This is a genomic window from Chloroflexota bacterium (assembly GCA_009840355.1).
GTDB lineage: Bacteria > Chloroflexota > Dehalococcoidia > Lucifugimonadales > JADFKI01 > Bin90.
Genome location: VXNZ01000017.1, coordinates 1 through 57671 on the forward strand (window position 1 = coordinate 1; position 57671 = coordinate 57671).

56 protein-coding genes are annotated in these 57671 nt (G+C 58.0%); 32 read left to right on the forward strand and 24 right to left on the reverse strand.

Annotation, left to right across the window (positions count from 1 at the left end; all coding sequences use genetic code 11):
- Positions 1–635 precede the first annotated feature (635 nt).
- Together F4X57_04310 and F4X57_04315 are read left to right on the forward strand one after the other, a co-directional pair.
- Positions 636–1778, forward strand: a complete 1143-nt coding sequence (locus F4X57_04310; GenBank protein ID MYC06382.1) for a thiolase — start codon at positions 636–638, stop codon at positions 1776–1778.
- Positions 1779–1864: 86 nt separating this feature from the next.
- Complete coding sequence (locus F4X57_04315; GenBank protein ID MYC06383.1) at positions 1865–2281, forward strand: hypothetical protein; 417 nt, start codon at positions 1865–1867, stop codon at positions 2279–2281.
- 132 nt (positions 2282–2413) lie between these two features.
- On the opposite strand, the gene F4X57_04320 is transcribed toward F4X57_04315, so the two are convergent.
- Both F4X57_04320 and F4X57_04325 read right to left on the reverse strand, forming a co-directional pair.
- Complete coding sequence (locus tag F4X57_04320) at positions 2414–2731, reverse strand: DUF971 domain-containing protein (GenBank protein ID MYC06384.1); 318 nt, start codon at positions 2729–2731, stop codon at positions 2414–2416.
- A gap of 169 nt (positions 2732–2900) precedes the next feature.
- Positions 2901–3857 (reverse strand): hypothetical protein, encoded by a 957-nt coding sequence (locus F4X57_04325; protein ID MYC06385.1) that lies wholly within the window; start codon positions 3855–3857, stop codon positions 2901–2903.
- A gap of 265 nt (positions 3858–4122) precedes the next feature.
- Between F4X57_04325 and F4X57_04330 the strand changes: the two genes are divergently transcribed.
- The 4 genes from F4X57_04330 (at position 4123) to F4X57_04345 (ending at position 6853) form a co-directional block, all read left to right on the forward strand.
- Positions 4123–5457: an aminotransferase class III-fold pyridoxal phosphate-dependent enzyme gene (locus F4X57_04330; protein ID MYC06386.1), complete on the forward strand. Its 1335-nt coding sequence runs from the start codon at positions 4123–4125 to the stop codon at positions 5455–5457.
- 16 nt (positions 5458–5473) lie between these two features.
- Positions 5474–6223, forward strand: coding sequence for an SDR family oxidoreductase (locus F4X57_04335; GenBank protein ID MYC06387.1), 750 nt, complete (start codon positions 5474–5476; stop codon positions 6221–6223).
- Positions 6224–6298: 75 nt separating this feature from the next.
- Entirely contained in the window at positions 6299–6493 is a 195-nt protein-coding gene (locus F4X57_04340) for a hypothetical protein (GenBank protein MYC06388.1), read from the forward strand.
- Positions 6494–6496: 3 nt separating this feature from the next.
- Positions 6497–6853: a hypothetical protein gene (locus tag F4X57_04345; GenBank protein ID MYC06389.1), complete on the forward strand. Its 357-nt coding sequence runs from the start codon at positions 6497–6499 to the stop codon at positions 6851–6853.
- Positions 6854–6863: 10 nt separating this feature from the next.
- On the opposite strand, the gene F4X57_04350 is transcribed toward F4X57_04345, so the two are convergent.
- The 4 genes from F4X57_04350 to F4X57_04365 form a co-directional block, all read right to left on the reverse strand.
- On the reverse strand, positions 6864–8234 hold the full coding sequence (locus F4X57_04350; protein MYC06390.1) for an MFS transporter: 1371 nt from the start codon (positions 8232–8234) through the stop codon (positions 6864–6866).
- A gap of 37 nt (positions 8235–8271) precedes the next feature.
- Positions 8272–8601, reverse strand: coding sequence for a hypothetical protein (locus F4X57_04355; GenBank protein MYC06391.1), 330 nt, complete (start codon positions 8599–8601; stop codon positions 8272–8274).
- A 69-nt stretch (positions 8602–8670) separates the two neighbouring features.
- Positions 8671–9144 carry a glyoxalase gene (locus F4X57_04360; protein ID MYC06392.1) on the reverse strand — a complete coding sequence of 158 codons (474 nt, stop codon included), beginning with the start codon at positions 9142–9144 and terminating at the stop codon, positions 8671–8673.
- A gap of 229 nt (positions 9145–9373) precedes the next feature.
- Entirely contained in the window at positions 9374–10066 is a 693-nt protein-coding gene (locus tag F4X57_04365; protein ID MYC06393.1) for an HAD family hydrolase, read from the reverse strand.
- Positions 10067–10206: 140 nt separating this feature from the next.
- Here F4X57_04365 and F4X57_04370 point away from each other — a divergent pair, with 140 nt between their 5' ends.
- Positions 10207–10689: a hypothetical protein gene (locus tag F4X57_04370; protein ID MYC06394.1), complete on the forward strand. Its 483-nt coding sequence runs from the start codon at positions 10207–10209 to the stop codon at positions 10687–10689.
- Positions 10690–10840: 151 nt separating this feature from the next.
- On the opposite strand, the gene F4X57_04375 is transcribed toward F4X57_04370, so the two are convergent.
- Together F4X57_04375 and F4X57_04380 are read right to left on the reverse strand one after the other, a co-directional pair.
- Complete coding sequence (locus tag F4X57_04375) at positions 10841–12316, reverse strand: MFS transporter (protein MYC06395.1); 1476 nt, start codon at positions 12314–12316, stop codon at positions 10841–10843.
- A 12-nt stretch (positions 12317–12328) separates the two neighbouring features.
- Positions 12329–12697, reverse strand: coding sequence for a hypothetical protein (locus F4X57_04380; GenBank protein ID MYC06396.1), 369 nt, complete (start codon positions 12695–12697; stop codon positions 12329–12331).
- A 182-nt stretch (positions 12698–12879) separates the two neighbouring features.
- Here F4X57_04380 and F4X57_04385 point away from each other — a divergent pair, with 182 nt between their 5' ends.
- The gene (locus F4X57_04385; protein MYC06397.1) at positions 12880–14055 is read left to right on the forward strand and encodes an LLM class flavin-dependent oxidoreductase; all 1176 of its coding nucleotides are present in this window, start codon (positions 12880–12882) and stop codon (positions 14053–14055) included.
- Between the two features lie 23 nt (positions 14056–14078).
- Positions 14079–14300 carry a type II toxin-antitoxin system HicB family antitoxin gene (locus F4X57_04390; protein MYC06398.1) on the forward strand — a complete coding sequence of 74 codons (222 nt, stop codon included), beginning with the start codon at positions 14079–14081 and terminating at the stop codon, positions 14298–14300.
- 54 nt (positions 14301–14354) lie between these two features.
- Here F4X57_04390 and F4X57_04395 read toward each other — a convergent pair whose 3' ends face one another.
- Positions 14355–15122, reverse strand: a complete 768-nt coding sequence (locus F4X57_04395; GenBank protein ID MYC06399.1) for a dephospho-CoA kinase — start codon at positions 15120–15122, stop codon at positions 14355–14357.
- A 53-nt stretch (positions 15123–15175) separates the two neighbouring features.
- On the opposite strand from F4X57_04395, the gene F4X57_04400 reads away from it, so the two are divergent.
- Entirely contained in the window at positions 15176–16195 is a 1020-nt protein-coding gene (locus F4X57_04400; protein MYC06400.1) for a hypothetical protein, read from the forward strand.
- Here the strand turns inward: F4X57_04400 and F4X57_04405 are convergent.
- Both F4X57_04405 and F4X57_04410 read right to left on the reverse strand, forming a co-directional pair.
- A complete protein-coding gene (locus F4X57_04405; GenBank protein MYC06401.1) occupies positions 16192–17208 on the reverse strand; it encodes a DUF3500 domain-containing protein in 1017 nt (338 codons plus the stop codon). The genes F4X57_04400 and F4X57_04405 overlap by 4 nt on opposite strands.
- A 53-nt stretch (positions 17209–17261) precedes the next feature.
- Complete coding sequence (locus F4X57_04410) at positions 17262–18014, reverse strand: NAD(P)-dependent oxidoreductase (protein MYC06402.1); 753 nt, start codon at positions 18012–18014, stop codon at positions 17262–17264.
- A gap of 223 nt (positions 18015–18237) precedes the next feature.
- Here F4X57_04410 and F4X57_04415 point away from each other — a divergent pair, with 223 nt between their 5' ends.
- The 3 genes from F4X57_04415 to F4X57_04425 all read left to right on the forward strand — a co-directional run bounded on the left by F4X57_04415 (position 18238) and on the right by F4X57_04425 (position 22559).
- Positions 18238–19515: a CoA transferase gene (locus F4X57_04415; protein ID MYC06403.1), complete on the forward strand. Its 1278-nt coding sequence runs from the start codon at positions 18238–18240 to the stop codon at positions 19513–19515.
- 197 nt (positions 19516–19712) lie between these two features.
- On the forward strand, positions 19713–19961 hold the full coding sequence (locus F4X57_04420; protein MYC06404.1) for a ferredoxin family protein: 249 nt from the start codon (positions 19713–19715) through the stop codon (positions 19959–19961).
- 324 nt (positions 19962–20285) lie between these two features.
- Positions 20286–22559: an aconitate hydratase gene (locus F4X57_04425; GenBank protein MYC06405.1), complete on the forward strand. Its 2274-nt coding sequence runs from the start codon at positions 20286–20288 to the stop codon at positions 22557–22559.
- A 105-nt stretch (positions 22560–22664) separates the two neighbouring features.
- On the opposite strand, the gene F4X57_04430 is transcribed toward F4X57_04425, so the two are convergent.
- Positions 22665–23096, reverse strand: a complete 432-nt coding sequence (locus F4X57_04430) for a VOC family protein (GenBank protein MYC06406.1) — start codon at positions 23094–23096, stop codon at positions 22665–22667.
- On the opposite strand from F4X57_04430, the gene F4X57_04435 reads away from it, so the two are divergent.
- Together F4X57_04435 and F4X57_04440 are read left to right on the forward strand one after the other, a co-directional pair.
- Positions 23090–24118 carry an RDD family protein gene (locus tag F4X57_04435; protein MYC06407.1) on the forward strand — a complete coding sequence of 343 codons (1029 nt, stop codon included), beginning with the start codon at positions 23090–23092 and terminating at the stop codon, positions 24116–24118. The genes F4X57_04430 and F4X57_04435 overlap by 7 nt on opposite strands.
- A 12-nt stretch (positions 24119–24130) precedes the next feature.
- Positions 24131–24988, forward strand: coding sequence for a PrsW family intramembrane metalloprotease (locus tag F4X57_04440; protein MYC06408.1), 858 nt, complete (start codon positions 24131–24133; stop codon positions 24986–24988).
- A 35-nt stretch (positions 24989–25023) separates the two neighbouring features.
- Here F4X57_04440 and recG read toward each other — a convergent pair whose 3' ends face one another.
- The 3 genes from recG to F4X57_04455 form a co-directional block, all read right to left on the reverse strand.
- A complete protein-coding gene (gene recG, locus F4X57_04445) occupies positions 25024–27630 on the reverse strand; it encodes an ATP-dependent DNA helicase RecG (protein ID MYC06409.1) in 2607 nt (868 codons plus the stop codon).
- A 223-nt stretch (positions 27631–27853) separates the two neighbouring features.
- Positions 27854–28696, reverse strand: coding sequence for a DegV family protein (locus F4X57_04450; GenBank protein ID MYC06410.1), 843 nt, complete (start codon positions 28694–28696; stop codon positions 27854–27856).
- A gap of 9 nt (positions 28697–28705) precedes the next feature.
- Entirely contained in the window at positions 28706–30376 is a 1671-nt protein-coding gene (locus tag F4X57_04455) for a DAK2 domain-containing protein (protein ID MYC06411.1), read from the reverse strand.
- Positions 30377–30526: 150 nt separating this feature from the next.
- Between F4X57_04455 and rpmB the strand changes: the two genes are divergently transcribed.
- The 6 genes from rpmB to F4X57_04485 all read left to right on the forward strand — a co-directional run bounded on the left by rpmB (position 30527) and on the right by F4X57_04485 (position 34871).
- Entirely contained in the window at positions 30527–30733 is a 207-nt protein-coding gene (gene rpmB / locus F4X57_04460; GenBank protein ID MYC06412.1) for a 50S ribosomal protein L28, read from the forward strand.
- 6 nt (positions 30734–30739) lie between these two features.
- Entirely contained in the window at positions 30740–31984 is a 1245-nt protein-coding gene (locus F4X57_04465) for a glutamyl-tRNA reductase (GenBank protein MYC06413.1), read from the forward strand.
- A gap of 26 nt (positions 31985–32010) precedes the next feature.
- A complete protein-coding gene (locus F4X57_04470) occupies positions 32011–32982 on the forward strand; it encodes a dihydrodipicolinate synthase family protein (GenBank protein MYC06414.1) in 972 nt (323 codons plus the stop codon).
- 80 nt (positions 32983–33062) lie between these two features.
- Positions 33063–34064, forward strand: a complete 1002-nt coding sequence (locus F4X57_04475) for a hypothetical protein (protein MYC06415.1) — start codon at positions 33063–33065, stop codon at positions 34062–34064.
- A 188-nt stretch (positions 34065–34252) separates the two neighbouring features.
- Entirely contained in the window at positions 34253–34528 is a 276-nt protein-coding gene (locus tag F4X57_04480; protein ID MYC06416.1) for a hypothetical protein, read from the forward strand.
- Between the two features lie 16 nt (positions 34529–34544).
- A complete protein-coding gene (locus F4X57_04485; protein MYC06417.1) occupies positions 34545–34871 on the forward strand; it encodes a YtxH domain-containing protein in 327 nt (108 codons plus the stop codon).
- 124 nt (positions 34872–34995) lie between these two features.
- Here the strand turns inward: F4X57_04485 and pheA are convergent, their stop codons facing one another.
- From pheA to F4X57_04500, 3 genes are all read right to left on the reverse strand, one after another.
- Positions 34996–35826 carry a prephenate dehydratase gene (gene pheA / locus F4X57_04490; protein MYC06418.1) on the reverse strand — a complete coding sequence of 277 codons (831 nt, stop codon included), beginning with the start codon at positions 35824–35826 and terminating at the stop codon, positions 34996–34998.
- 117 nt (positions 35827–35943) lie between these two features.
- A complete protein-coding gene (locus tag F4X57_04495; protein ID MYC06419.1) occupies positions 35944–36600 on the reverse strand; it encodes a TrkA family potassium uptake protein in 657 nt (218 codons plus the stop codon).
- Positions 36601–36647: 47 nt separating this feature from the next.
- A complete protein-coding gene (locus F4X57_04500; GenBank protein MYC06420.1) occupies positions 36648–38081 on the reverse strand; it encodes a hypothetical protein in 1434 nt (477 codons plus the stop codon).
- Positions 38082–38337: 256 nt separating this feature from the next.
- Between F4X57_04500 and F4X57_04505 the strand changes: the two genes are divergently transcribed.
- From F4X57_04505 to F4X57_04530, 6 genes are all read left to right on the forward strand, one after another.
- Positions 38338–39261, forward strand: a complete 924-nt coding sequence (locus tag F4X57_04505) for an NAD-dependent epimerase/dehydratase family protein (protein ID MYC06421.1) — start codon at positions 38338–38340, stop codon at positions 39259–39261.
- Between the two features lie 113 nt (positions 39262–39374).
- Positions 39375–40544 (forward strand): adenylyltransferase/cytidyltransferase family protein, encoded by a 1170-nt coding sequence (locus F4X57_04510; GenBank protein MYC06422.1) that lies wholly within the window; start codon positions 39375–39377, stop codon positions 40542–40544.
- A 4-nt stretch (positions 40545–40548) separates the two neighbouring features.
- Positions 40549–42006: a menaquinone biosynthesis decarboxylase gene (locus F4X57_04515; protein MYC06423.1), complete on the forward strand. Its 1458-nt coding sequence runs from the start codon at positions 40549–40551 to the stop codon at positions 42004–42006.
- On the forward strand, positions 42003–42902 hold the full coding sequence (locus F4X57_04520; protein MYC06424.1) for a 4-hydroxybenzoate octaprenyltransferase: 900 nt from the start codon (positions 42003–42005) through the stop codon (positions 42900–42902). The genes F4X57_04515 and F4X57_04520 overlap by 4 nt, the downstream gene beginning before the upstream one ends.
- Positions 42899–43531: a UbiX family flavin prenyltransferase gene (locus F4X57_04525; protein ID MYC06425.1), complete on the forward strand. Its 633-nt coding sequence runs from the start codon at positions 42899–42901 to the stop codon at positions 43529–43531. The genes F4X57_04520 and F4X57_04525 overlap by 4 nt, the downstream gene beginning before the upstream one ends.
- A gap of 30 nt (positions 43532–43561) precedes the next feature.
- Positions 43562–44008 (forward strand): histidinol phosphate phosphatase domain-containing protein, encoded by a 447-nt coding sequence (locus F4X57_04530; protein MYC06426.1) that lies wholly within the window; start codon positions 43562–43564, stop codon positions 44006–44008.
- 207 nt (positions 44009–44215) lie between these two features.
- Here F4X57_04530 and F4X57_04535 read toward each other — a convergent pair whose 3' ends face one another.
- Positions 44216–45190 carry a lactate dehydrogenase gene (locus F4X57_04535; GenBank protein MYC06427.1) on the reverse strand — a complete coding sequence of 325 codons (975 nt, stop codon included), beginning with the start codon at positions 45188–45190 and terminating at the stop codon, positions 44216–44218.
- A gap of 212 nt (positions 45191–45402) precedes the next feature.
- On the opposite strand from F4X57_04535, the gene F4X57_04540 reads away from it, so the two are divergent.
- Both F4X57_04540 and priA read left to right on the forward strand, forming a co-directional pair.
- The gene (locus tag F4X57_04540; GenBank protein MYC06428.1) at positions 45403–45741 is read left to right on the forward strand and encodes a 50S ribosomal protein L19; all 339 of its coding nucleotides are present in this window, start codon (positions 45403–45405) and stop codon (positions 45739–45741) included.
- A gap of 281 nt (positions 45742–46022) precedes the next feature.
- Positions 46023–48500, forward strand: coding sequence for a primosomal protein N' (gene priA / locus F4X57_04545; GenBank protein ID MYC06429.1), 2478 nt, complete (start codon positions 46023–46025; stop codon positions 48498–48500).
- An 89-nt stretch (positions 48501–48589) separates the two neighbouring features.
- Here the strand turns inward: priA and F4X57_04550 are convergent, their stop codons facing one another.
- The 4 genes from F4X57_04550 to F4X57_04565 form a co-directional block, all read right to left on the reverse strand.
- Positions 48590–49585: a hypothetical protein gene (locus F4X57_04550; protein ID MYC06430.1), complete on the reverse strand. Its 996-nt coding sequence runs from the start codon at positions 49583–49585 to the stop codon at positions 48590–48592.
- Positions 49586–49692: 107 nt separating this feature from the next.
- Positions 49693–50841: a DUF1501 domain-containing protein gene (locus F4X57_04555; protein MYC06431.1), complete on the reverse strand. Its 1149-nt coding sequence runs from the start codon at positions 50839–50841 to the stop codon at positions 49693–49695.
- A gap of 49 nt (positions 50842–50890) precedes the next feature.
- Complete coding sequence (locus tag F4X57_04560; protein MYC06432.1) at positions 50891–52297, reverse strand: DUF1800 domain-containing protein; 1407 nt, start codon at positions 52295–52297, stop codon at positions 50891–50893.
- 72 nt (positions 52298–52369) lie between these two features.
- Positions 52370–52885: a transcriptional repressor gene (locus tag F4X57_04565; protein ID MYC06433.1), complete on the reverse strand. Its 516-nt coding sequence runs from the start codon at positions 52883–52885 to the stop codon at positions 52370–52372.
- Between the two features lie 377 nt (positions 52886–53262).
- Between F4X57_04565 and F4X57_04570 the strand changes: the two genes are divergently transcribed.
- The gene (locus tag F4X57_04570) at positions 53263–54744 is read left to right on the forward strand and encodes a mannose-1-phosphate guanylyltransferase/mannose-6-phosphate isomerase (GenBank protein ID MYC06434.1); all 1482 of its coding nucleotides are present in this window, start codon (positions 53263–53265) and stop codon (positions 54742–54744) included.
- Positions 54745–54800: 56 nt separating this feature from the next.
- Positions 54801–56027, forward strand: a complete 1227-nt coding sequence (locus F4X57_04575) for an alanine--glyoxylate aminotransferase family protein (GenBank protein ID MYC06435.1) — start codon at positions 54801–54803, stop codon at positions 56025–56027.
- A 148-nt stretch (positions 56028–56175) separates the two neighbouring features.
- Here F4X57_04575 and F4X57_04580 read toward each other — a convergent pair whose 3' ends face one another.
- Positions 56176–56469, reverse strand: coding sequence for an HU family DNA-binding protein (locus tag F4X57_04580; protein MYC06436.1), 294 nt, complete (start codon positions 56467–56469; stop codon positions 56176–56178).
- A 244-nt stretch (positions 56470–56713) separates the two neighbouring features.
- Between F4X57_04580 and F4X57_04585 the strand changes: the two genes are divergently transcribed.
- On the forward strand, positions 56714–57571 hold the full coding sequence (locus tag F4X57_04585; protein MYC06437.1) for an SMP-30/gluconolactonase/LRE family protein: 858 nt from the start codon (positions 56714–56716) through the stop codon (positions 57569–57571).
- Positions 57572–57671 lie beyond the last annotated feature (100 nt).

The following is a 57671-nucleotide window of genomic DNA, read 5'->3' on the forward strand; positions in this document are numbered from 1 at the left end:
CCAACGACCCCGACCCCGAAGAACTACACACCCAAAACCCTGCACATCCTGTTACTCCAGTTCATTCTGAGCCTGCCCTGAGCGCAGTCGAAGGGGCTGTCGAAGGACGCGCCCGCAAGCACACCGCAGCAGCCCAAATCCCCACTCCCAGGCTGACCATCCCCATCAACAACCGCAGCCCCTAAAGCCTTATCCATACCGTCCACATATTTCAGCCCAGTCCCAAGAAGGCTGACACATATCGCACGATAGCCTTTTCTTCTAGGTATTGCCTATACATGTTGGCACATGGCGCAGGGACAACCCTTATGGTTTCCCATCGCGGGACGCATGCGTTTCAAATTGCCTTAACATCAACACCTATCAGCGATACCTTGCCACCGTTCCTGGTGAGCCTGTCGAACCACGCGCCTTGATTTCTCGTCTTCGACACGTTCAGACCCTGCCCCTAGCGGAAGCAGGGGACGAACGGCTCTTTATTCAAATCACCTGAATGGAAACGCTATCAAATCGCATTCGCCGTCTTGCCTTTGAGTGCCGCACGGTATATCCTATTCTGCGGCGTTTGACGCACTGCGTCCGCCTTGACTTTGGACTGCGACACGGCAGAAATCACACGGGAGGTGCCATATAAAATGGCCGATCTGAGCAAGTCGGTTGCCATTGTTGGAGTGGCTGAATCCGACGAGATAGGAAGAGTAGAAAAGTCCAACCTGCAGCTTCACGCCGAAGCCGCTTATAACGCCCTCGAAGACGCCGGGCTGAAAATGAGCGATGTCAACGGTCTGATGACCGCCGGCACATCGACGATTAACCTGGGCGAATACTTAGGCGTCAACCCGACTTACACCGACACGACCGCAGTCGGCGGTTCGTCGTTCATCATCCACATCGCGCACGCTGTCGCCGCCATAAACGCCGGCTACTGCGACACGGTTCTGGTTACGCACGGCGAAGCGGGCCGCAGCGCTCGTTCACGCGCGGGCGCAAATGGCTCCGACGCGGGCCCCCAATACGAGTCCCCCTACGGATTCATCGGTGCGCCCATCAACTACGCGATGGCAGCACGCCGCTACATGCACATGTACGGCGAGCGCCGAGTGCGACAGGGCATGGCAGAGGTTGCTGTCGCGACACGCAAGTGGGCGAACCTCAATCCCAAGGCATATTTCAAAGACACGCCGATGTCCTTCGACGACTACCATAACTCTCGCTGGATCGCCTGGCCGTTCCATCTGCCGGACTGCTGTCTGGTAACGGACGCCGGCGGCGCGTATGTCGTGACCACGCCGGAGCGCGCGCGCGACCTGCCGAAGAAGCCGGTGTATGTACTTGGCGCGGCGGAAGGACACGACCACGGCGTCCTCAGCCAGATGAAGAACCTCACCCGCACATGGGCAAAGTACTCCGGACCGGCGGCGCTGCAGATGGCAGGCGTAACGCACGATGACATCGACCTCTCGATGATTTACGACTCGTTCACATACACCGTACTCGCCACGCTGGAAAGCCTCGGCTACTGCGAGCCCGGCGAAGGTCCGGACTTTGTGGCGAATCAGCGCACGGCGCCCGGCGGCGACTTCGCGATGAACACCAGCGGCGGCGGTCTGTCCTATACACACTCCGGCATGTACGGCATGTTCCTGGTGCTGGAAGCGGTCAGGCAGCTGCGCGGCGAGACTGGCGAGCGCCAGCTCGACGATCCCAAGCTCTGCCTCATCAACGGCACGGGCGGCTCGCTGTCCTCGACGGGCACGGTCGTTCTCGGCATCGATTAAGCGGCAAATATGGCAAAGCCCTGATCACAGTTGCATTAGACGATTAGGGCATTCCTATTCTGAACTCACTACAACGGAGAAGATAAATGACGCAAGCATACAACAAGCCTCTGCCCACGCCGCAGGTCGAGTCTGACATGTACTGGCAGAAGGCGAAGGAACACGAACTCTGGCTGCGCTACGACAATGACGCGCAGCAGTACTACTTCTACCCGCGCGACATTTCGCCGATCACGTTCTCGCGCAACACCGAGTGGCGACAGGTCAGCGGCAAGGCGACACTCTACACCTACGCCATCGTGCATCGCCCGCCACATCCCGGCTTCGTCGATGATGTGCCGTTCGTTACGGCGCTGGTGGAGCTCGACGAGGGTCCCATCATGCCAACCAACATCGTCATGGACGACCCCACGCCCGAAAAGCTAGTTATAGGCATGCCCCTAGAAGTAGTCTTCGAGGATGTAACGGACGAAATCAGCCTGCCCAAGTTCAAGCCCGCCTAACGCGGTAGCAGAACAGCAGACAGCAAAGGGGGCTGGCAATGTTGATTGCCAGCCCTCTCTAATACTTATCGGGAAATCAGTGGTTGATGCGGACAAGTCGTCAGCAAAACAAAGACGCTTCTCCTCGGAAGGTTATCCCTCGTCATCAACATGCTGGCACAGCATCCGCAGCATCGTGAACGGATAGATGCCGGTGTAGTGCCCATCGCTCCACAGGAATTGCAGGGCGTATCTGCCGATCTTCAGGTAGTCCAGCGCCATGATGTTAGCGTCAATGGTCGCCGGGTCGAGCAGCTTGCGGTTCGTCCATTCCTCGACGCACTCCGCGCAGGCGCAGTTTATCCGCAAATACTTTCCGGTATAGAAGCAGGTATGCCCATCCGTCCAATGAATGGTTACGCCTTCCGCGCTAAGCTCCACATTCTCGACACCCAACTCCGCTGCCATCATAATCGCACCTCAAGACATTGCAAAAGTCCCTTCCCCTTTATGAGAGAAGGCTAAAACTGCCGCTGCCAATCTTCCCCCTGCCAAGACAGGGAGCAGGGTGTGAGGTGAAACGCTCGCGCGGCGAACCACCCCACTGCCCCACTGACAGACTGAATAACTGACAGAATCCCTATCCCTGCTTAATCAGTTTCTGCATCGAGCGAAGTTCCTGAGGCGGGTCCATCTTGCTGCCGTAGTCGGCGTAGGACACTTCTGCCACATAGATGTCGCCCTTGGAATCAGTCGCGATGCCGTGCGGCGAGTAGAAACGCCCCGGTTCGTCGCCGTATGTCTGCGTGCCGAGCCGCGCCAGCCGGTTGCCCTGCGTGTTGTATATGCTCACGCGCGGGCCTAGATGCGTTCCCATCCGGTTGGGGTTGATGCCGGAGAAGTACTCGCCGACATAGATGAGCTCTTGGTCGCCCTTCGAGTCCAGATACAGGCACGCCGCGCGCGACATGTTCGTCCACTGCGCTTCAAACTTGCCCTCCGGGCTGAATATCTGGATGCGATGGTTTTCGCGGTCGGCGACATAGACCCAGCCATCCCTGTCCACGCCGACATAGTGCACGATGTTGAATTGCCCGGGGTCGTTGCCCGATTCGCCCCACGAGAACAAGTGCTTGCCATCCGGCGAATACTTGTGCACCGCCGCGTTGGTGTAGCCGTCGCCCACATAGAAATCGCCGTTACGCGGGTCGAATGCGACATGCGCCGGCGCGTTGAACGGCTTACCGCTCATCGGCGGCGATGGCTGTCCCGGTGTGCCGATGGTCATCAGCACTTTGCCATCCGGCGTCATTTGGCGAACGGTATGGTCGCCATTGTCCACGCACCACAGATTGCCGTCGGGACCTACGGTAACACCGTGCGGGTTGGCGAAAATGCCATGTCCCCAAGTCCGCTGGACATTGCCTTCCGTGTCGAACACTATCATCGGATGTGTGCCGCGATTGAACACATACACATTATCGTTGGCGTCCACATCGACGGCGGTCGCTTCCTTGTAAGTCGCGCCTTCCGGCAGGTTGCCCCAGTCATCGCCCGACACTTCATAGACCCATTCGCTCGAACCAAGCAGTACCATTCGTCAATCCTCCATCGGTTAATCATCGTCACTCTTCCGTCTGCGCCAAAGCGCACTCGGTTGAAATGATGGTATCAGCCAAGCGTCCCATGCACAAGAACAGCACTCCGAAATGAGAATATGCTCCACCGTGATTTCAATCGACCTATACCCTACCCTGCTTATCCGATATTCTTCAGCCCAACTCCACGCCTTGACCGATACTACCGAGTGCATATAATACGATTAAGTCATTCGTTAACTCTGCGTAAAGGAGCGTCTCACTATGGCAACCATTGAAGCACGCTACCGCGAGATGTTTGGCAAATCGGTGGATTGGTATGAACGCGGTAAGTCGCTGTTCGCGGGTGGCATTACGCACCAGACGCGCTTCACTTCGCCGTTCCCCGCGTACATCGATTATGCCGAGGGACCGTACAAGTACGATGTGGACGATAACCGGATTATCGACTTTGTGATGGGAAACGGCAGCTTGCTGATGGGGCACAGCCAGCCCGCCATCATCGAGGCGATACGCGAGCAAGTTAGCAGGGGCACGCACGTCGGCGGCGCGTCAACCCATGAAGTTCGGTACGCTGAAGCAGTCAAGAGTCTCGTGCCATCCTTGGAGCGTGTGCGCTTCACTGCGTCCGGCACCGAATCGACATACCTCGCGCTAAGGCTCGCCCGCGCATTTACAGGCAAGACGAAAATTGTCAAGTTTCTCGAACACTTCCACGGCTGGCACGATTATGTTACGCCGGAATCCGGGCAAGCGCTCGGCGGAGTGCCGCAGGAAGTGCTGGACACGGTAATCGTCGCGCCCGTGGACATCGCGGCGGTTGACAACATCCTGACGCAGGACGATGACATCGCCGCCGTAATCGTCGAATGCAACGGCGCGCATTACGGCACATTCCCATTGCAGAACCCGCATTTCTTGCACGACCTGCAGGAGCAGACGAAGCGGCACGGCGTCCTGTTCATAATGGATGAGGTAATCACAGGATTCAGGCTGTCGCCCGGCGGCGCGCAGGTACGCTGGGGACTTGAACCCGACCTCACCACGATGGCGAAGATTATTGCGGGCGGGCAGCCCGGCGCGGCAGTAGGCGGCAGAGCCGATATTATGGAACTGATGGCATTCCGCAACGACCCAGAGTGGGACAATGAAGGCAGGGTGCCGCAGGGTGGCACATACAACGCGCAGCCACTGACTGCCGTTGCCGGTGTTGCCGCGCTGAATGCAATCGCCAACGAAGGCGTCAACGCAAGAGCGGACGCGATGGCGGAACGGCTGAAGGATGGGCTGAATACGGCATTCATTCAGAACGAGGTTGCGGGACACGCGCACGGCATATCGTCGATAATCCATGTGAACCTGAACGCGGACTGCGACTGTGATCGCGGTATCTGCACGATGCCATATCAGCAGATATACGACACGATGCCCGCCGCCGCGACACGCACATTGCGTCGCGCTATGCTGGTCAACGGCGTGGATATGATGGGCGGCAGAGCGTTCTTCGTCTCGTCCGCACACGACGAGGATGTCATCGATCGTACTATCGACGCATTCTCCCAATCGCTGAAAGACCTTCGCGCAGAGGGCGAGTTGTAGAAGAATTGGAGCGTTTATGAGCAGGTTCGACGAACAGGTTGCGATAATAACGGGCGCCGCCACAGGCATTGGCTATGGCATCGCGCGGCGGCTGGCATCAGAGGGCGCGCGCCTTGTGATGGTGGACATCGACAGCGAACTCGGCGAGCAGTCCGCAAGCGAAATCTCCGCACGCAGCAGCGACACGCGGCTGGTAATCGGCGATGTGTCGGAGCAAGCCACGGCGGACGCCGCTGTGCAAGCAGCGTTAGACGCTTGGGGGCGCATTGACATCCTCGTGAACAACGCGGGCATTACCGGCATAGACGGCAACATCTGGGAGACAACTCTCGACGAGATGGACCGTGTGTATCGCATCAACTTGCGCGGCGTATTCGCGTTCTGCCACGCCGCAATACCCGCGATGCTAGAGCGCGACTACGGGCGCATCGTCAACATCGCGTCCATCGCCGGCAAGGAGGGCAACCCGCGCATGGTGCCCTACTCCGCGACCAAAGCAGCCGTCATCGGTCTCACAAAGTCGGTAGGCAAAGAACTCGCCAAGAGTGGCATCCGCGTTAACTGCGTTACGCCCGCAGTCGTGCACACACGCATCCTGGACGAACTCACGCCGGAGCAGGTGCAATACATGGTAGATCGCATTCCAATCGGCCGCACCGGCGAGATTGCCGAGATTGCTGCACTCGTCGCGTGGCTGGCGTCCGAAGAGTGCTCGTTCAGCACCGGCGGCGTATTCGACATCAGCGGCGGCAGGGCGACCTACTAGCCCATCCGTCACGCCAGCATCAGCAGGACGCCGCTGCACCGTTCATACAAGATTCTCAGGCGAAAGGAACATAAAATGCCGTGGATTCGTGAAGCGAACGAGCGTCTGCACTGGGCGAATGTCATCAACATTATGTCCATCAACCCCAAGGCGATGAAAGCCGTCAGCGACCTGAACAACGCGATCACTTTCGGCGCGTCCGCTCTCACTCGCACGCAGGAAGAGGCGATTGCGACCGCAGTATCCGTGCAGAATGAATGCCGCTTCTGAACGATGGCGCACGGGGAGTTTCTCCGTCACGAATCGGACGATCCGGGGTTGGCAAGCCATGTCATGCACGACTACCGTAACGCCGACCTTGAACCGCAGCTGCGCGCCATGCTCGACTACGCCACCAAGCTAACGCGCGAGCCGACGAACATGCAGGAAGCCGATGTCATCACCCTGCGCGAACACGGATTGTCGGATGAGCAGATTCTATCAGTCGCCCTGATCGCCTGCACGTTCAATTTCATGACGCGGCTCGCAGACGGATTAGGCGTAGAAGTGCCGCAAGAACGCCAAGCGTATGTGGAGACTTGGCTCGACAGCCCTGCCCGCGACCAAGAGTGGCTTATGAAGCAGAAGTAGCGCCGGGCGGTCAATCGCCGCTTGCGATGCGCGGTTGGGGCGATTCTTCCGGATCGGGCGATTCTTCCGACTCGGATGCTTCTTCCGCTTCCCAGTCAGGGATAAGCAGACTGTGGGTTGGCTCTAGGAAGACAATGTTCAGCGCACCGGCAAGACTCGTCGCGATTGAAGCCCAGAGCGCGATGTCGTAGCTGCCGAATATGTCAAATATCGGACCGCCAATCCAGCCGCCGAGCGCCATGCCCAAGCCTGCGCCCGCCATCTGCCAGCCGTGCGGCGCTCCGGTCGGCGCTTGCCCGTAATACTGCCGGTTGAGTATCGGGAACCCGCCGGTTTCGCCGCCGTAGCCAATGCCGAATACGATCGCGAATAGGTAGAACATCCAAACGTCGTGCGTCCAGAAGAGCATTAAGACCAGAATGCCCTGCAATGCGAAGAAGACGAACATTATCTTGCGCGTGCCGATAGTTTCGCACATTATCGGCACGAAGACACGCGATATGACACTGACCGCCGAAAGCGTGGACAGCACGCCTGTCGCCTGTAGGAGAGTCAGCCCTTCATTCACCGCCAGCGGCACGATGTACACCAGAATTATCGCGTGCCCAACGCAGCCGAGAAAGTGAATGCTGCTCATATTCCAAAACGCAGCGGTCTTGCGCATATAGCCGCTGAACAGCTTCGTGCGCTCCGGGTCCGGCCTGCGCTTTTGAACTTCAACATCGCCCGGACGGAAACCGTAAGGTTGAAGTCCTTTGTCGGCAGGTCTGTCTCTGAACAGACCGATGAGAAGGAACATTATCGCCGCGGAACCGACGCCAAGCGCGATAAAGGCGTTCTGCCAGCCCATTCCGTCTATGAGCCAGCCTACTACTAGCGCAGCAATCGCCGGACCAATCCCCCACGACGCCATGATGAGTCCCATCCCGACGCCGAGATGACGCCGGAACCAGTTCATCGCGGAAGGAATCAAAGGCACTAGGAATATCGCCTGCGCCACGCCGAGCAGCACGCCGAAGTACAGGTAAAGTTCCCAGATGGTGCTTATAAGTCCGGTGAGCAGCATGCCGGCTAGGAACATTGCGGTGCCGATCACCATTGCCTTGCGCGCGCCGAAGCGATCGCCAAACCAACCGGCAAAGGGAGAAGCCAAGGCGGTTACCACGCTCGAAAGCAAGTATGCGAACGTGATGCTGCCTTGGCTCCAGTTGAATGTCTGCTCCAGCGGGTCGATAAACACGCCGAACGCCATGCGGATGGAAGTACCGACCATCTGCATCACGGCGATGACCGTTACGATTACCCAGACATAGTGAGGATAGATGACGCGCCCGTAGTTTAGTCGGGCGCGGCTTTCAGACGGTTGCGGCTGCTGTGCCATTAACTGTTCTCTAAACCTCAGCTTGTCCTGGTTTACCCTAGTGTAGTGGGCATGCGAACAGGAAATATCGTTCCCATCCTTGTGCTTCCTGCGAAGTCGAATAAGGCAGCGTGTTCGCAGCGCCGGGCTGCCCTATTCCACCGGATAGTCCCGTAACAGACGCGGATGTGCCGGTTGCCGTCCTTGCAGTAGAGCTAAAGTCGAACTGCTGCGCGCCCTGCGTGGACGCATGCGAGACTCGCTCTTGGACGCGAGCGTCTGCCGCCCACGCGCCGAAGTATATCGTCAGCGCAAGGCTGATGGTTACTACCAGCACGAATTGCACCGGCATCCCCAATATACGCATGTCGTTTATGCGCGATTCCACCGGGATTTCCTTTGCCTTTGAGAGCGTTTGTTTTCCTGCTTTGCAACGCAGTTACCGCAACTTGCAGTTTTAGTTGGGAACCGCCGCCTCTGCGATGGACATCAACTCTTCGTCGGACATGTCCAGCTCGATGTGGTCGCCGTGCGGCTGTGGAACTTCCAACCCGGTCTTGTAATAGACTTCGAGCGTGTTGCCCTCAGGATCGTCGGCGTACATACCAAACGCGTTACCATGGCTTACGATGCGCTGGATGTTCACACCTTCGCTCGTGAAGGCGCGGTAGAAGTCCTTCAGCTCCGAAATCGTCTCGACCGTGAAGGAAATCTGCTGCACGAGCTTGCCGTCGGCTGGCACATCGCGCCCTTCCATCAACACGAACTCGTGGTGCTCCACATCCGGATTGGCGCTCATGAACACCATGCGGCGCTGCTCAAGATCTTCGTCCGTAATCTCCAAGCCCATCACGCGCGAGTAGAAATCGCGCTGACCCATCAGGTCGTTCACATAAATGCCCACATGTCCAAGCCCGCTAACTCTAGGCATAGTATAGCCTCCTGCCCTGCGTCGTCTCGCATTGTATTGGTAATGGATACTGCGCTTTACGCTGACCGTCCATCTGTGTCTCTAATGGATAATATAACTCATACTTTCAATTTTGGTAAGCCATCCTGCCAAATGCGTACGGTGCAATCGTGTTTTGCACGCCGACAACAACTGTTATGCCTTGTCCCCAGCCGCCAAAGAATTCAATTGCTCATTCAGACCCATTCATTCAGACCCATTCCAGCCTGCCATTCAATTCCGCCAACAGCGCATCGAGAGGCAGCGACGCCAGCGACGCCAGCCGCATGTCCGCCGTGTCGAACTTCATGCGGTCGGTCATCGGGTTTGGCACTACAACACAGTACAGCCCCGCCGCCTTCGCCGCAGTCAACCCATGCATCGAGTCTTCTATCGCAAGCGCGTTCTCCGGGCGCACTCCCAGCCTATCTACCGCCATCGTATAAAGATCAGGAGCCGGTTTGGCGCGCTTCACATCGCCCGCGTCCAGCACAAACTCGAAATAATGCAGCAATTCCCTGCTATTCAGATGTCCTTTCGCCCAGCCCGGAAGGGAACTTGACGCCACTGCAAGCTTCAGTTGCATGTCCTTTGCGGCAGCCAGATACTCTTTCACGCCTGGCAGAACGGGGTTTTCGTCAATACGCTCCAGGTAACGGCGGCGCATTCGTGGACGGACTTCCGCCCGCTCGATATGCTGCCCCGACAATTCGGCAAGGTGCTTGTAGATATTGAAATCGTCACTGTGCCGGCCGATAGCCCACTCCCACACATCGCGCTCCAGCGAGACGCCGTAAGAATCGAACACCTCCTGCCATGTGTCAAACTCTGGCGTCTCCGTATCTATTATCAGCCCGTCGAAATCAAAGACGATTGCTTCAATCAAGTTATTTCCCCAAGTCATTTGCCTGTTATGCCTAGATTGAAATCACTCGCGACATTATATCACCGGTTGGAGTTATCGCCGAAAAGCAATCCGTTGACACTTTGGATATAATATCAGCAGCAATTCCAATGATTTGTCCAATGATTGGCGGAGTAACTATGTGCGCCCTAGAAGTGAACCTGCGAGCCGACGAAGAGATACTGAGCGAGGCGGATTGGGCGGTGTTGACGAACCAGCGCCTCGTCGCCGCGCTCAACCGCAAAGACCGCACCGAGATTACCGACGAGGCAGACATCTCGGATGTCGTCAGCTACAAGAAGTCCAACGGCGGGCAGGAAAGCCGTTTGCAGCCTGGCTTGATGCTTCTAGGCGCCGGTGCCGCCATCACCGTGCTGCAGATTATATTTGCGACCGCGATACCCTCGCAGACCGCCGAAATAGTCCTATTCTTACTCGGCGCCGTGGGAATACTCGTCGGCTTCTACCTAGTTATCGGCAGCCTGATGCGCATTAAGCCATTCACGGTCATCGTATTCACCGTCGTCGGCTCTCGCGATATTCCTGTTCATTTTGCCGGACAGGATAACCCCGAAGCCGACCGGATGATTAACCTGTTTACGCGAACCAAGCGGGGCATTTGACCCCTTGCAGCGGCGGGACTGATGAGCCGTGAGCACACAGCGAATAGCCTTTGCCCTCAATCCTAACCTTCTCCCAGAGAGGTAAAGGGCTCATTGAGAATAACGGTCGGCGTTGGTAGGAAATTCGCGGCGCTAGCTTTCTTTTGCAGCGTCAGGCAGCGGCGGGGCGCGGGTTCTCCGGACGCAGCGCGGATACGATTAGTGCAGCAAACATCACCATTGCGGCGGCGAAGAAGGCGCGCTTCATCCCCCCGATGAACACTAGCTTTATCTCGATGCCGCCCGTTTCCGTTACCGCCGACAGATCCGGCGCGAAGCCCTGCGACGACATGGTGAACACGACTATCGCCGTGAAAATCGCGATCCCACTCAGGCTTGCCGAAGTGCGCACGAGATTCAGGAACGCCGATGCAACACTGAACTTACGGCTGTCTATTGCCGTCATAATCGCGCTCGTATTCGGCGATGAGAACAGCCCGATGCCTGTGCCTTCGAGAAATATGCTGAACATGACCTTCATGGTCGATGAGTCTTCGTCTAGCGTGGAAAACAGCAGCATCCCCGTGCCGGCGAGCGCCATTCCGACGACGGTCAGCCAGCGCGTGCCAATCTTGTCGGACAGCCGCCCGCTAACCGGTCCCCATACGCCAATCGCGATCGACCCCGGCACCATCAGCAGACCCGCGTGGCTCGGTTCCAAGCCAAGCCCTTGCACAAGGTAGAACGGCATAATGAAGTACACCGCCGACCCCGCGAGGAACGACAAGAAGCGAGCCGATACGCCCAACGAGAACACCTTACTGCGGAAGAATGTCAGGTCGAGCATCGGCGCTTCTGCCTTGCCTTCCCACCAGACAAACAAGGCGAGAGCCGCGACCGCCGCGCCGATTCCGCCAAGCACCACGGGCGAATCCCAGCCGAGCCGGTGCCCGTTCGTGATGGACAGCAGGAAGCAGACTAGCACTATGGACGACAACGCCGCGCCTGTCCAGTCGAAGCTTGTTCTTGCGGGCTGACTGTCGTCGCGATTCACCTCGCGGCGCAGAACGACGGCAGCGAGCAGCAGCGCAATAATGCCTACACATGCGCTCGCCGCATATATCGAGCGCCATCCGAGCAGACTGACCAAAGTGCCGCCTATCACCGGTCCGCCGACTGCGCCGGCGCCGATGATGGACATATACAATCCGATGGCTTTGCCGCGCTCTCGCTCAGGAAAGATGTCCGCGACCATCGCCATGCCGTTTGCCTCAATACCTGCCACACCTATGCCTTGCAGCAACTTCGCCGCAATCAGCATCGGAAACGCGACCGCAGTGCCGCCGATTGTCGCCGCCGCCACAAATATGGCGAAGCCAACCATGAACACATGCGACCGCCCGAATATGTCTGACAGCCGCCCGACAGGCATAAACATCACGCTTGTGCTGAGCGTGAACCCTAGCGCGATCCACTGCGCCGCCGGTAGATCCGCGCCAAAGTGCTCCGCGATTCGCGGCAGCGCGATGTTCACGCCCGATTGGTCGGTAACGGTGAGAAAAAGACCCAGAGCGACGGACGAGAACACCCACCACTTGTAATTCGCGCTGCGCGTGATGCGCGCGACGGGGCCCAGAGCGAGATTCATTCAGTCATCGCCCTAGTCGGATTCGCCGGGAAGGATAATCTTCCGCAGGGTATGCCTGCGGTTGTGCGTGTACGGCCGCACTTCCGAGGGCCAGCGGCCGGACTCGGACGCTTCCATCCACGCGTCGCTGGTGATGACATCCGGGCTTTCTACCTCATATATCGCGCTGTACTGCGGCTCGTCTTCGACTACGATTGTTTTCAGTTCGCCACCGATGGCCAGCGTCAGCTCCTGCCGCTTGAACCGCGCCACCGACACGACCCCCGGTACCTTGTTCAGCAGCGGCACATGCTCGGTGTCGTACACCTCGTTGAACAGCGCCTCCTGCTCCGCAGGAATGTCCATACTGGCCGTGAATAGATATCGTCCCTTGACTGGCATGATTTACTCCTTTCGTGTGTGTGCGTCGTGCGCGATTATAGCAGACTTACCACTTGGCACGATTGTGTGACATCCATTCGGAAAGCGCGCCCTGTCCTTGCCCTGCCCTTATCGCATGTTCATGTTACAATACGGCGAAATTCAAGCCAGCGGCATCAGATAGAACTACCGCAAGCAATGCCATGGGAGGCGCGCATATGATTAATAGGTTCGGCAGCCTGTTCGCAGGCCACATCGACTTGGACGACATGGGCTTTGACGCCACGCCCGCAAACGATCGCTTTTATTCCAACGAGCGGCTTGCGACCGTGTTCGACAAGACGGACGCCATCGCCAAGACTATGGACGACAAGGGCTACAGCACCTTTTGGATGGCGGAGCATCACTTCCAGCGCGAAGGCTACGAGTGCATCGGCAACCTGCTGATGGAAGCCGTCCACCTATGCCATATCACCGACAACATCAAGATTGGCTGTGGCTTCAACATCGCCCCTATGTGGCATCCGCTGCGTCTCGCAGAAGACTACGCGACCGCCGACATCCTAACGAAGGGGCGCACGATTTTCGGCGTGGGAAGGGGCTACCACACCCGTGAAGTCGAAGTGTATGGCAACCCGATGCTCGACTCGGACGCCAACCGCGAGCTGTTCGAAGAGCAAGTTGACGTCATCATGAAGGCGTTCCACAGCGATTCGTTCTCGCACCACGGGAAGAACTACACCATCCCGCCGCGCGTACCTTATCGCGGTTACGAGCTAGAAGAGATAACGCTAGTCCCGCGCCCACTGAGGCAGCCGGTCGAGTGCTGGCAGCCTGTGGTCAGTGCCAGCGAGCGCGGCTTGCGCTTCATGGCGAGGCACGGTATCAAAGGCATCATCGGCGGCGGAGCAGCGCCCGGCGGCGCAGCGCAAGCAGCCGTGGAAGCGTGGCAGCGCATCGAGGCAGAGCACGGCAGGGAGACCGAACAGGGCGGCAACCTCATCGTCAGCTTCTCTGTCTATCTCGCCGAGTCCACCGATAACGGCATTCGAGAGGCACGCTCGTTCTTCGAGGAAAACATGAAAATGTTCGCCCCGCTCGGCTTCGTGCGCGGTCTGACGGACGAGCAGATAGCGGCGCTAGGGGACCCAGACAAGGTGTACACCGCGAACCTGCCCACACTGGATCAGGCAGTCGAAAGCGGCGCGTGGCTCATCGGCACGCCGGAGCAGGTAACCGAGCAGCTGATGGGCGTGCAAGAGCGGTGGCCTGGCTTGGAGGAAATCAATATTGGCATGCCCGTGGGCACGCCGCAGTCGGTCATAGTCGAGCAGCTCGAGCAGTTCGCCGAAGAGGTAATGCCTGCCTTCAAGGGCTAGTATAGCAAGAGAAAGAAAGCGGGATCATAGCTAGGATACCCCTATTATTGGAGCCTCAGCCGGAAGGAGGGCACACTGTTACCTCCCCATTGCTGCTAGAGTTGATAACCGAGGGCGACACCTTGTCCAAAGCGATGATAAACGCGGAGGATGCCTTCGCGGTAGTTTTGGAGATATACGAGGACGAGGGACTCCCCTTGCCGCCGGGCATCCAAGCGGACGACGTCTCACGTCAACCATCTTAGGGGCAACCCTAGTTGCCCCTATTGCCGCGTGAGAGGCGCGGAAACCCACCCATACTACTTGCCCGCATCCTCGTTCCGCCGCTCCCACCATCCATTGTACTTGGTCTCCGGCAGCTGTCCGTCTTTTGCCAACTTGACAGTATCAGCATAGGCGAACTTCACTGCGCCTTCAAACTCGTCGAGAGTGCCCTCGTTGTGGAATACGCGGTCGGACGCAGGTTCGCGGTCTCGCCAGTCGCGCTGGCTTGCAAGCCGCTGGTTCGCTTCTTCGACCGAGAATCCGTTGCGCTGCATCAGCCGTGTCCGCGCGATGCTTTCGTCGCAGGCGAACAGCCACACGACGTCACACCAGCGCCCATAACCCGCTTCGATGAGATTCACCGCCTCTAGCACAGCCACATCATCATCACTCAGCGTATCGTTCCATTCATCCACAACATCCTTGACCGCCGCCGCAATGTCGCCGATAGCGGTGGTCAGCTTCGCCATCTCATCGGGCTTGCCGAACACCTTTGAGCCGAGTATTTTACGGTCAATGTAGCCGTCCGCGCCGACAATCTCATCGCCAAATACCGCTACGATGCGATCGAACGCGGGCTTACCCGGGTCGTATAGCCGGTGTACCAGCCTGTCCGCGTCCAAGTGCGTAGCGCCCCGCTCCGCAATCAGCAGGCACGCGCTGCTCTTGCCTGTCGCAATCGATCCCGTAACTCCAATGATTAATGGCATGGTGTCCAACCTCTGGCAGTTATTTCGTAAGGTGTTATTATACGCAGGCAGAAAACGTCGCATGGGGAGTGTGACCTGTTCATAGTACAGCATGTTCACTCCATCCTGACCTTCCAAGCAATAAAAGGGCAGGCGCAATCCACAATATGCTCACATCTACCGCAGACTTAAGTCAATTCAAACTCGATGGCAAAATCGGCGAAGGCGCCGACTCTGAGGTGTTCGCGGCGACGGATTCAGCCACCGGCGATGCAGTCGTCGTCAAGCGCCCGCATCCAATGCTGATTTCGCGCGGACAGCACAGCGCCGTCGAGAGGCGCATGGCGAGTGCAATTGCGCTGCGAGAACAACTCGGCGACACGCTGCCGTGTGTGGCGAAATTGATTGGATACAGTCAGTCCGCAAGCCACGACGACTACTTTAGCGATACGCTTGGCGAGTCGTACAGCGTGGTCGTAGAAGAACGCGCGCGCGGCATTCCACTTGTCGCTAGCGCGATGGATGGCATCAAGCGCCATCCAATCGGGCTGCCGCAGAACCTGTTTGCCATTCACCCGGTCCTGCCGCACTTGGAACGCGGCAGGTTCAGCATATTGCGCGACTTGCTGGAAGTTGGCAGAGCATTCGATAACGCAGGCGCGCTCATACTCGATATGCGCCCGCAAAATATCTACTTCCATCCGGGTAGCGCGACGATAATCGTCATCGACATCGGCGGCGTAACAGAGCCACAAGCGACAAGTGGCAGAAAACCACTGCTAGACCTGCACGACTTTTACCTTGAACTGTTCAAGTGGTACATACCGAACACCACACCGCAGCAGCAGGCAACAGGCTATGCGCAGCCCATTGGTATGGAGACGATTCCGATGTTCAACCAGAACTTGGACACGATAATTCGACAGCACACGGACGCGCCGGACGGAGATTGGCACGACGCGGCTATCCACATCCTGCGCAAGGTCAAGGCACGAACTTATCCCGGATTCGACGCGTTCTCGGCTGACTTTGAGGCGCTCTTGGACTTGCTAAATGCCCACTACGAACGCCTATCGCATTGCGAAGGCATCCGGAAAGCATGGCAAAAAGCCGCTGAGTTGCTTACCGCTGACTACTGGCGCAAGTATCAGTTCGACTCTGACAGCCTTAGCGCATACAACCGCTAGTTTCCGACGCTGACGCCGTATTCGTTCGTCGGGTCGCGGTAGATTGAGTGGTAATGGCCCGTATCCGCGCCGACGCCGCCCTGCGTGGAGTATTCGATGATGAGCGCAGGCGCCTGAATGCGGTAGTAGATGGGGCCGCTGCCATCAATCTCGCCGTGCCACGCGAAGCGCGCATCCTTGATTTGCTCGTCCAATTCGGCGACGCGCAGCTTGCGGCTTTCGTCGTCGAGAATATCGAACCACATAGCCACCGTGTCCGCGAGCGTTTGCCGCTGCGCCGTGCTCCAATCGGCGACGCACGAGCCTTCTAGCGCTGGAATGAAGCCGTCATGCCCTGCGGCTGTCCACACTTCAAGCGGCCGGTCGCCGACCATAGATCGATTGCGTTGCTGCTCGTTTAGTGCGTTGATGAGCGCTAAGCCCGCTTCGAGTTCCGGCGCGAGTGGCGCAATCGTCTCGTCGTACGCTTCATACTCCGCCGGTTCGATGCCGATGAATGTGGGCGACATGTAACTGATGCCGTCCACCAGCGTTACATTGACGCCGAGGTGATGCCCGCCGAACTGCCAGCCCCACTTCTCGCTGTCCGATGGCGTGCCGAAGAATGCAAGCCAATAATTCTCGTCTGTCCAAGCGAAATGCGGCGCGCGCTCTGTATGCGACAGCACTTCGTCCGCGCCCACCACATCGACGACTTTTTTGTAGCCCTTCGCGCTCAACGCCGTCGCCAGAAACGCGAAAATCGCGGACACTTGCTCGTCGTTCATATCGCCGATGCGCGCGCCGTTGCGCTCGAAGTCCAAGATTCCCGCCGGTAGGTTAGACCAGTTTGGGCGAACAGGATCGTCAATCGCGTACATCGCGGAAGATCGCTGCCCGTCGTCCAGCAATGAGAGAAATGCGTTAGCGGCGGCAACAGTAGCAGAAGTCTCATCGTCGCCCGCAGTAAAACGCAGCTCCGCCCCACGTGCCGCAATCTCCGTTACACGAGTCCTACCCATTTCAACTACCATAACCTACCTCTTTCTTATCCTCTCTATTCTATGCTTCTATGCTGCCCTTCCGGTTAGAAAAGATCGTCCGCAGAGTTCTTAGGCTCATATCCCAGAACGGCGCGCGGATGCTCCAAGTCGCGGTATGTCCACTTGTTGTTGGATGTCGCGAGGAACACGTCGTATCGCAGGCTATCCGGCGCGTCCACGCACAAGTGCAGGATCTGCGCCACATCGTCGTGACTCAGGTAGATTGAGCGGTCGCGCACTGCGCCAAGCTTGTTGTCCTTCGTTACGCGTCCGATGCGCACGCACAGCACGGACAGGTCGAAGTAGTCGGAATAGTAACGCCCCAGCGCCTCGCCGAATACCTTAGCCGCGCCGTAAATGCCTTCCGGTCGGATCATCTCGTGTGTAATAGGCGCGAAGTCGACAGGCACATTATCGTAGTCGCCGTCCGCGATAGACTTGTACGGCTCGACGAGTTCGTAGCCGCGAATCGTGTTGCCGCTGCTGGCGAACACCACGCGCTTGACACCTGCGAGCCGCGCAGCCTCGAATACATTGTAGGTGCCGATGATGTTGCCGCGCAGCTGCCCCTCAAAGTCGTCGCTGCCGAGATACGCCGCCAAATGTACGACGACATCCTTGCCCTCACACGCAGCCTTGACCGCATCGAAGTCGGATATGTCCGCTTGATAGCATTCGACGCCTTCGACTGCACTGCGATTCAGCGCGCTGAGTTCGTAGCCGCCGGCCGCTTCTAGCCGCTCACGCAGCAGCCCGCCTATGAGTCCGCTCATTCCGGTAATCAATACCTTTGTCATGTTCTCTCCTAGCCTATGTCTTCAGAGTTGCAAGTGGGATCGACGTTCTTCACCCCTATCGTACCCATTCCTGGGGGAGGGACAATACTGGCAGCATTCGTGCCATGTCTGTCTCGTCAGTTGCATTATAATGTACCATCAAATCACGGCGTGAGCAGAGCCACATCGCGGGCAAACTCATCATGCGCAATCTCAGAAGGGACACAACACCGGAGGCAGGATTATGGCAGGCGCGCTGGAAGGCATTCGGATTCTGGAGTTCACGGAAATTATCGCCGGTCCGTATGGCGGCATGCTGCTCGCCGACATGGGCGCGGATGTTATAAAGATTGAACCGCCTTGGGGCGATCCTTGGCGGCATGCCCTTCCAATTGAGCCGGGCGAGAGTAAGACATTCATGAGCCTCAACCGCGGCAAGCGCAGCCTTACACTCGACCTCACAAAGCAAGAAGGGCGCGATGTCGTGCACCGCCTAGTCGTTGATGCCGACGTGGTGATAATCAACTACCGGCCGGATGTATCTTACAACCTGAGCATCGACTACGAGACGCTTTCCGCCATAAATCCGCGTCTGGTTTACTGCGACAATACGGCTTTCGGGCGCAAAGGTCCGCACAGCCAGCGTCCCGGCTACGACATCATCGCGCAGGCGCTGACCGGAATCATGGCGTCCGAAGACAAGATTGACGATGGCGTGCCGCAACAGGTCAATTCCACGCCCGTCGCCGATTTTTCCACAGCGCTTGCCATCGCTTGGGCAGTCTGCGCCGGGCTGTTCCACCGCGAACGCAGCGGCAAGGGGCAAAAGATAGAGACGACGCTGCTCGGCTCCGCGCTAGCTGTGCAGCCCTGGCGCTTTATGGAAGTGGAACGCACCGACACGGAAAGTCGCGCCGAATTCTTCGAGACGCTGAAGATAATGAAGGACGCCGGCGTGCCATACGAAGACACGCATGGTTTCTACCGGCAGCACTTCGACGCGGCGCGCGGGCGGACCAAGCACGCCTACTATCGCACATATCAGGCTGCGGACGGCGTGCTTGCGGTCGGCTGCCTAAGCGACCCGCTGCGCAAGCGAATGGCGGATGTGCTAGGTCTGCGCGACATTCGTTTCGAGCCGGACTATGACATGTACAGCGATGAGACGCGCGAATTCAACATCAGACTGAACGCGCAGGCGGAGGAGAAATTCCGGCAGCGCACGGTCGCCGAGTGGCTGCGAATACTCGACGAGGCTCGTGTTCCTGCCGGCCCGGTGCGCTTCGTCGAAGAACTTGTCGATGACGAGCAAGTTGTGTCGAACGGTCTCGTGGTGGAACTGGAACACTCTGTCGTTGGCAAGGTGAAGATGGTCGGCCCAATGCTGAAGATGAGCGAGACGCCATTGCAACCGACACAGCCGTCCCCTGCGCTCGGGCAGCACACGAAAGATGTGCTGCTGCAACACGGCTACACCGCCGCGCAGTTAGAACAGCTGCGCGAGCTAGGCGTAACTCTCTAACGCAGTAGCTACTGTCGATTTAAGCCCCTTTACTAACCCTCTCACATCACATAGGACGATTTAGTAGGTTTTGAACAGGCGCAACACCCAATTTTAGTTGAAAGGCAAGCCGTCAGCGATTTATAATTCAGGAGTATCCGTAGCTGGCGGGGTTCGCTGGCAGGACAAAGCGAGAAAGCAGGGAGGAAATCTTAGAGATGACCTATATTATTGCCGAGCCGTGTGTTGACCTGAAGGACAGCGCGTGCGTGGATGTTTGCCCAGTGGACTGCATCTACACCGAAGACGAGGACAACCAGTATTTCATCCACCCGGACGAGTGCATCGACTGCGCCGCCTGCGAGCCTGTATGCCCTGTAGTCGCAATCTTCGCCGAGGACGACGTCCCCGAAGAGTGGCGCAACTACATCGACCTCAACTACGAATACTTCGGACTGACGCGATAAGTGAAAGTCTGAATTCCACTCACTCCTCGCAGTGAGGCCGGTCGGCAATCAATCGATCCCGCCTCACTTCGGCAAGGGCAGAAATTGGGGCAGTTTTGCTATCGCGCAAGAACGCGTATCGCCGCTTTGGGAGTTCAGGCGTGTATGCGTGAAGCGACTTGATAGCATCGACTCAAAACCCTCCACATTTCGCAGCGATATGTGGGTGGGCTTTGGTATTCGGATGACGATATTGCCCAGCGGCTTTGCCCCGATTCGCACTAGCCTGCATTATCGGAAGCCGCTCAGCAATCTACAGGCAGCGCCAGGAGGTCCAGCATAACAATGGTTACTATCGAATCCACGCCGGAAATGGCGGCGAAGGTATATGAGACTATCGAGCGCAATCTCGAAGTCGTTCGACGACGACTGAATAGGCCACTCACGCTCGCCGATAAGGTTCTGCTGGGACATCTCGACGACCCCGAAAGCCAGGAGATGATTCCGGGCGAATCTTACCTGAATGTGCGCCCGGACCGCGTGATACTGCAAGATGTGCTGGGTCAGACCGGCATGCTCCAGTTCATGCAGACTCAGCGCGAATCGGTTGCCGTTCCGACGACGATACACTGCGACCATCTGATACAGGCGCGCGTCGAGGGCGCTTCGGACTTGAGTGAGTCTCTCGCGGAGAACAGTGAAGTCTATAACTTCCTGCGCTCGGCGGCGGCGAAGTACGGCGCGGGGTTCTGGGGTCCCGGCGGGGGCATTATCCACCAAGTCGCGCTGGAAAACTACGCCTTTCCCGGCGAGCTCATGATTGGCACGGATTCGCATACCCCAAACGGCGGCGGGCTTGGGTCTTGCTCGGTCGGAGTGGGAGGCGCCGACGCCGTTGAGGTGATGGCAGGCCTGCCCTGGGAAGTATTGTATCCTCGCCACATCGCAGTGTACCTTACCGGCGAAATGAGCGGATGGACGGCGCCAAAGGACATCATCCTGTATGTCGCGGGCGAACTCACCGTATCCGGCGGCACTAACGCCATCGTCGAGTACATCGGGCCGGGCGCGCGCACCATCAGCGCGACAGGCAAGGCGACTATAACCAATATGGGCGCAGAAATCGGCGCGACGACTTCCATGTTCCCCTACGACGACCACATGGGCGCGTACCTCAAGGCGACGAATCGCGGCGGCATCGTACCGCACGCGGAGGCGAACAAGCACCTGCTTGAGCCGGACGCCGAAGTGGAGGCGAATCCGGAAGAGCACTACGACCGAGTGGTGCGTCTCGACCTGTCCACGCTAGAACCGCACATGGTCGGACCGCACTCGCCTGACCGCGCACGCCCGATTTCGCGGCTCGCCGCGGAAGTGGCGGACGGCAGTAACGAATTCGTTGACGCTATATCAGCCGCGCTAATCGGCAGTTGCACGAACTCGTCCTACGAAGACATGAGCCGCGCAGCCGATGTCGCCGAGCAGGCGAAGGCAGCAGGCATAGCGACCGCAGTGCCTTTCATGGTAACGCCCGGCTCCGAGCAGGTGCGCGCAACAATCGAGCGCGACGGGCAGATGTCCTCGCTGCTCGATATTGACGCCACGGTGCTCGCCAATGCGTGCGGCCCGTGCATCGGACAGTGGCGGCGCGCGAATGAGGCGAACGCCGAACCGAATACAATCGTAACTTCGTACAATCGCAACTTCCCGCGCCGCAACGATGGCGCGCCGACAACAATGAACTTCATCGGCAGCCCCGAAATCGTCACGGCGATGGCAATTGCGGGCAGCCTGTCCTTCAACCCGCTCACCGACACGCTGACGGACGGCGAGGGCAACGAGTTCATGTTCCAACCGCCCGCGACCGCTCCGGAAGTGCCGAGCCAGGATTTCGCAAGCGGCGCGTCCGTCTATGAGCCACCGCCTGAAGACGGCAGCGGCATCGATCTCGCGGTTGCGCCGGACAGCGAGCGCATCCAGCTTATGCAGCCCTGGCCCGCGTGGGACGGCAACGACTTCACCGATATGCCCGTCCTGATGAAGACGCAGGGCAAGACGACGACCGACCACATTTCACCCGCCGGCCCGTGGCTCCGCTATCGTGGGCACTTAGACAAGTTCAGCGACAATATGTTCATGGGCGCGACGAATGCTTACACCGGCGACGCCGGCACTGGCAAGAATGTCATAAGCGATGAGGAAGGCAGGGCGATTTCCGCGATTGCGCGCAACTACCAATCGCAGGGCGTCAAGTGGGTCGTGGTTGGCGACGACAATTATGGCGAAGGCAGCAGCCGCGAACACGCAGCGCTGTCACCGAGACTGCTAGGCGGCGCGGCGGTCATAGCGCGTAGCTTCGCCCGCATCCACGAGTCCAACCTGAAGAAGCAGGGCTTGCTCGCGCTCACATTCCAAGACGCGGCGGACTACGACAAGATACGCGAGGATGATCGCATCAACCTCGTCGGCCTTGCGGAAATGGCGCCTGGCAAGCCCGTAGAGTGCATCGTTTCGCACGCAGACGGCACAAGCGAGACACTGCGTCTCAACCACACCTTCGGCGAATCGCAGTTAGAGTGGTTCAGACTGGGATCCGCGCTCAATCTGTTCCACAGATAGGAATTTGTCGGAAGTTCAAGCAAGAGATAACGACAGGCAACACACAGGGGCAACCAATAATGGTTGCCCCTTCTACTTGATGATGAATTTTGCGATTGCGCCGGACTATTCCGGCTCGGTGCCGACCCATCCGCCCTGCGAGATGTCGATCATCACGCCGTCCGGTCCGCCGTACTTCGTCTCGACATTGCGTCCGCCGTGTCCTTGCTGCGGCGCCATACCACCGTGCAGCGCGTCATTCACATCGTCCATCGGGAACGCGCCGGCGCCCTTCATTTTGATGTCCGCCGCCGCCGCGTCATCTACCTGAAAGCCGATGTGATGAATGCCACTGTAATCGCTATCGACATCGCCGGTAACCACATCGTTCTTGAACTTGAGGATAGCCATATTGACATTCCCGTCGCTCAGGTAATAACCGTCGGCATTCGCGCTGGTAACCTTGCCCACTTCTTCCAGCCCCAGCACATCCTTATAGAACGCCGCCGTCTCGTCCGGGTTCTGCGATGAAATTGCGATATGCTTGATTTTTGCCATGTCTCCTCGCTCTCGCGGTCCATGCCGCACTAACTTTGTGTTTAGTTTTCATCGGAACATTGCTGCCAATATATGGACGACTGAAACGATTGTCAATCCCGCCTGTCCACTCTGCCCATTCCTATCAGTCTCACGCTACCCGCAGACTTTCGTTCATAGTAAAATACACCCACGAAACGATCGATTTCAGGAGAGAGCCATTGCGGTGTCCAAATTGCCAGCGTGAATCCGCAGGGAACGCAGTCTTCTGCAATCACTGTGGAACGCAGCTGCAAAAAATCTGCGTCAACTGCGATAGCTTCAATCCACTTGACAGTAACTTTTGCAGCCGCTGCGGTTCGAGCTTGTCTCCCGGTTTGCAGGAGTCAGAGACGCCAGCCTACCAGGAGGCACAGGCAAGTTCGCCTGCCTCTTCTACGGCATGTCCGCGCTGCCACAAAGTCAACGAACCCGGCTCCGCATACTGCTACTCCTGCGGGCTTCCGTTAGACGACATTGATGACGCTTCTCAGCCGTCAATAATGCAGCAGCCGCGATACCGCCCATATGCTCAGTCGGATACGCAACAGCCATACGAGGATTATGCCGCACGGCCTGCCGGCTTTTGGATTCGACTTGTGGCTGCATTGATCGATGGCGCTATTCTCATATCGTTCACTTTGATTCTGGTAGGAGTGATCCCGGGAGTTTCCCTCTCTGAGTATCTTGGCAACATTTCGCTGGACTTGGAACCTGAAGAAACCACTCCGCTCTGGTTCGATGTAGTAGATATTACTTTGAATGCGATGTATTCAGCAGTTCTTGTCTGGTTATGGTCTGCAACCATAGGTAAGATGATATTTAGACTTCATGTAGTACGTACAGATGGCTCCAAAGTCGGCTTCGGCAGGGCCCTTGCGAGATGGGGATGCTACTTCCTCTCAATCATCACGCTCGGCATAGGATTCCTGATAATTGCCTTCCGCAGGGACAAACGCGGCTTGCACGACCTGATTTGCGACACAATGGTAGTCAAGCGGTAAGGTCGTCCAGCCGTGGAATTGCTGACTTATCCCCTGCTCGCCTTTGCGCCCGCCGTATTCTGGTTCTGGTTCTTCACGCGCAAGGACACCTACCGCCCAGATCCGAAAAGGCTCATATCCCTCACCTTCTTGCTCGGCATGCTGTCCACCATACCGGCGGGCATTCTCAATTTAATCTTCCTTGACGAGTCCGTCTTGGATGAGAGAGCGAACATCGCATCGGTAGCTAGGGGCATGCTATTAGTCGTGGGACCGGTCGAGGAGATAAGCAAGTTTCTGGCGGTATGTCCGGTGGCGTACCGCTCATTGTACTTTGAGGAGCCGAGCGACGGACTTGTGTATGCCACCGCCGCGAGTCTCGGCTTCGCCTCTCTGGAGAACTTGCTATACATCCTCGAATTCGGTCCCGCCGTGATGATTGGCAGAGCGCCGTTAAGCACTGTGGCGCATGTGATATTCGGCTGCTTCTGGGGCTACGCGCTGGGCAGGCGCACCATAGCCGACTCTCGCGGTTTCATCATTATCGCAGGCATAGGCGCAGCTGCTCTGGTCCACGGCATGTTCAACCTGTTCCTGTTCGCCTTCCCGCCCATATCGATAGCCTTAGTAGTCTTGGGCGTCTGGTGGACGCTGCGCCGCTTCAATTGGGCACGACTGGTGTCTCCGTTCAGATATAGGCGCAACTACCCGCGAATCGCCTGTCCAGCATGCAGCCGGCGCATAAGCGTCATTAGCCGCTATTGCCAGTCCTGCGGAACACCAGTCTTCGCATATCATACCGAGATTTACTGCGGCAACTGCGACGCGCCAAATCGCCCCGGAGCAGACTACTGTACACGCTGCGGCGACCGCCTGTTGCACCGGACATAAAACCACCCCATCCTGCACATCAACGTTAACTCCCGTTAGCTAATCTCCACCGGACGGCTCGTCCTGTACCTCTCGAACCGCGCCGCAATCGCCGCATGCTTGGACAGCGTCAGCCCCGGGTCTGCATCCAAAAGGCGCTGTGCTTCCTGCTGCGCCATGCGCATGATGTCCCAGTCGGTCAGGCGAACCTGCTTCAGATCGTTCATGCCGCTTTGGCGGGTGCCCACATAGTCGCCCGCGCCACGTATTCTCAGATCTTCCTCCGCAATCTCGAAACCGTCCATCGTGCGCTCTAATATGCGGATGCGCTCGCGCGCGGACGCGCCGGGATTGTCCGACAGCAATAGGCAATGGCTAAGGTGCTCTCCCCTGCCAACACGTCCCCTGAACTGGTGCAGTTGCGCTAGTCCGAAACGGTCCGCGCCGTCGATGAGCATCACCGTCGCGTTCGGTATGTCGATGCCCACTTCGATGACGGATGTCGCCACCAGAATGTCTATCTCGCCGCGCTGAAAGCCATGCATCACGGCTTCGCGCTCGTCTTGGCTTAACCTACCGTGCAGCAGTCCTAGCCTCAATTCGCGGAATACCAGCTTGGACAGGCGCTCGAACTCTTCGGTAGCCGCGCGTGCCTGTATAGCCTCGGATTCTTCGATGAGCGGGCAGATGATGAACGCCTGCCTGCCTGCCTTGACTTCCTGCCGCACGACCGCGTATGCGCTGTCTCTCTGGCCTGGCTCTACCCAGTGCGTGCGGATCTGCTGGCGTCCGGGCGGCATTTCGTCGATTGTGGACAATTCCAGATCGCCTAGCATCGTCAGTCGCACGGAGCGCGGTATTGGCGTGGCGGACATCGCGAGCATGTGCGGTGTGCCGCCCCGGTTACGCAGGTTCATCCGCTGCATCACGCCGAACCGGTGCTGCTCGTCCACGACGACAAGCGCAAGGCGTGGAATGTCCACCGCTTCCTGTATCAGCGCCTGCGTGCCAATGACGATGTCCACCTCGCCGTCCGCAATTCGCCTGTGCATTTCGTCTTTGGCGCGATTGGACAGGCTGCCCGTCAGCAGACAGATGGTAACCTCACTGCCGTCGTGCGGCATGACAGCCGTAAAGTACGACTCGGATGGCGTATTACCCGCCTCGGACGCGGAATCACCGGCGAGCATTTTAGAGACGGTTAAGTAGTGCTGCTCGGCTAGAATCTCTGTCGGCGCCATAAGCGCAGACTGCCAGCCGTTGAGCGCCGCAACCAGCAGTGCGCCGGCCGCGACGACGGTCTTACCGCTGCCAACATCGCCTTGCAGCAGGCGGCTCATCGGGAATTTTCGCGTCAAGTCGCGCAGAATCTCGTTCAGGCAGCGCTGCTGCGCGTTCGTCAACGCATACGGCAGCGACGCCAAGAACGCATCCAGCCGTTCGTCGTCTGACGGCAGAGAGATTGCTCCACCGGACGACTGCCACTCAAGCCTGCGCTGCGCTACTACGAGTTGAAGCATCAGCAGTTCGTCGAACGCAATACGGCGGCGCGCAGTTTCCACTTGCTCTAGCGAATCAGGGTAATGCAAGCATGCGATCGCCTCGCGCAAGCCCATGAGGTCATACAGGCGCAGCGTCTCGTCCGGCACATACTCATGCACTTTGGGCAGCGCGGAGTCCAGCGCCTGCTTGACCGCGCGGCGTATCGTCCGCTGGTACAAACCGTCCGTCAGCGAGTATATCGGTACCAGCCTGCCGGCGTGCGTCTGCCCTTCGCGCTCGTCGAATATGTCATAGTCCGGCGATTGGAACACGACGCGCCCACGATACACCTTCGCAACGCCGCTGATGACGATGCGCATGCCGGGCTTCAGCGTCCTGACCAAATACGCCTGATTGAACCAAACTACCCTGATGTTACCCGTATCATCGCCCAACACTGCTTGCGCGTTCCTCGACCGCCCGCGACCGGTCTCCGTAACTTCCCAGACAGTCGCGATGACCGTCTGCGTCTCGCCTGGCACAACCTGAGCGATCTTGCGCACAGCCGTGAAGTCGTCGTGCCGGTGTGGAAAATGATACAGCAAGTCTTCTACAGTCGATATGCCAAGACTCTCAAGCCGAGTTTTGGTGCGAGCGTTCACGCCGCGGATCTTCGTAACATCGTCCTCAAGCCGCAGATTCAAGGGCTTGGTAGGAGGCTCGCGTCTGGTGGCAGGCTTACGCGGCGTGGCGTTGGACTTGGCGGAATGCTCCGGTGGCGTAGGTGGCTTTCGCTGCACGTTCTGCACCGGAGTTCCACTGGTGGAGCGGTCTGCCAAGTGAACTGGTTGGCTCCATTCCTGCTGTTTCCTTACGGATGACTCGGACGATTTCGGTGCAGACGCGCCGGCTTGGGACGGACCGGCGCCAATCTTCGTTAGCATGGCGTCTGCCCAACGATTGCGCTGTGCCGCGGGCATATCGGCGTATGATGCCGGCAAGTCCAAATGCACGCCGATTTCGCCCTGCCAACGCCGCAGGAACGCGTCCAAACCGCCAATAACTGCGTCATTGCGGTATCCTCGCCGCCGTTCGAGGCGCAGAATGTTCGCGAGAGTTCGCAGCTTTTCGTTGCCGTTCGCGCTATTGCCGTTCGCGGTGTCGTCTCTTGTTCTATCCATGCCCAAATTGTAGCGCACATTCTGGGCAGGCGAAACGAGACGCGGGGCTTGTGTAAAGGGGATTTTGCGGACTTACCGTCAGTGCCGATGCCTTGCCGCGATTCACCTCATATTGGTAATGCGGGCGCTCTTGTCCCCAAATTAGCCGTCCTCCACAGGGAGCAGGTGCTGCCGAATTACCGCGACGGATGAATCCAGACCGTACTCTCAAGCATTAGATGCCCTACTGCCGACGCAGAAGTGATATGCCTAGCGCTTTGGGGCCGGTGTAAGTGCCTACGGCAGGCCCTATTTGGGCGGTGAAGGGCTGCTTGCCGTCGGGGAGCAAGTGCTGCAGTTCGGCGGCGAAATTGGACGCTTCGTCGGGCGTTGTGGTGTAATTGACACACAGGTCTTCAAGTGGACCGAATTCTTCGGTAGTGCGGCGCAGTCTTGCCACGCCCTTCTTGTGAGTTCGCTCTTTGCCCAACTCATCAACGATGCCTTCGCGCAGGATAATCAAAGGTTTGATGCTTAGCAGCGTGGCGACCATCGCCTGCGCCTTGCCTATTCTGCCACCCTTTTGCAGATATTCGAGCGTGTCCAGCAGAACGTAGGTTTCGCAGCGGCCGATCGCGTTCTGTGCCGCGTCGATGACCACCTGCATGTCGCCGCCCGCCTGTGCCGCCCGCGCCGCCGCTATTGCGATCAAGCCCGTGCCCATACCGGCCATCTTGGAATCGACCACTTCCACGCCGCAGCCGATGTCTGCCTGTTCTGCGCCGGAGCGCGCCGAATCGACAGTGCCGCTTAGCGCCGCGGACACATGGATAGAGACGATGCCATCCGCACCGTCAGCGACCGACTCGTACAAGTCCTTGAACTCGCCGGCGGACGCTTGCGAAGTCGTGGGCAAGTTGGGGCTGTTCGACACACGACGGTAGAATTCGTCGCCGTTGATGTCAATGTTCTCGCGCAGTTCCTCGTCGCCGAAGATGACCTTCTGCGGGATAACGGCGATGCCAAACTCATCCGCAACATCACTCGGCAAATCGGACGTGCTGTCCGTAACAATTCGAATCGTCATAACACTCACTCACTCTATCGAAATTATGAGGTGGTAGAATGGCTGACCGCCATAGTAGGGTTGAAGGTCAATGTCAGGATATGCAGATTCGACTGCCGAGACTACTTCTTTCTCCTCTGCTTCGGTCATCGGATCGCCGCGGTACAGCGTAACCAGATCGCCGTCGTCCACCTCTGCACTGCGAAGTATCGATAGCGTAGTGTCCGCCAACCCTTCGCCCGCCGCGACGAGATTGCGATCGAACAAGCCGATTAGCTGCCCTTCGTCCACGCTGATACCGTCAAGTGTAACGGAGCGCGCAGCGCGGGTAATCTCGCCGGTTCGCACATCTTCGATTACATCTTCCATGCCGGCTGCGTTATCGTCCGTGCTTCTATACGGCTGATATTCTAAAATCGCCGCGACGCCCTGCGGAATGTTCGTTGTCGGTATCACCCGGACCGTCTTTTCGGCCGCTTCCGCCGCCTGCATAGCGGCAGGCACGATGTTGCCGTTGTTCGGCAAAACGATGACATGCTCAGATGGCACGGCATCCACCGCATCGAGAATATCGCGAACACTCGGGTTCATCGTATCGCCGGCGACCAGCACTGACGCGCCTTCGTGTCGGAACACTGCCTCCAAACCGTCGCCCCACGCGACCGCAAGCACGGGAATCGGTATGACCATCGAGAGCGCGTCTTCCGCCTGCTTGCGCTGCATTGCGGCGAGCCGTTCACGCTGCTCGTCCATATTCTCTACGCTCACACGGCTGACATCGCCAATCTCACGCGCGTAGTCCATCAACAAGTCAGGAGTTTCAGTATGCACATGCACCCTAATGACCGATGCATCGCCGATGACGACCCCGGAACTGCCGCGCACATTCATTTCCTCGCGCAGTTCATCGATATTCATACCTTCGCCGCGAATAACGAACTGCGTGCAATAGCCATGCCCTTCATGTTCAGTCATGTCCAGGAAATCGAGCGAGACGGCAGTCTCCGAAATATCAATGCCATCCGGCAACGGCATCTCCAAGTCGTCAGGCGATGAGTCGTCTTGCGCGACCCAGCGGCGAACTCCTTCGAGTATCATCCACAAGCCCAAGCCGCCGGAATCTACCACACCCGCTTCTTCCAAGCGTGGCAGCAACGTAGGCGTCAAAATCACCGCCTCGTGCGCAGCTGTGCAGACGTCTCGCAACATCGTTTCCGCGTCGTCGTCCGCTTCACTGCTTTGCTGTGCGGCTTTGGCGGCGTGTGTGAAGACCGTTAGCATCGTGCCTTCGACAGGATTACCTACGGCGTTGTATGCATATGCTGTTGCAAGCTGAAGCGCGTCGGCGAAATCGTTGGCGCTCACGCATTCCTTGCCGTCGAACGCTTCTGCCATACCCTTGAACAGCTGCGACACGATAGAACCGCCGTTGCCCTTCGCGCCCATGCACGCACCGTCCCACATGGCCCTTGCTACTGCCGCCGCCGTTCCGCCTTCTGCCGCGCGCGCCTCTTCCAGCGTGTCTCGTAGTGTGAGGAGCATGTTGATACCTGTGTCGCCATCCTGCACAGGGAACACATTGAGACGGTTCACAAGATTCACATGGCTTTGCAACACTTGCGCGGCAGTCGTAAACATCGCCAGCAATTCATCGCCCGACCATCGGGCTGAGAGCGTGGCATTTTGGAGCGCGACTGTCATTTTCGTTGCCCTTTCAACCGAAATGTGCTATCTTTGTGTACGAATTCACAGGCGAAATCCCGTGTGTGTCCGTGTGCGTTTGCGCCAGTTGGGCATGTACAACTTACGGCGAGATTATACTCCGCCCAATAGAAATAGTAAAGGTGAACTATGGCAGAAAGTAAAGTCTGCGAAAAAGTGTGCCGTAAGCTGGCGGGACAATCGGGCAACAATGTCAGCCACTCGAAACGGCGCACGCGGAGGCGCTGGCGGGCGAATCTGCAGAAAGCCACGATACAAGTTGACGGCAAGACCAAGAGAATGAAACTCTGCACACGCTGCCTGCGCACGCACTACAAGCAGCTTATGAAGGGCTAAACAGTCTTGCAAGATATTCTGCTAGTTGGATTAAGCCACAAGACCGCGCCTCTGGAAGTCCGCGAGTCCGTGTCTTTCATGAGCGATCAGGTGTCGGAAGCGCTGCCTATCCTCAGCGACGAGCTGGGCGAAGCCGTAATCCTCGCCACTTGCAACCGCTCTGAGATCTACACCGTTACCGACGACGCGCCACAGGCGGTCGAACGGATACACCGATTCGTCGCCGAATACCATGACTTGCCCGAGGAAAGCGTGTCGCCGCACCTCTACGAGCGCACAGGCGAAGAAGCTGTGCGGCACTTGTTCAAGGTGTCGAGTGGCTTGGATTCCATGATTGTCGGCGAGGCGCAGATACTTGGTCAGGTGCGCAAGGCGTTGAGCACCGCCACGCAAGCGAACACTGCCAAGATGACCGGCATAGGCTTGTTCCATGCCGCGCTGAGAGTCGGCAGGCGAGCGCGCAAAGAGACGAACATCGGGCGCAATCCGTTGTCCATCAGCTACGCAGGCGTGCGACTTGCTCAGCGTGTGCTGGGCGATATTTCAAATAGGCGCGCACTGCTTATCGGCGCAGGCGAGGCCGGCAGTCTTGTCGCGCGGGCGTTGCGCACAGTTGGCGTCGGCGACCTGATGATTGCGAACCGCACCGAAAGCAAGGCGCAGGAACTCGCAGCTTACCTGAGCGGCACGGTCGCACCGTTCCATAATCTCGAAGAATCGTTGGAAGTCGCGGACATCGTTATTGCGGCGACGGATTCGCCGAGTTACGTGATCACTCCGGACATGGTGTGCACGCATGAGCGCGACCATGAAGATTCGCCTCTGTTCGCCTTTGACCTGGCAATTCCGCGCGACATCGACCCGGAAATAGCCCATAATCACAATGTGCAGCTGTTCAACATTGACGACCTCTCCGCAATCGCGGAGGAGAACATGGCAGAGCGCCAGCGCGCCGCAAAAGACGCCGAACTCATAGTTGACGACGAAGTTGCGAAATTCATGCTGTGGTGGGATTCACTGGACGCACTGCCTACAGTGAAGGCGATAAGGCGGAACGCAGACGACATCCGCCGCCGTGAGCTGAACAAGGCGCTCGACTTACTCGGCGATATGTCGCCGGAAGACCGGCAGGTTGTCGAGACGCTAACACGCTCCATCGTGAACAAGATACTGCACGACCCAACCGACTCTCTGAAAAAGGGAGCGACTAAATCACAGATTAGAGTTGCCAAAAACCTGTTCCGTCTGTAGTGCGCCGACGCAACTAGGAGGTAGAAATGGCTGAATATACTAAGAGCGAAGCAATGAGCTGGGCGCGCGAAAATCTGCGCGGACAGTGGACAACCCTGATGACCCCATTCACGCCCGGAGACGAGTTCGACGAAGAGGGCATGCGCAACAATATCCGCCATATTCGCTCGCTCGGCACGCAGGGCGGCGGCTGCACCTGGGGCATGGGCGAATTCTGGAGCCTGACGCAGGAAGAGCGGCTGCGAGTCTTCGACGTGGTCGCGGACGAAGCAGGCGGCGAATGGCCCATTGCGGCGCATGTGACACACACTTCCTACAAAGACATGATTGCGCTCGCGAAGCACGCGGAAGAGGTCGGGTTCGACTTGCTAATCTGCGCAGCGCCGTACTTCGTCACCAAGACTGAAGCGCAGGTCGTTGACTGGATGCAGACGCTCGCGGACAACACCAATCTCGCCATCATGTACTACAATTCGCCGCAGTTCGGCATCGTGATGAGCGCGCAAGGGCTCAGGCAAATCTGCTCTATCCCCAATGTCGTGGGCGTCAAAGAGGCGAGCTTCAACCCGGACCTGTCCATCGAAGCGCACCAACTGCTAGGCAGGGATGCCATCATCAGCACGCCCGACGAATGGATTATGTTCAAGGGACGCGAGCTGGGCTTTGAGCAGCAGGTTATGTTCGCCAATACCTCGGACTGGCGGTTCGACCTGCCCGGCAAAAACTATTACAACCAGTTCATCGACAAGGCGATGCGCGGCGACCTAGACGACGACTTCTACGCGAAGCATGTACGCCCGATCAAGGCGGTCTCCGACAAGTGGTGGGCGAGCACAGTGCAGAAGGCGAACGGCGCGCTGCCCGCCCCAATGTGCAAATACTGGGGCGAAGTGATGGGAATGGCAGGCGGACATGTCCGGCAGCCGCACATCAACTTGACCGACGAAGAGAAAACAGAGCTGAAGGCGGACGTCGAAGAGGCGCTTGCCGAACTGTAGTTTGCCCGTTTTCGCGGATAGTCCCGGAGTACGGGCACGGGAACACGAGCAACACTTAACATTCAAGGAAGGTTCTCGCTATGATTCTGATGGTGAGCGTTCAGAACTTGGAAGAGGCGCTGCAAGCCCTTAAGGGCGGCGCCGACATTATTGATGTGAAGAATTTGCAGGAAGCGCTCGTCGGTTCGGCGCACCCGCATATCGTCCGTGATGTTCGCACGGCAATCCCAATGGAGCGACACGCGAGCGTTACGCTTGGCGTCGTGCCACATCAGGTTGGCACAGTCGCGATGGCAGTCTATGCTGCTGGCGTCATCAACGCCACATCGGTTAAGGTCGGATTTATGGACCACGAATACGAACTTGCGCTCGAGACGCTGCACGCCAGCCGCGAGGCGCTCGACGGATTCGAGACGAAGCTAATCGGCTCGCTGTTCGCGGATAACGCACTGTTCGGTGGGCTTGAACCGCATCACATGAACAAGTTGGCAATCGAAACCAAATGCGATGGCTGGCTGATTGATACGCTGACGAAAGACGGCCGCAATCTGTTCGACTTTATCCGCGAGGAAGAACTGCGCGATATGGTGTTCGAGGGCAAAGAAGCGGGTATGAGCACAGCGCTGTCGGGCCACCTGCGCATAAGCGACCTCGACGAACTTGCGCGCATCAACCCGGACATCGTGGGCGTGCGCGGCGCCGCCTGCCAGAAGTTGGACGACAGGACTTCCAGTGTTCACTGGGAGCCGGTCGCCGAGTTTAAGCGGCAGCTCGATATGCGCCTAAGCGGCGAAGTCGATGTGTTCGCCACCGCTCCGGCAGTGGAGTCTAGCAACGGCTCGACGAACGGCAGCGCGGGCAACGAATGGGTAGTTATCGATGGCACGGGAAAGACCTGCGCCGGCATCATCGCAGCCCTGACGGAGCACATCGACAACGACGGCGAGTCCTTCGTCGAAGTGCTAATCCCCGATGTACTGAATACATACGATGTAATCGTCTGGGCGGAAAAGCGCAACCACAGCATCCTGACGCAGCGCGACGACGACGCGGGCTTCGTCAGAATGCTCATCAAGCCGTAATTGGCTATAAGTTGCCTTTTGGACAGCCCGGCAAATTGTGTCGAAACGAAAAAGCGGCGCGTATCCCTTCCCAGAGTTACGCGCCCTTCTTTATGCCAGACTAAATGCCACTTCTCATCGACGGCCAATTTGCCGTAATTAACACAGCCATGCTACGATTGATTGACAGCGGAGAGAGATAACGCGCAATGGTCCCCCAGATATTGCAGGACATAGCATTCTACGTGGGTTTCATCACAGACCTGCTAGTGCTTGTCATAATCCTAGTTATCTTGATCACCGTCGTGGCAATATATCGAAAGGTTACGCGAGCCCTGAACTCGGCAGGGCGCATACTGGACAATACTGAAGAAATCGTCAACACAGTGTCCGAAAACATCGTGGGACCGGCAGCGGCTGGTTCAAGCGTTGCTTTCGGCGTCGGCAAAATATTCGCCTTCCTCAGAGGAGCGAAGAAGAAGTGAAAGGACAACAGCAAAGATGGCAAACAACGGCAGCGGCGGCGGCTCGTTCGTAATCGGCTTCATACTCGGCGGCGTAATTGGCGCACTGGCGGCATTGCTGCTGGCGCCCAAGAAGGGATCTGATACGCGCACTGACCTTGTAGAGCGCAGCGTGGCGATGCGAGCGGTTGCGGAAGAACTCGCGGCACAGGCAAGAACGCAGGCGAAAGACCGTGCATCGGTCGGCGTGGCGCAAGCGCGCGAGCGCATAAACCCGGTCGTGGAGCAAGTCAGCGCGCGCATAAACCGCAATCCCGATAGCGCCGACGAAACTACAGACCCCGAGGCGCAGCGGAACGCTTAGCCCCGAAATTGCAATTTATTAAGAAATCCCCGCCTGGCTATGTCGTCAAGCGGGGATTTCTTATTTGCGACGAACTCCCTTTCCTCTTTGGAGAAGGATGAGATTGGGTAAATTGCCGCACCACTTACTCCGACATGAACTTCGGATAAGACCCCAACACCTTCATCGTCGATGCCTTCTCCGCAATCGCCTCCAATGCGTGGCGAACTTCCTCATCCTCGTGATGCCCTTCAATGTCAGCAAGGAAGAAATACCGTCCTAGGCTAAGTCTAGTCGGCCGCGATTCAATCTTGTTCAGGTTAATTCCCCTGTCTGAAAACTCCATAAGCACGCCGACCAAGCTGCCAGGTCTGTCCGCGTCGAAATGGAAGCAGATGGAAGTCTTGTCGTTGCCGGTGGGCGCGCCGTCTTCCGACGCAAGCACGATGAATCGAGTAGCATTGCTGTGGTTGTCCTCAACACTCTCGTCTATTATCTGCACATCGAAGAATGACGCCGCCCGCTTGCCGGCAATCGCGACCGCGTTCAATTCGCTGTCCACCATTTCGCCAACGGCGGCTGAGTTGCTCAGCGATGGCATTCTAGTCGCGTCCGGGAAGCGCCGCCGCAGGTAATCTCGGCACTGCCCCAACGACTGCGGATGCGAATACACGACCTCAATTGCGTCAAGATCCGTGCCTTCCTTTGCGAACAGGCAGTGGTGTATTGGAAGGACGAGCTCGCTCTTTATCTTGAATTGCGTCTCATGTATCAGCAGGTCGGCGGTGAAGGTTACCGCGCCTTCGAGGCTATTCTCGATCGGCACAATGCCCTCGTCCGCTTCGCCTATATGCAAGGAATCGATGACGCCGGGCAGTGACGCCGCAGCGACCAGTTCGGCGTCGCAGTCGTACAGAAGCGCAGCCTCCTCGGAATATGTTCCTGGTGGCCCCAAGTATGCAAGCCTTCGTGCCATCGCTCCGTTTCTCCGTGTGTGTGCACATCCGCGCGTATCAATTCTAAGTGTATTCAGATCTAAGTGTATTCAGACGACGTGCGGTCAGTTTATGCTTGATGAAACCAATGCGTTCGATCAGGCCGTCAAGTCGTCAAGTATTACATCATCTGCGGCGAGAAATAGCCAGTCGTTGGCGCGCAACCGGTCCTCGCTCTCAGGTTTGAGCGTGATGTTCCTGCCGCGCGATATTGCCAGCACCGCCTGGCTGGAGTCTCGCGGATTGTGGAATCCGGGCAACTCGCCGATGCTGAACTCCGAGAATCTACTCGGCACCTTTATCTTGCTGATGCCGAAATTGGGCAGGATTTCCATATATTCCTGCACATCTGGGTGGAAGAGCGAGTGTGCCAAGCGCGCGCCCATCTCCGTTTCCACCTGCACGACTTTGTCCACGCCGAGCCGTTCCAATGTGTTGGCGTGCAGCTGGTCGCCGGCGCGCGCCACGATATACTTCATGCCCATCTCCTTGAGCATAACCGTAACCGTTACGCTGGCGACGAGATTGCTGCCAATCGCCACCACCGCGACATCGAACTCGTGTATGCCGAGTTGCCTCAGCACTATCTCGTTCGTTGCATCGCCGGTGATCGTGTGGGTCGCCTTGCCCATCATCATCTGCGATTTCACTTCGTCGTCGTCAATCGCAAGTACATCGTGCCCCTTGTTGTACAGACTCTGAGCCACGCTGGAGCCAAAGCGCCCAAGCCCAATTACCACAATCTGCATCTTCATAAGCGCTCACCTTGCTGCATGAATAATACCCGTTACCCTGATGCCCGTTACCCTATTGTAACCCTTTCTTGCGCGTATCGGTACAGGTCTTGCTCCGAACCCTGCGCCATCGTTACGCCTATCATCAGAGGTCCCAATTTGCCGACGAACATCGTCGCCGCGATGATTACCTGACCGATGGGCGAAAGCGCTGGAGTAATGCCAAGGCTTAGCCCGCAGGTGCCAAACGCGGAAATCGTCTCGAATATGATGGCGAGCGTGTCTGTGCCTTCTTCGGTGACACTCAGAAGCATCACAACGGCGAATACAAACACAACCGACACGGACATAATCAGATACGAGCGCTGAACTTGGCGATCAGGCACTTCCCTGCCGAATGCGGATGTATTATTGCGCCGCTTAATCTGCGCTATCATAGCGATAAACACTACCGCCATCGTGTTGACCTTGATGCCGCCCGCGACTGACGCTGACGCACCGCCGATGAACATCATTACCATCTGCAGCAAGTTTGTCCCTTCGCGCGTTCTATTTGTTTCCACGATGTTGAAACCCGCAGTCCTGTCGCTGACGGCGTGAAACGCCGACACCGCGATTTTGTCCGCCAACGGCATGCCGCCAATCGTATCCGCGTTTTCCGATTCCAGCCCGTAGAAAGACACAAAACCGACCAGCAGCAATGCCAGAGTCGCGATTATCACCAACTTGGTGTTGAGCGAAAATCGCGAAAACCGCCGCGCTCGAAACAGGTCAATGACCACAAGGTAACTGATTCCGCCGATGAAAATCAGCATCGCGAGCACGCCGATGACGAATCTATCAGACTTGAAGACTGCCAATCCGCCAGGATGGTTGAACGCGATAAAACCGGCATTGTTGAAGCCCGAAACCGCGTGGAAAAGCGCCTGCCAGAGAGCCTCACCTATCGGATACACGAAAAGGAAGAAGTATATGAACAGGACGACAAAGCCAAGCAGCTGTATGCCCGTAGCGACTATGACGATGGCGACAGTCAGCCTGACCAGATTGCCGAACTGGTCTAGCATCAGGTTTTCGCGCATCAGCAAGCGCTGCGTCAGCGTAACGCGCTGCCCGAGCAGTATGAGCAAGAATGTGGCGATGGTCATGAAGCCCAGCCCGCCGACATATATCATGCCCAAGATGATTGCCTGCCCTGCGCGCGTCCAGTAGAACGCCGTGTCCTGCACGACCAGCCCGGTTACGGTGATTGCGGATGTCGCGGTGAACAGCGCGACCGTGAACGGAGCGGAGCCGTCGGCCCGCGTGCTGAACGGCAGCAGCAGAAGCAGCGTCCCCAAGCCGATGATGGCGACGAAGAAATATATGATGACGAGCGGGCTTGTCAAAAACCGCGACTGCAGGCGCGGATTCGTTACCGTCACCAGCACCGAATTAGTCCGTGGTAGATTCAGCGCGTCCCCATCCTCATCAGACGCACGCCTTCTCCAAATGTTCAGCACTCTACACCTTCGCCGCTATTCGCATCTTTGAAATCTCCCTTACACCGCCATTACAATACAATGTATTACATCACAAGAAAAATTGGCAGTGTCTCAAACCACATAATTATTTGATTCAAGTCAAAATAGCACCATCCCTCTGGAGGGTAAGGTTAGGATGGGGCAATGAGAATTCACGCTCGCCCTCATATCACCGCAATCATTTGCGCCAACCCTAGATATATCTACCGAGTAAAGTACCGAACGAGGTCAGTCAATGCGCGTACTCGTAACCGGAGGTGCCGGATTCATCGGCTCCCACATAGTCGATACCCTAGTAGAGCAAGGCCACGCCGTATCCGTAGTCGATAACCTGTCCGAAGGCAGCCGCGACAACCTGAACCCATACGCAAAGTTCTTCGATGTCAGCGTCAATGACCCCGACGGCTTGGAATTAGTATTCGCGGAGGCGAAACCCGATGTAGTAAGCCACCACGCCGCCCAAGTGAGCGTCCGCAACTCCATGTATGACCCCACGCACGACGCCCAAGTGAACATTATCGGTTCACTGAACGTGCTTCAATGCGCGGTAAAGCATGACGTCGAGCGTATCATATTCCCGTCCACCAGCGCAGTCTATGCCAAGCCCAACCACTTGCCTATGGACGAAACCCACCCTTTAAGTCCGGAAAGCGTCTATGGCGTCTCTAAGCTCAGTGTAGAAAACTTCGTCCGCCTGTACACCGACACATACGGCATAAGGCACAAGATTTTTCGCTACGGCAATGTATTCGGTCCCCGTCAGAATCCGCACGGAGAAGCGGGTATCGTTGCCATATTTACCGGCCAGTTCATGCGCGGAGAACAGCCGACCATATTCGGTGACGGCGGCAAGACCCGAGACTACATCTTCATCAACGACATCGTCGCCGCGAACACCGCCGCGCTCGACACTACCGGCGACAACGAGACCTACAATCTTGCTTGGGGTATCGGCGTATCGGACTTTGAGATATTCGATGCTGTGCGCGCCGCGAGCGATTCATCTATGCAACCGCGCTACGCACCCGTTCGCCCAGGCGAAGCAGAGCATGTTAACCTCGACCCGTCCAAAGCCATCCAATCCCTGTCGTGGCGGCCGCAAGTCAGCCTATACGACGGAATTCTGCAAGTTATCGAACATTACCGCGAAACTCACTAGCCACTAACCCGAATCGCGTTTCCATTTGCCATAGCTATGACCTCATCTGCTACAATTCAAGAAGGACCTCACTCAACTATATTCGTCAATTGTGGACGACACGGCGACTGACCATGAACTCACAATCCACCATGCCAGCAGCCTTCGTGCAGCGCATCCACGACAGCGATATGATGGCGGTCATATCTGTCGCCGGTGCCGGCTCCGCGGCGATTTCGTGGCTGCTTGGCGTCGCAGGAGCGTCCCGCACCGTCCTCGAGATACTCGTGCCGTATGCATCATCGTCGCTCACCGAGTTCGTGGGCGGAGAGCCACAGCAATTCGTATCCGAAGACACCGCGGTCGCAATGGCGAAATCCGCGTACCGACGCGCGCTGCATCTTCGAGAAGGCAGCGCGCCCGTCGTCGGCATAGCGTGCACTGCTACCATCGCCACCGACCGCACCAAACGCGGCGACCATCGTTGCCACATCGCGGCTTGGAGCGCGGCGGGCGTTGCGACATACAATCTGACTTTCGTCAAAGAACTCCGTGACCGCGCCGGTGAAGATGCTTTGGCAAGTATGCTAGTGCTGCGTGCGCTATCCGATGCGGCATGCTTGCCATTCGACGACGACCTGCATCTCGACACGACCGAGTACGTTGAAAGCAATAGCGTGCAATACGCCGATCCCATCGATGCGCTGATGGCAGGACATATTGGCAAGGCAGTCGTGCATCCTGACGGCAGCATGCGCGCAGACGAACCGTTTCATGGCGGCATATTATCCGGGTCGTTTAACCCGCTGCATGAAGGACACGCGGCAATGGTGAAGACGGCATCCGAAATGCTAGACAAACCGGTCGTCTATGAACTATCCGTCGCCAACGCTGACAAGCCACCGCTTGAAGCGGGCGAAGTGCGGCGCAGAGTAGCACAGTTCACCGGCGCTGCGCCAATCGTGCTAACCGGCGTGCCCGTGTTCTACAAGAAGGCGGACTTGCTACCCGGATGCACATTCATCATCGGCGTAGATACCGCAGTAAGGCTGTTTGACAAGAAGTATTACAGCAACAGCGAGACCGAAATGCTGCTCGCCTTACAGCAGATGCGCGAACACGACTGCGACTTTTTGGTCGCAGGACGTGTCGATGGCAACACATTCCACACGCTCGCAGATGTCAGGATTCCGGACGGATTCGAGCCCATGTTTACCCCGATACCGGAGTCTGCGTTTCGCAGCGACATATCTTCCACTGAAATCAGAGCGGCTGGCGTATCGGGCAGCCGCGCCGCACAGTGAGCGCATGAGCAATTACAAGGACTTGCGTGAGTTCGTCAGATTCCTTGAGCGCAAGGGCGAGTTGCGCCGCATAAAGACGCCCGTCAGCAGCGATCTGGAAATCACCGAGATTGCCAGTCGCGTCATCGCGAATGGCGGTCCCGCGCTGCTGTTCGAGAATGTTGACGGCGGAAACATCCCCGTTCTCATCAACATATTCGGCACGCACCAGCGCGTCGCCTGGGCACTCGGCGTGGACCATATCGACGAGTTGACTGACCGCGTTCGCAAGCTGCTCGGTCTCACGCAAGGTCCGCCGGCCGGCATCGTCAACAAACTCAAGACCGTTGGCGATCTGGCAGGGCTTGCGCGCAGTCAGCCGAAGATGGTCAAGAGCGCGCCGTGCCAAGAAGTCGTGCTCACCGGGGATGACGCAGATGTGAACGCATTCCCCATCATCAAGTGCTGGCCGCTTGATGGTGGGCGATACATCACCCTGCCCCTTGTCATATCGCGCGACCCAACATCCGGGCGGCGCAATGTCGGCACCTACCGGATGCAGGTGTTCGACGGCAAGACGATGGGCATGCACTGGCAGTCGCACAAGGTCGGCGCGCGGCACTTCCGCGACGGCGAAGAGCGCAGGCTAGACCGTCTCGATGTCGCGGTTGCGCTCGGCGGCGACCCTACGACGATATGGACCGGCTCAATGCCGCTGCCGCCGGATATGGACGAGATAGCGGCGTCCGGCGTCATTCGCGGCAAGGCGGTCGAGATGGTCAAGTGCAAGACCATCGACCTTGAAGCGCCGGCGCACGCGGAAATCGTGCTAGAAGGCTATGTAGTGCCCGGCGAATTGCGACCGGAGGGTCCGTTTGGCGACCATACCGGCTACTATTCGATGGAAGACGACTACCCGGTGTTCCATCTCACGGCGATAACGCACCGGCGCAATCCGATCTACCCCACGACATTCGTGGGCGTGCCGCCCAAGGAAGACTTCTTCATGGGCAAGGCGACGGAGCGCATCATGCTGCCCGCGCTGCAAGCGGCGTTGCCCGAAGTGAAGGATATCAACATGCCCGCCGAGGGCATATTCCACAACCTCGTCATAGTATCCATCCGCAAGGAATACCCGGGACACGCGCGCAAGGTGATGAACGCGCTCTGGGGCTTAGGCTTGATGATGCTGACGAAAGTCATCGTCATCGTCGATCACTATGTCGATGTGCAGGACCTGTCGGAAGTGGCTTGGCGCGTTACTGCAAATCTCGATCCGGGCGCTGACATCGTGTTCTCGGAAGGACCGCTAGACGACCTCGAACACGCCAGCGCAACGCCGCGGTATGGTACAAAGATGGGCATAGACGCAACCGCGAAGGGACGGCTGGACGGCCGCAATCGCGAATGGCCACCCGACATCGTGATGAGCGAGGAAATCAAGTCACTCGTCGATTCCAAGTGGCGGGAGTACAAAATATGAACGCGGCGGCAATCCCAATTTCGGCAGCGCGAAAGATGGGCTTATTCATGGACGCCATCAGGTTTCAGGAAAGCATATTCGCCCTGCCCTTCGCATACACCGGCATGATTCTCGCGGCGTGGACCGCATCAGACGGCGCAACCTGGCATCCTACACTACACCAGTTCATCTGGATTACCGTCGCTATGGTAGGCGCGCGCACCGTCGGAATGGCGGCGAACCGCATCATCGACCGATACATTGACGCGCAGAACCCGCGCAACGCCGGCAGGCATTTGCCGTCGGGCAAGCTTTCCCTGCGCGATATGACGATCCTGACAATCGCGGCGCTCTTCGTCTTCGTCTTCGCCGCCTACCAGCTGAATCCACTCGCGCTGATGCTCACGCCGGTCGCGGTCGCATATCTCATATTCTACCCGTACACCAAGCGCTTCACGTGGACATCGAACCTGCTGCTGGGCTGGGCGCTCGCCATCGCACCGTCCGCGGCGTGGATTGGCGTAACCGGCAGCCTCACTTGGCAGCCGGTCTTGCTGTCGCTTGCGGTGGCGCTGTGGGCAGGCAGCTTCGACATCCTGTATCATACGCAGGATTACGCATTCCAGAAGGAAGCGAGCTTACACTCGGTCGCGAGTCGCTTCGGCGTGCGCAGCGCGTTCTGCTGGGCGCGTGTGCTAGACCCGCTCGCGCTCGTCGCACTTCTCGCGCTTGGGCTATGGCTAGGCTTGAGTTGGCCATACTACATCGGCATCTTGCTCGCAGGCGGCTTTCTTGTGTATAAGCACCGGCTGGTCTCACCGGACGACCTATCCAGCCTTGGCATGGCGTTCTTCCGTATCAACGCCTACGTATCCACGACGATGTTCGTGGCAACCCTAGCAGCGGTGCTGATATGACACAGTTTCCCGTGACGAATCAAATTGCGCCAAATCATCCAGTCGTCATTGGCATCAGCGGCGCAAGCGGCTCGATGATTGCAAACGGCTTGATTGACGCGGTATTGCAGAGCGGCATACCCGTCATCGCGACCGCTTCCAACGCCGCGCGGATGGTCTGGCAACAAGAAATGGACACTTCGTTCGGCGAGGCGCTTGAGTATTGGCGCGATTTGGGCGATTTCACCTATTGCGCGCCGGGCGACATTCAATCGCCGATTGCGAGCGGTTCGTTCCCCACGCGGGGCATGGTCATCGCGCCGTGCAGCATGTCAACTGTCGCCGCCCTTGCGCACGGATTCGCCGACAATCTGATTCGCCGCGCCGCCGACGTCTGCCTGAAAGAACGCCGTCCGCTGACCATCGTGCCGCGCGAGACGCCGCTCAGCGCCATTCACCTCGAGAATATGGCGGCGCTCTCGCGGCTTGGCGTAACGGTCTTGCCGCCGGAACCGCCTTTCTACCTGAAGCCGAAATCGCTGGACGATGTGGCGAATTATGTTGTGCAGAAGGCACTGGTTAGTATCGGATTGATTGCCGCTCTTCCGCAAAGCATGCAATACGACGGACCAGCTCGACCATCAGGATAATGCCCAAGGGAATACGCGCCCAAAGACGACATCGACGAGGTGGCGAGGGACACACGCTTGCTAGGCGCGAAGGTCGTTGCCGTGCACGGCGAAACAGTCGTAGAGCCGGTCGAACCGGGCACGAATATGGCATCGCTCAGATCGGACCATGTGGATGGATTAGCCCACCCTGGCCTAATTACGCTGGAAGAAGCGCGAATTGCCGCGAAGAAGGATATATTCCTCGAAGTGTCTGCGCGTAAGGGTCATAGCTTCACAAACGGTCACGTAGTGCGCATGGCGAAGGCAGCCGGCTCGCGCCTAATACTAGACTCGGACTCGCACGAACCCGGCGATCTGCTCACACCGGAATTCGCGAAGAACGTCGCGCTCGGATCCGGTATAAGTGAAGAAGAAGCCTATCACCTGCTGGAGTTCGCCCCACTGGACTTCCTGAAGAAGATAGGCGTGCCATATACGCCCAGCATACGGGATTGACTCCCCTTCAGTCTGCGAATCGGGTAGCATATTTCATTCGACCGCGCGCTAATCGGGCAGACCGATTACACCGAAATCCGACATGTCGGTAGCACCCGGCGCCCGCGTAAGTGAAGAAGGGGCGAATCACCCACAGCAATTCGCCCCATCGGATTTCTTGAAGAGGCTAGGCGCCTCATAGACGCCCAGCATACAACGCTATTACGGCTAGTCGGGCAGGACGATGGACTCGGGTTCTTCGCCTATTGCGACCTGCGAGGTGTTGTGGATTGCGAAGGCGCGGCTGCGCTCGCCCGATTCCTGCGTGAACGCGGCGAGGTGCGGCGTAATCAGCACATTGTCGAATGCGAAGAGCGGGTTGTCCGGCGATGTCGGCTCGTCTTCGAGCACGTCAAGACCGGCAGCCATAATCTTCTTCTCCTCGATCGCGCGAATCAACGCGGCTTCGTCAACGACCGGACCTCGGCAGGCATTGATGAGCACCGCGGACGGCTTCATCAAGTCGAATTCGCGGTCGCTGATGAGCTTGGTCGTGCTGCGATTGAGCGGCACGTGCAGGGTTATGATGTCCGCCGACTGCAGCAGCTCGTCCATCGATACTCGCGTCGCCTTCAGTTCGGCTTCCAGCTCGGGGTCAATCGCTACCTCATCATAGTAGATGATCTCGCACTCCCAGCCCTGCAGCCGCCGCGCCACGCGCGAACCGATGCGCCCAAGCCCGACAATGCCGACCGTCTTGCCCGCGATTTCGTGCGCCTGCGAGAACCAGTCCGTTCGGATGTTGCCCATCCATTCGCCCGCCTTCACCGCATTGTACTGCAGCTGCATCTTACGGAACACGCTGACCAGCAGCGTAATCGTGTGCTCCGCGACAGCGATTGCGTTGCCGCCTCCGTTGTTCGCCACGCGAATGCCTAGCTCGCCGAGCGTCTGCTTGTCGATCATGTCCGTGCCCGCGCTGACCGTCTGCACAAGTCGCACGCTAGGCGTCAGCCGAGCAAGCTCAACGGAATATACGCTGGGCGTAACGACAACCGCCGCAACGCCTTCTAGGTCCTTCGCCTGATCCTCTATGGACTGGGACGAATCGACCCACTTGACCTCCGCGCCTTCGGGCGCATTCGCCTGAAAAGATTCCAAAAGATCCCCGTTCGGGGAAAGATATGCAACACTCGCTGCCATTTAACTCTCCTATCAATTTCCTTCAATATGATAAAAATGCCAGACCACCACCAAGCCACCGCCACAATCCACAGCAGAGATTATATTCAACTGATGCCAGCGCGCGCAAGCCAGTGTCCGCAGTGCGCCGAATAACTTGCGCGTGCCAATAGATTAACGCTAGAATAGCATGTAAGAATTGAATAATCACCACTTGTTATAGGAAAGTGTTAATGGAAGCGCACGAGTTAGTCCAACTAGAAGCAAATCCGAACATCGAAGAGTTCCAGCCCGGCGATACCGTGCGCGTGGAAATCCGAGTTACCGAGGGTGAACGCACCCGCTTGCAGGCGTTCCAAGGCGTCGTCATTCGCAAGCGCGGTGGAGGTCCGGGCGCGTCGTTCACGGTGCGCCGCGTCAGCTACGAAATCGGCGTAGAGCGCACATTCCTCATGCACTCGCCCAATGTGGAGTCGGTCACGGTAACACGGCGCGGCAAGGTGCGCCGGTCGCGGCTGTACTACCTGCGCAACCTGTCCGGCCGCGCCGCCCGCATCAAAGAACGCCGGTAGGTATTCAAGTGAACAATCTACGAATACACATTAGGGCAGACCGTGAGAAGTCTGCCCTTTTGCTATTTTGCGAGAAGTATTTCTAGTGGGGCGTAATCATACGCCCGCAACCATACGATTGAACGCAAGACTCAATGAAACCTGCCCCAATGCGTTCTTTCAACTTTGATGACGAATGGCTAGGATGGTGCCAGGATGGTGGTTAACTCTTCCATAGTACGCAATCGCAAAATGCCTTAAGCGCCGGATTAGCCTGCCGGCATACTCGCGCAGAGGACGATATGGCCGAACAGCGAAACGAGAGATTTGCGGAGGTCGCGGTGGATGTGCCGACCGCGCCCGGTCGCACTTTCAGCTATCGCGTTCCACGGGGGATGGGCGTGTCGCCGGGCAATCTCGTGCGCATTCCGTTCGGCGCGCGCACATTGCAAGGCATAGTATTCTCGCTTGCGGATCATACGCAAGTCGCGGACGCGGACACGCGGGACATTACAAGTGTCGTATTCGATGAGCCGCTGCTCGACGATGTGCGGCTGCGGCTCGCCCGATGGATTAGCGAATACTACGTCTGCTCGCTGTTCGAGGCTGCCACGCCGATGCTGCCCCCTGGCGGTCGTGTGCGCGCCCGCGTCCATCTCACATTGAGCGACGCGGACACCGACGAAAACCGCATCACACCGCTGCAACAGCGCGTGATGGACTATATATCCAAGCGCGGCTCCGCAACCCACGATGCCGTAGTCAAGGCGCTTGGCGACGGCGCAGCCGCATCGGTCGCAAGCCTAGTACGCCGCGACATCCTAAACCGCGACTATTCCCTACCCGAACCGTCGGTTAAGCACAAGTATCGTACTCTAGTCGGCATCGCGCCCGACAGCGCATCGGACATCGACGAATGGCTTGACAATACGAGAGCGCGCAAACAGGCGGCACTTGTCGAGCATCTGCGCGAAGTCCACGAACCCATTGAAATCACCGAGGTCCGCCGCGAGTTCGGAGCAAGCATAGTCAAGACGGTCATGGATAGGGGCTGGCTCGCTACCAAGACCGTCGCCCTAGACCGAGACCCGCTAGACGGCAGGTCGTTTCCGCAGCCGTCAACAATGCGGCTCAATGTAGAGCAGTCTGAGGCAGCGACTTCGATTCACAGCTCGTTCGAGCAGACGGCTGCGCTTGGCACGACCTTCCTCATCGAAGGTGTAACCGGCAGCGGCAAGACGGAGGTCTATTTGGACGCGGTGGACTGCTGCATCCAGATGGGTAAGCAAGCGATTGTGCTCGTTCCGGAAATCGCGCTGACATACCAGACCATCGAACGATTCGCCGCACGATTCCCGAGTAGGGTCGCCGTACTGCACAGCGGCTTGTCGGACGGCGAGCGCTTCGACCAATGGTGGAAGATACGACGCGGGCAGTACGATCTCGTCATCGGCTCGCGGAGCGCGGTGTTTGCGCCGGTGCCTGACCTTGGGCTAATCGTCATCGACGAAGAGCACGAGTGGACTTACAAGCAGCACGACGCCGCGCCACGATACCACGCGCGGCAGGTCAGCCTGCGCCTGTCTGATATGACGCAGGCGTTGGTCGTGCTAGGCAGCGCTTCTCCGGATGTCGGCTCGTACTATGCAGGAATGAACGGCAGGTATCGGCTGCACCGGCTTACGAAGCGATTCATTGACGCGGATGGGGACACGGACAAGGACGCGGGCGCACGCACAGCAACCACGGGCGCGATGCCCTCGGTACAGGTCGTGGATATGCGCGAAGAATTGCGCGCGGGCAACACTAACATGTTCAGCCGCGCGCTTAACGATTCGTTGCAAGCTTGCCTAGATTCCGGCGAACAGGCGATGCTCTTTTTGAACCGGCGCGGCACTTCGTCGCACTTGCGCTGCTTCAGTTGCGGGTACAGCTTGCGCTGCCGGCACTGCGATGTCAGCGTCACCTACCACGCGGCGTCGCGGCGCTACATTTGCCACTATTGCGGACGCCGGCGATTGCCGCCGGATGTGTGCCCGCAGTGCCTAAGATCTCGCCTGCGCAACTACGGCATAGGCACGGAAGCCGTCGCAGCCGAAGTCGCGGCGCGCTTCCCCGATGTCGGCGTGCTGCGCTGGGATAGGGACATCGCCAGCAGTCCAAAAGCGCACGAAGAACTACTGACGCGATTTCGAACGGGTGAAGCGCAGGTGCTCGTCGGCACGCAGATGATCGCCAAGGGATTGCACTTCCCATCCGTGTCGCTGGTCGGTGTAGTTTCCGCCGATGTCGGGTTGACGATACCGGACTATCGCGCCGGTGAGCGCGCCTTCCAACTGCTGCATCAGGTCGCGGGCAGGGCGGGTCGCGGCAGCACCGAAGGCAAGGTAATCATCCAAACATTCCAACCGGACAATTACGCCATACAATCGGCCGCGGCGCAGGACTATCAGCTATTCTATATGCGTGAGATGGCGTATCGCCGTCAGCAGGACAACCCGCCGTACAGCCGCCTAATTCGCCTGCTGTACACGGACACCAACCAAGCGAAGTGCGAATCCGAGGCGATACGCATGGCGACGAATTTGCGCCGGCGCAGGGCGGAATGGGACATTACCGATACGGAAGTGCTGGGACCAATGCCCGCGTTCCCGGCGCGGCTGCGTGGACGCTATCGCTGGCACATCATCCTGCGCGGCAAGAATCCACGCGAGTTGCTGGACAAGGCAGAAGTGCCGAAGGGCTGGAATGTGGACATCGATCCGGTGGCGCTGACTTGAGGGATTGCGAAACGCGATTGGTGATGGACGAAAAAAAGGGACGCCCTGCCGAATGCGTGGCGTCCCTTTCTCATTTGGGCTGACCGCAATTACAGGTTGAACTGCGGATCCATATAGTCCTTTTCCTTGGCGTACACTTGCAGGCGGCCACGGGTGCTGTCGGTGATGATTATGTTGTCGTCCTCATCGACTGCGATGCCGACCGGGCGATTGAACAAGCCAAGCGACCGCGTGTCCTTGACGCGGCGATATGCCTTCACCACATCCGGGTTGGACTCCACGACCTCTTTCGCCCACTTGGAGAACTCGATGGCGTCGCCTTCGAGCTGTGTGAGCACCGGTCCATCATTCTCGTATATCTTGACGAGCTTGTTGCCCCAGTCAGAGACATATACATCGCCCTCGCTGTCCACGGCAATGTCGGACGGATGGTTGAGCGCGCCGGCAGCGCCGCTAGTCTCTTCGCCGTAGGTGGCGAGATGCTCGCCGTCGGCGGAGAACTTCTGAGCGCGGTTGTTGCCCCAGTCCGCAACATACACACCGCCGTCCGAGCCGATGGTAATGCCCCAAGGCCGGTTGAACTCGCCGGGCGCACTGCCCGCGCCGCCGAACGACGCGAGGAGCTTGCCGTCGCTGCTGAACTTCTTCACCTCGTTAGAGGCCGCGTCCGTAACATAGATGTTGTCGTCCGCGTCGCAGGCGATACCGGACGGGCTACCGAGATTGCCATCGCCGTCCCATTCCCCCGCATTGATGCCGTCCGTGTCATAGACCTTGATTTTCTTGTCGAATTCGTCCGTGCAGTACAGGTTTCCCGCGCTGTCAACGGCGATGCTCATCGGCCAGACAAGCTCTTCGCGCGCAAAGTCGCCAATGAACTCTTCAGTTATGGTGACCTTGCCGATTCGCTTGTTGGGCGCTTGCACGCCGCCGGCGCCTTCCTGCCCTCTGTTTAGCACATATAGAACGCCGCCCGGCGCCACTGCTACATCGGTCGGCTGCGTGAAGCCGTTGCCCGCCGCAGCATTGCGTCCGATTGCGTGGCTGAAGTTCCAAGTGCGGCCTGATACGGTTGTCGTAAGCACAATGTCCCCTTCCGATCTAATCCGAATTTACACTGCCAGCCCCGCAGCCCGAGTTGTCTGCGAACTGCGGGGATTGCATGGCAAGTGAACCAATGCCGAACTTCGGTCTAGTGGCTGCCGCCGTTGGTGTGGATGAAAGCCGGCGCCTCGAACTGCCCGTTGACCACGCTGGGCGCGTCCAACTTCATCCAGTCTTCGAGCACCGTGGAGTACACGCCGCGGAAGTCCTGGTTGGGTACGAGGTCGCCCTGCTGCAGCGCTTCTGCGCGCGTCTCTGGGTACTCGCTATAGAAGCCGCCATTGACATTCGGCCCGATGGCGAACGCAACCCCTGCCGCACCGTGGTCGGTGCCGGAGCCGTTGTCTCGAACCCTGCGTCCGAACTCCGAGAACATGAACATAATCACATTGTCGTCCGCGTCGTGCTCGCGCAGGTCGTCCCAGAAGTCTGCGACCGCCTCGGAGACGTCGGTCCACAACTGCGCGTGCGTAGTCGCCTGCGCCGCGTGCGTGTCGAAGCTGCCGTGGTCGGTGTAGAAGACGCGCGTGCCAACATCCGCGGTGTGAATCATGGCAATGTCCCGCAGCTTCTGCGCTATCGGGCTCGCGCCGTATTCAACACTGGACTCGTACTGGTTCGGCGCAACCTTCAGGATGTCGGCGCCCTTGAGCGCGTCAAGACCGGTCTGCCCGAGATATTCCATTACCTGCCCGCTGCCGACTGCCGGTCCGTACATATTCGCGAAGCGTTCGAGTACCTGCTGGCGCTGCTGCTCTTGCTCTATGTTCGTGAGCAAGCCGTAAGTGGACACATCGGCAACCGAAGCGACCGAGACGCCCGGAGCTACCAGCGCGCGAGGCAGAGCCTGCCCGACGTTGAGGCCGGTTACGGGATTCTCGGAGTTGGGGTCAATCTGCTTTAGCGCGCGGCCAAGCCAGCCTTCCGTGCCAACCTTGTCCGGCTCACAGGTGTGCCAGATGTCCATCGAGCGGAAGTGCGAACGCGGCGAGTTCTCGTAGCCGATGCCGTGGATGACCGCCATGTCGCCCTTGTCGAAGACGTCCTTCATGGGCGCCATCGCCGGGTGCAAGCCGAGCTCGTCGTTGAGCTTCAGCACGCGGTTCTCGGAGATGCCGAGCGAGCGGCGGCTGTCGTAGTAGTTGCCGTCGGTGTACGGGATCACCGTGTTGAAGTAGTCGTTGCCGCCCGTGAGCTGCAGTACGACCAGAACCGGCGGTTTGTTCGTGTTTGCCATCTGTTTTCCTCCTAAATCAGGAAAGTGCTTGGTGTGCGATGCCCTTGGTTTAGCCGAACTGATACTCGCGGGTTGCGCCGATGAGCGCCAGCATTTCGCCGGTGCGCCGCGCCGAGTCGTCGTAGGAGCCTTCCCAGTCCACAGTGCCTTCGCTCTGCGCCTGGCTGAGTAGCTCGCCGCGCGTCTGGTCGGATACGGGCAGCGGACCCATCTGGTCGAGGCAGTTCTCAACGAACTCTTCCGGCGTCATAGTGGCGCCATTCGCGCCTGCGATGCGCTCGACGATGCGCTGCACACCGGGCAGGTTCGTGTCGCTGATCCTGTCCGCGACGAAGTTGACGCGCTTGACGAGTGAGCCGCTGTTAATCCACTCGTGTCCCGTATGCCAGCCTTCCACGCTGGGCGGGTCGAGGATGTCCTGCCCCATGTAGCCGGGCTCTCGTGCGACAGCCTCTAGGCGCGGGTCGGGACCCTGAAGGTCGCCGGTGAGCCGCAGGGTGCTGACGACAACCTCGGTCGGGTTCTTGACCTTCCTGTACATCGCGTCCTTGAAGAAGTCCGAGTTGAAAAGCACGCGCAGCACAGGCTTGATGTCGTAATCATTCTCGACGAAAGTCTGTGCCAGAACGCGGATCGCATCCGGATTGCGCGGCTGCTCGATGTTCCACGCTGGCACCTGCGGCTCGTCTTCCACGAAGAAGTTGTACAGGTGGCGCGCGATGAAGTTCGGGCAGGCCGGCTGCTTCAGGATAATGTCGATGATGTCTTCACCGTTAAAGTTGCCGGTGTAGCCCAAGAAGGACTTGTCAGTCTCGTCATGGTCTTCCGCGCGATACTCGAACTGCCACGGATGCCTGCCGTAGGGATAGCGCGGCATCTTCGCGGAGATAGTCCAGCCGGTGAACGCGCGCGAGCACTCGTAAACATCCTGCTCGGTGTAGTTGCCCACGCCAAGCGAGAATAGCTCTAGAAGTTCGCGGCCCCAGTTCTCATTGGGCGCGACCTTGTGGTTCTCGTTATTGTCCAGCCAGTAAATCATGGCAGGATCGCTCGCCAGTTTCACCAGCAGCTCGCGGTAGTTGTCCATTCCGACATCGCGGAACATCTGAATCTGATCCAGCAGGTGGTTGCAATTGTCAACCTTGGCGTTACCGGTCGCGAACACATGGTGCCAGAAGAGCGCCATCTTCTCGTTCAGCGGCCGCTGCGTGTTGACCATGAAATACAGCCAGTTCGCCTGACCAGGCGCTGCCGCGCCGCCGGGTACTTCCGTTATCGGATGATACCTGTACAGCGTGTACTCATCGACCGGGGGCTGGCTTTCGTAATCGAGCAGATGCTCGACCGTCGCCTCGTACCCCTGCTCTGCCATAGCCTCTAGCTCGTCGCGTGTCGCGCCAAAGCCGGCACGCCTCATAAGATGGGCTAGCAGGGCGATTTCCTCTCTATTGGACATGCGCATACTCCTTTCGCAACATGTTGAGTCCTATCGTCATTGACCGTTGGATGTTATTGGTCGTCGTCAAAACTATAAGCGCCCCCTTTCGCCCAAAAGCACTTGCGATGCCTCTTGGCACTCGGGGCAGGTGCCGTAGTAGTCGGTGCGTAGTCGGACGATTTCATATCCCGTAGTCTGGGATACGCGGTCGAGCGGGTCGTGCGGCGCCGTGTAGTCCATGTCTTCCACCTTCTCGCACTGCAAGCAGACGAGATGCGGGTGCGACACGGGTATTCTGCCGTCGTAACGGTTCGCTGAAGCGCTGAACTCGATTTCCAGCACTTGTCCAGTCTCTTTGAGAATCTCGATGGTGTTATAAATCGTGGCAAGGCTCGTGCCGGGATACGCCGCGCACACTCCTTCGTGAATCTCGCTCGCGGACGGATGACGATCGCTCGCCAGCAGCACTTCGAGCAGCTTCGCGCGTTTGCGTGTAACCGCAACACCCTTGTCCCTGAGCGCGGCTTTCATCTCCACTAGCCGAGACTCCAATTCGCTTCCCCGCTCAAACGGGCTGACAGACTCTGTTGCCGCCTGTACGACCACTGCTTACCACCGATCTTGCAATAATTAGAATGGTTCTAAATGATGATGCCTGTAAGTTATGACAACCGCGCTAACATGTCAAGCACAATTCCACAAATTGAGGAGATTTTATAAGTCCCTTTCCGCTTTATGGGGAAGGTTAGGATGCGGGCGAATTATCCTAGCACTGCCAAGGATACACTCTGAAATGATCTTCACTTTCCACTTGCGGCGGCGATGTAAGCGGGAAGCAGAGGCAATATCCCCCTCTCGCGCTCTGAAACTGCGTTGACCTGCCGATTTTCAGCCTCATATAATAGCAACCGCAATAGGCAATAGGAAACAACAACCGGCGCAGTCCTATACGAGAATTCGCCTGCTCCGCAGAAAGGTCATATATGCCCCTGCATCCCGTGATACTAGCCGGTGGCTCCGGCACACGCATGTGGCCGCTCTCACGCGAGGCGCACCCAAAGCAATTCCTGCGACTAATGGGCAAACATTCGCTCTTTCAGGATACGGTGCGTCGGCTCGACGGGACGCGCGATGTTACCGACCCGCTGATAATCTGCAACGAAGAGCACCGCTTTCTCGTGGCTGAACACCTGCGGCAGGTGGACAAGGACGCACTGGCAATCGCGCTCGAACCTGTCGGACGCAACACGGCGCCAGCGTTGACCCTCGCGGCTCTGATGCTACTTGACAAAGACGCCGATTTCGCCAATGACGACCCGGTAATGCTTGTGCTGCCCGCCGACCACGTGGTGCGAGACGCAGCGCGGTTTAGGCGGCTTGTCGAATTCGGCGCGACAGAGGCGGCGCGCAACGGCATCATCACATTCGGCATACAGCCGGACTCGCCCAAGACCGGCTACGGCTACATAAGGAAGGGCGAGCAGCAACCTCTGCAGAGCGGCGTATCTGCGTTTCAAGTCGCGGAGTTCATCGAAAAGCCCGGCGAGCAGGTCGCCCGCGAGATGCTGAACTCGGAAGCGTACCTGTGGAACAGCGGAATGTTCATGATGCGCGCGTCTGTCTGGATGCAGGAGCTTAGGCGGCATCGCCCGGACATCGCGGATGCATGCATCGCCGCGCATGCCGTGCTTCGGCAAGACGGCGATTTCTATCGGCCGGATGCTGCGCAGTTCGCCGCCTGTCCAAGCGAGTCAATCGACTACGCCGTGATGGAGCACATGGGCAAGCGGGACTCCGATGAGGGCACGACGGGCTGCCTTGTGCTGCCGATGGATATTGGATGGACAGACCTTGGCGCATGGTCGTCACTGTGGGAAGAGAGCGAGCGCGACGCGGGCGGCAACATCACGAAGGGCGATGTGTATGCGCGCTCAATGTCTAACTCACTTGTCATCAGCGAAGACCGGCTTATCGCGGCGGTCGGATTGCAGGATGTCATTATCATCGAAACACCCGACGCCGTGCTCGCGGCGCACAAAGAGCGCGTCCAGGAAGTCAAGGAACTGGTCGAACAGCTCAAGCGCGACGGACGCCCGGAGCAGGAAAACCATGTGAAGATAAACCGCCCGTGGGGTTCGTTTGAGACAGTGGACTCCGGCGATCGCTTTCAGGTCAAGCGGCTGACGATACGGCCCGGCGAGGTGCTTTCGTTGCAGATGCACCATCATCGCGCGGAACACTGGGTCGTGGTCAAGGGAACGGCGAAAGTAACGCGCGGCGACGAGGAATTCCTGCTGACAGAAAACCAATCGACCTATGTGCCGGTCGGAGTAATTCACAGGCTTGAAAATCCCGGCACGCTGCCGCTGGAGGTAGTCGAAGTGCAGACCGGCAGCTATCTCGAAGAGGACGACATTGTGCGCTTCGAGGACAGATACGACCGCCACATCCACGATAATCTATAATGGTACATAGGATTACCCAAGATTATCCGTAAGTTCGATTTCTCGAAGGTGCATAAATGACGCAGCGCTCCTTGCCGGCATCTCCATTACCCGCATCGAAAATCCCCGCCGTTCCACCGCGTATCCTACTAGGTCCCGGACCCAGCAACGCCAGCCCCAGCGTGCTGCAAGCGATGATGCAGCCGATGATAGGGTATCTCGATCCCGATTTCATGCTGATAATGGACGAAGTGCGCGAGCTGCTGCAGCGCGTGTTCCAGACGGATGACGCGAACACGCTGGCGATTTCAGGCACGGGGTCGTCCGGCATGGAAGCCGGTCTAAGCAGCCTCCTGGAACCGGGCGATACGGTCGTCATGTGCATTTACGGCTTTTTCTGCGAACGCATGGTGGAAATGGCAACCCGCATTGGCGCGAACGTTGTGCCGCTGCGCGCCGATTGGGGACGCCCATTCCCTGAAGAAATGCTGAAGTCCGAACTGAAAAAGCACACAAATGTGAAGATGGTAACCGCCATCCACGCGGAGACATCGACAGGCGTGCGCCAACCTATGTCAGACATAGCGCGGCTCGCCAAAGAGCATGACGCGCTCTTCATGGTTGACACAGTAACATCGCTTGGCGGCAACGAAGTCGCGTTCGACGAGTGGGATGCGGACTACACATATTCAGCAACGCAGAAGTGCCTCGGATGCCCGCCGGGTCTTTCGCCGGTCGCATTGAGCCAGCGCGCGCTGCAATCGATACGCTACCGAAGTCAGCTGCCGGTGTCGTGGTATCTCGATTTGAACCTGCTGGGCAATTACTGGGGCTGGACGGAGCCGCGTGTATATCATCACACCGCGCCGGTGAGCATGATACTCGCGCTGAGGCAAGGCTTGCGGCTTGCGCTGTCCGAAGGCTTGGAGAACAGGTTTGAACGACACGCGCGCAACGCAAGGGCTTTGAGCGCCGGGCTGGAAGCGCTCGGACTAGAGTGCGTGGTGCCGCAGGAACATCGGCTTGCGCAGATAACGGTCGTGGGCATACCGGATGGCGTGGAAGACACGCCGGTGCGGCAGAGATTGCTGCGAGGTTTCGGCATCGAAATCGGCGGCGGCTTGGGCGAACTGGCAGGCAAGGTGTGGCGCGTGGGGCTGATGGGGGAATCAAGCAAGGCGGAGTATGTGCTGGCACTGCTGTCCGCGCTGGAAGCGGTGCTGCCGGAATTCGGCTACGAAGTGGCAAGCGGCGCAGGCGTATCCGCAGCAAGTAGCGAACTTGGCACAGCGGCAATGTCATAGGCGTGAATGCGGATTGACAGGCTAGAACGCACAGATGGCGCGCCGGAAAGTCTCGCTACGGACCTTATTGGTCAGCATATCAAAAGTGGACTGGCGTTTTGCTAGTCCACTTTTGTGCTCAATAATCACAGGTGACTAGGAATAATCGCTACTGGTGCGCCGCCTCTTTGAGCTCCGACCCGGCAGAGAAGCCCACGCGCTTATGAGCAGGCACTTCTATGAGATCGCCCGCGCTGCTTCCGTGTATTGGCCGCACCTTTCGCGCCTTGACATCGCGCAGTTCGAAAGAGCCGAACCCGGTAAGCACCACCCTATCACCTGCCGCCAATGCCTGCTGAATGCTCTTCAGCACCGCATTCAAGGCAGCTTCACCCTGCGCGTGAGTGCCGCCCAACTCTCTAGCGACATCTCTCGAAATGTCGTTCTTCCTAAGGGTAGCCATCTATACCCGCCCTCCATTGTCTTTGTGTTCCCTATTTCAGATTATACCTGTAGCCCCAACAAACATCGGCAACCGCCGAGGGACTGTAGCGCTAAGCCGACCGTATCGACAAGCCAGATATACAAACTAGACTTTGGAAATATCAAGAACTAGAATGCCTTCTGAACTTAGACGCCACAAATATATCCCAAACGACGAGTACATGTAAAGACTTACTTCCGAAAATACAAGCAGGAGTTTTGAAATGAATTTAGAACTAATTGCCGATTATAACTGTATCGTTGGGGAGGGTCCCATGTGGCATCCCTTGGAGAATGCCGTCTATTGGGCGGACATTCCGCAAGGCAGGATTTTCCGCTACGATCCAGGTTCCGGCGAACACGGTCTCCTGTTCGAATCTGGCGAAGTAGGCGGCTTTACCGTGCAGGCGGACGGCTCCCTGCTGTTGTTCATGGGCCGCGGCGCGGTAGCCACACTGCGCAACGGCGAGCTGCAATACCATATTTGTGAGATTGCAGAAGAGCGCCGGTCGCGCTTCAATGATGTCATCGCAGACCCGGCAGGGCGCGTGTTCTGCGGCACAATGCCATCGCCCGACCATCTCGGCAGCCTATACCGCCTCGACACCGACGGCTCCGTCACCAAAGTGCTCGGCGACATCGGCATTTCCAATGGCATGGGCTTCACGCCCGACGCCAAGCAAATGTATTTCACCGACTCGCCCACGCATAACATATACATCTTCGACTACGATATTGAATCAGGCGAGCTATCGAATCGGCGCGTTTTCGTCAACACCGGTGAGAACGACGGCATCCCTGACGGCATGACGGTCGATGCTGACGGCTATGTCTGGTCGGCGCGCTGGGACGGCTCGTCGCTCGTGCGCTACTCACCGGAGGGCGAGCAAGTCAATCGCATTTGGTTTCCCGCGCGCAAAGTATCGAGCGTAGGCTTCGGTGGCGAAGATTTCACTGATATGTATGTTACGACAGCCGGCGGTGAGGATAAAACCGGTGAAGGACCGGGCGCAGGTTGCTTGTATCGGCTGAATGTAGGTGTGAAGGGGAAGGCGGAGTATCTGTCGCGGGTTGGGATATGATGGTGTTGCGGGCGTGTGATGGGCAAGTGAGGGGAAATATCCGTCAGTCGCATAAGAGCGTTAGCGTGGCTGTAGGTGTTGGAATGCACTTTTCCCCTTC

Coding starts and splice junctions, on each gene's coding strand:
- F4X57_04310 (MYC06382.1), top strand. CDS start 636: ATGGCCGATCTGAGCAAGTCGGTTGCCATTGTTGGAGTGGCTGAATCC.
- F4X57_04315 (MYC06383.1), top strand. CDS start 1,865: ATGACGCAAGCATACAACAAGCCTCTGCCCACGCCGCAGGTCGAGTCT.
- F4X57_04320 (MYC06384.1), bottom strand. CDS start 2,731: ATGATGGCAGCGGAGTTGGGTGTCGAGAATGTGGAGCTTAGCGCGGAA.
- F4X57_04325 (MYC06385.1), bottom strand. CDS start 3,857: ATGGTACTGCTTGGTTCGAGCGAATGGGTCTATGAAGTGTCGGGCGAT.
- F4X57_04330 (MYC06386.1), top strand. CDS start 4,123: ATGGCAACCATTGAAGCACGCTACCGCGAGATGTTTGGCAAATCGGTG.
- F4X57_04335 (MYC06387.1), top strand. CDS start 5,474: ATGAGCAGGTTCGACGAACAGGTTGCGATAATAACGGGCGCCGCCACA.
- F4X57_04340 (MYC06388.1), top strand. CDS start 6,299: ATGCCGTGGATTCGTGAAGCGAACGAGCGTCTGCACTGGGCGAATGTC.
- F4X57_04345 (MYC06389.1), top strand. CDS start 6,497: ATGGCGCACGGGGAGTTTCTCCGTCACGAATCGGACGATCCGGGGTTG.
- F4X57_04350 (MYC06390.1), bottom strand. CDS start 8,234: ATGGCACAGCAGCCGCAACCGTCTGAAAGCCGCGCCCGACTAAACTAC.
- F4X57_04360 (MYC06392.1), bottom strand. CDS start 9,144: ATGCCTAGAGTTAGCGGGCTTGGACATGTGGGCATTTATGTGAACGAC.
- F4X57_04365 (MYC06393.1), bottom strand. CDS start 10,066: ATGACTTGGGGAAATAACTTGATTGAAGCAATCGTCTTTGATTTCGAC.
- F4X57_04370 (MYC06394.1), top strand. CDS start 10,207: ATGTGCGCCCTAGAAGTGAACCTGCGAGCCGACGAAGAGATACTGAGC.
- F4X57_04375 (MYC06395.1), bottom strand. CDS start 12,316: ATGAATCTCGCTCTGGGCCCCGTCGCGCGCATCACGCGCAGCGCGAAT.
- F4X57_04380 (MYC06396.1), bottom strand. CDS start 12,697: ATGCCAGTCAAGGGACGATATCTATTCACGGCCAGTATGGACATTCCT.
- F4X57_04385 (MYC06397.1), top strand. CDS start 12,880: ATGGGAGGCGCGCATATGATTAATAGGTTCGGCAGCCTGTTCGCAGGC.
- F4X57_04395 (MYC06399.1), bottom strand. CDS start 15,122: ATGCTGTACTATGAACAGGTCACACTCCCCATGCGACGTTTTCTGCCT.
- F4X57_04400 (MYC06400.1), top strand. CDS start 15,176: ATGCTCACATCTACCGCAGACTTAAGTCAATTCAAACTCGATGGCAAA.
- F4X57_04405 (MYC06401.1), bottom strand. CDS start 17,208: ATGGTAGTTGAAATGGGTAGGACTCGTGTAACGGAGATTGCGGCACGT.
- F4X57_04410 (MYC06402.1), bottom strand. CDS start 18,014: ATGACAAAGGTATTGATTACCGGAATGAGCGGACTCATAGGCGGGCTG.
- F4X57_04415 (MYC06403.1), top strand. CDS start 18,238: ATGGCAGGCGCGCTGGAAGGCATTCGGATTCTGGAGTTCACGGAAATT.
- F4X57_04420 (MYC06404.1), top strand. CDS start 19,713: ATGACCTATATTATTGCCGAGCCGTGTGTTGACCTGAAGGACAGCGCG.
- F4X57_04425 (MYC06405.1), top strand. CDS start 20,286: ATGGTTACTATCGAATCCACGCCGGAAATGGCGGCGAAGGTATATGAG.
- F4X57_04430 (MYC06406.1), bottom strand. CDS start 23,096: ATGGCAAAAATCAAGCATATCGCAATTTCATCGCAGAACCCGGACGAG.
- recG (MYC06409.1), bottom strand. CDS start 27,630: ATGGATAGAACAAGAGACGACACCGCGAACGGCAATAGCGCGAACGGC.
- F4X57_04450 (MYC06410.1), bottom strand. CDS start 28,696: ATGACGATTCGAATTGTTACGGACAGCACGTCCGATTTGCCGAGTGAT.
- F4X57_04455 (MYC06411.1), bottom strand. CDS start 30,376: ATGACAGTCGCGCTCCAAAATGCCACGCTCTCAGCCCGATGGTCGGGC.
- rpmB (MYC06412.1), top strand. CDS start 30,527: ATGGCAGAAAGTAAAGTCTGCGAAAAAGTGTGCCGTAAGCTGGCGGGA.
- F4X57_04470 (MYC06414.1), top strand. CDS start 32,011: ATGGCTGAATATACTAAGAGCGAAGCAATGAGCTGGGCGCGCGAAAAT.
- F4X57_04475 (MYC06415.1), top strand. CDS start 33,063: ATGATTCTGATGGTGAGCGTTCAGAACTTGGAAGAGGCGCTGCAAGCC.
- F4X57_04480 (MYC06416.1), top strand. CDS start 34,253: ATGGTCCCCCAGATATTGCAGGACATAGCATTCTACGTGGGTTTCATC.
- F4X57_04485 (MYC06417.1), top strand. CDS start 34,545: ATGGCAAACAACGGCAGCGGCGGCGGCTCGTTCGTAATCGGCTTCATA.
- pheA (MYC06418.1), bottom strand. CDS start 35,826: ATGGCACGAAGGCTTGCATACTTGGGGCCACCAGGAACATATTCCGAG.
- F4X57_04495 (MYC06419.1), bottom strand. CDS start 36,600: ATGAAGATGCAGATTGTGGTAATTGGGCTTGGGCGCTTTGGCTCCAGC.
- F4X57_04505 (MYC06421.1), top strand. CDS start 38,338: ATGCGCGTACTCGTAACCGGAGGTGCCGGATTCATCGGCTCCCACATA.
- F4X57_04510 (MYC06422.1), top strand. CDS start 39,375: ATGAACTCACAATCCACCATGCCAGCAGCCTTCGTGCAGCGCATCCAC.
- F4X57_04515 (MYC06423.1), top strand. CDS start 40,549: ATGAGCAATTACAAGGACTTGCGTGAGTTCGTCAGATTCCTTGAGCGC.
- F4X57_04520 (MYC06424.1), top strand. CDS start 42,003: ATGAACGCGGCGGCAATCCCAATTTCGGCAGCGCGAAAGATGGGCTTA.
- F4X57_04525 (MYC06425.1), top strand. CDS start 42,899: ATGACACAGTTTCCCGTGACGAATCAAATTGCGCCAAATCATCCAGTC.
- F4X57_04535 (MYC06427.1), bottom strand. CDS start 45,190: ATGGCAGCGAGTGTTGCATATCTTTCCCCGAACGGGGATCTTTTGGAA.
- F4X57_04540 (MYC06428.1), top strand. CDS start 45,403: ATGGAAGCGCACGAGTTAGTCCAACTAGAAGCAAATCCGAACATCGAA.
- priA (MYC06429.1), top strand. CDS start 46,023: ATGGCCGAACAGCGAAACGAGAGATTTGCGGAGGTCGCGGTGGATGTG.
- F4X57_04555 (MYC06431.1), bottom strand. CDS start 50,841: ATGGCAAACACGAACAAACCGCCGGTTCTGGTCGTACTGCAGCTCACG.
- F4X57_04560 (MYC06432.1), bottom strand. CDS start 52,297: ATGTCCAATAGAGAGGAAATCGCCCTGCTAGCCCATCTTATGAGGCGT.
- F4X57_04570 (MYC06434.1), top strand. CDS start 53,263: ATGCCCCTGCATCCCGTGATACTAGCCGGTGGCTCCGGCACACGCATG.
- F4X57_04575 (MYC06435.1), top strand. CDS start 54,801: ATGACGCAGCGCTCCTTGCCGGCATCTCCATTACCCGCATCGAAAATC.
- F4X57_04580 (MYC06436.1), bottom strand. CDS start 56,469: ATGGCTACCCTTAGGAAGAACGACATTTCGAGAGATGTCGCTAGAGAG.
- F4X57_04585 (MYC06437.1), top strand. CDS start 56,714: ATGAATTTAGAACTAATTGCCGATTATAACTGTATCGTTGGGGAGGGT.